Origin of the sequence: Kaistella rhinocerotis, from assembly GCF_030243905.1 — a bacterium.
Lineage (GTDB): Bacteria > Bacteroidota > Bacteroidia > Flavobacteriales > Weeksellaceae > Kaistella > Kaistella rhinocerotis.
On the sequence record NZ_JASSYY010000001.1, the window covers coordinates 230,687 to 288,357 of the forward strand.

General features: G+C 42.8%; 55 protein-coding genes and 1 other RNA gene (2 of these 56 running past the window's edge). 37 read left to right on the forward strand and 19 right to left on the reverse strand.

The window, feature by feature from the left end; translation table 11 throughout:
* From QEP06_RS01065 to QEP06_RS01080, 4 genes are all read right to left on the reverse strand, one after another.
* A protein-coding gene (locus QEP06_RS01065; RefSeq protein ID WP_251833501.1) for a peptide MFS transporter crosses the window boundary here: on the reverse strand, positions 1–44 show its start. The gene continues 1,468 nt to the left of window position 1, outside the view; only the first 44 of its 1,512 coding nucleotides appear in the window; it begins with the start codon at positions 42–44; the stop codon falls past the left edge of the window.
* 77 nt (positions 45–121) lie between these two features.
* A complete protein-coding gene (locus QEP06_RS01070; RefSeq protein WP_285268698.1) occupies positions 122–1,627 on the reverse strand; it encodes a peptide MFS transporter in 1,506 nt (501 codons plus the stop codon).
* Between the two features lie 132 nt (positions 1,628–1,759).
* The gene (locus tag QEP06_RS01075) at positions 1,760–3,424 is read right to left on the reverse strand and encodes a peptide MFS transporter (protein ID WP_285268699.1); all 1,665 of its coding nucleotides are present in this window, start codon (positions 3,422–3,424) and stop codon (positions 1,760–1,762) included.
* 16 nt (positions 3,425–3,440) lie between these two features.
* Positions 3,441–5,567: a S9 family peptidase gene (locus QEP06_RS01080; protein WP_285268700.1), complete on the reverse strand. Its 2,127-nt coding sequence runs from the start codon at positions 5,565–5,567 to the stop codon at positions 3,441–3,443.
* A gap of 127 nt (positions 5,568–5,694) precedes the next feature.
* Between QEP06_RS01080 and QEP06_RS01085 the strand changes: the two genes are divergently transcribed.
* A complete protein-coding gene (locus QEP06_RS01085) occupies positions 5,695–5,877 on the forward strand; it encodes a DUF6496 domain-containing protein (protein ID WP_251833497.1) in 183 nt (60 codons plus the stop codon).
* 41 nt (positions 5,878–5,918) lie between these two features.
* Here the strand turns inward: QEP06_RS01085 and QEP06_RS01090 are convergent, their stop codons facing one another.
* The 3 genes from QEP06_RS01090 to QEP06_RS01100 all read right to left on the reverse strand — a co-directional run bounded on the left by QEP06_RS01090 (position 5,919) and on the right by QEP06_RS01100 (position 9,079).
* Entirely contained in the window at positions 5,919–7,265 is a 1,347-nt protein-coding gene (locus QEP06_RS01090) for an AAA family ATPase (protein ID WP_285268701.1), read from the reverse strand.
* Between the two features lie 94 nt (positions 7,266–7,359).
* Positions 7,360–7,866 (reverse strand): helix-turn-helix transcriptional regulator, encoded by a 507-nt coding sequence (locus tag QEP06_RS01095; protein ID WP_285268702.1) that lies wholly within the window; start codon positions 7,864–7,866, stop codon positions 7,360–7,362.
* Between the two features lie 118 nt (positions 7,867–7,984).
* Entirely contained in the window at positions 7,985–9,079 is a 1,095-nt protein-coding gene (locus QEP06_RS01100) for a TerC/Alx family metal homeostasis membrane protein (RefSeq protein WP_251833494.1), read from the reverse strand.
* Between the two features lie 350 nt (positions 9,080–9,429).
* Here QEP06_RS01100 and QEP06_RS01105 point away from each other — a divergent pair, with 350 nt between their 5' ends.
* Complete coding sequence (locus QEP06_RS01105; protein ID WP_285268703.1) at positions 9,430–10,536, forward strand: M14 family zinc carboxypeptidase; 1,107 nt, start codon at positions 9,430–9,432, stop codon at positions 10,534–10,536.
* Positions 10,537–10,589: 53 nt separating this feature from the next.
* Here the strand turns inward: QEP06_RS01105 and QEP06_RS01110 are convergent, their stop codons facing one another.
* Positions 10,590–11,093 carry a DUF4920 domain-containing protein gene (locus QEP06_RS01110; protein WP_285268704.1) on the reverse strand — a complete coding sequence of 168 codons (504 nt, stop codon included), beginning with the start codon at positions 11,091–11,093 and terminating at the stop codon, positions 10,590–10,592.
* Positions 11,094–11,401: 308 nt separating this feature from the next.
* Here QEP06_RS01110 and QEP06_RS01115 point away from each other — a divergent pair, with 308 nt between their 5' ends.
* From QEP06_RS01115 to QEP06_RS01135, 5 genes are all read left to right on the forward strand, one after another.
* Positions 11,402–12,811: an APC family permease gene (locus QEP06_RS01115; RefSeq protein WP_285268705.1), complete on the forward strand. Its 1,410-nt coding sequence runs from the start codon at positions 11,402–11,404 to the stop codon at positions 12,809–12,811.
* A gap of 253 nt (positions 12,812–13,064) precedes the next feature.
* A complete protein-coding gene (locus tag QEP06_RS01120) occupies positions 13,065–13,304 on the forward strand; it encodes a putative signal transducing protein (protein ID WP_251833490.1) in 240 nt (79 codons plus the stop codon).
* Between the two features lie 78 nt (positions 13,305–13,382).
* Positions 13,383–14,219: a 1,4-dihydroxy-2-naphthoyl-CoA synthase gene (locus QEP06_RS01125; protein ID WP_285268706.1), complete on the forward strand. Its 837-nt coding sequence runs from the start codon at positions 13,383–13,385 to the stop codon at positions 14,217–14,219.
* Between the two features lie 81 nt (positions 14,220–14,300).
* Positions 14,301–15,230 carry a 1,4-dihydroxy-2-naphthoate octaprenyltransferase gene (gene menA, locus QEP06_RS01130; protein WP_285268707.1) on the forward strand — a complete coding sequence of 310 codons (930 nt, stop codon included), beginning with the start codon at positions 14,301–14,303 and terminating at the stop codon, positions 15,228–15,230.
* A 26-nt stretch (positions 15,231–15,256) separates the two neighbouring features.
* The gene (locus QEP06_RS01135) at positions 15,257–15,937 is read left to right on the forward strand and encodes a metal-dependent hydrolase (protein ID WP_251833487.1); all 681 of its coding nucleotides are present in this window, start codon (positions 15,257–15,259) and stop codon (positions 15,935–15,937) included.
* Between the two features lie 8 nt (positions 15,938–15,945).
* Here QEP06_RS01135 and ffs read toward each other — a convergent pair.
* Positions 15,946–16,043, reverse strand: an RNA gene (gene ffs / locus QEP06_RS01140) — signal recognition particle sRNA small type.
* Between the two features lie 72 nt (positions 16,044–16,115).
* Here ffs and QEP06_RS01145 point away from each other — a divergent pair.
* From QEP06_RS01145 to QEP06_RS01185, 9 genes are all read left to right on the forward strand, one after another.
* A complete protein-coding gene (locus QEP06_RS01145) occupies positions 16,116–16,694 on the forward strand; it encodes a DUF4199 domain-containing protein (protein WP_251833486.1) in 579 nt (192 codons plus the stop codon).
* A gap of 36 nt (positions 16,695–16,730) precedes the next feature.
* Positions 16,731–17,681 (forward strand): glycosyltransferase family 2 protein, encoded by a 951-nt coding sequence (locus QEP06_RS01150; protein ID WP_251833485.1) that lies wholly within the window; start codon positions 16,731–16,733, stop codon positions 17,679–17,681.
* A gap of 2 nt (positions 17,682–17,683) precedes the next feature.
* Entirely contained in the window at positions 17,684–18,385 is a 702-nt protein-coding gene (locus QEP06_RS01155) for a GIN domain-containing protein (RefSeq protein WP_285268708.1), read from the forward strand.
* A gap of 4 nt (positions 18,386–18,389) precedes the next feature.
* Positions 18,390–20,126 (forward strand): phospho-sugar mutase, encoded by a 1,737-nt coding sequence (locus QEP06_RS01160; protein ID WP_285268709.1) that lies wholly within the window; start codon positions 18,390–18,392, stop codon positions 20,124–20,126.
* A gap of 41 nt (positions 20,127–20,167) precedes the next feature.
* Positions 20,168–21,421: a pyridoxal phosphate-dependent aminotransferase gene (locus QEP06_RS01165; protein WP_285268710.1), complete on the forward strand. Its 1,254-nt coding sequence runs from the start codon at positions 20,168–20,170 to the stop codon at positions 21,419–21,421.
* Between the two features lie 55 nt (positions 21,422–21,476).
* Positions 21,477–22,232 (forward strand): 3-deoxy-manno-octulosonate cytidylyltransferase, encoded by a 756-nt coding sequence (gene kdsB, locus QEP06_RS01170; RefSeq protein ID WP_285268711.1) that lies wholly within the window; start codon positions 21,477–21,479, stop codon positions 22,230–22,232.
* A gap of 31 nt (positions 22,233–22,263) precedes the next feature.
* A complete protein-coding gene (locus QEP06_RS01175; RefSeq protein ID WP_285268712.1) occupies positions 22,264–22,926 on the forward strand; it encodes a histidine kinase in 663 nt (220 codons plus the stop codon).
* A gap of 64 nt (positions 22,927–22,990) precedes the next feature.
* A complete protein-coding gene (locus QEP06_RS01180; protein WP_285268713.1) occupies positions 22,991–23,425 on the forward strand; it encodes a PepSY-like domain-containing protein in 435 nt (144 codons plus the stop codon).
* A 22-nt stretch (positions 23,426–23,447) separates the two neighbouring features.
* Positions 23,448–24,014 carry a glutathione peroxidase gene (locus QEP06_RS01185; protein WP_285268714.1) on the forward strand — a complete coding sequence of 189 codons (567 nt, stop codon included), beginning with the start codon at positions 23,448–23,450 and terminating at the stop codon, positions 24,012–24,014.
* Here the strand turns inward: QEP06_RS01185 and QEP06_RS01190 are convergent, their stop codons facing one another.
* The 3 genes from QEP06_RS01190 to QEP06_RS01200 form a co-directional block, all read right to left on the reverse strand.
* A complete protein-coding gene (locus QEP06_RS01190) occupies positions 24,015–25,469 on the reverse strand; it encodes an LptF/LptG family permease (RefSeq protein ID WP_285268715.1) in 1,455 nt (484 codons plus the stop codon).
* Positions 25,470–25,557: 88 nt separating this feature from the next.
* The gene (gene lolA1, locus QEP06_RS01195) at positions 25,558–26,205 is read right to left on the reverse strand and encodes an outer membrane lipoprotein periplasmic chaperone LolA1 (protein ID WP_251833476.1); all 648 of its coding nucleotides are present in this window, start codon (positions 26,203–26,205) and stop codon (positions 25,558–25,560) included.
* 64 nt (positions 26,206–26,269) lie between these two features.
* Entirely contained in the window at positions 26,270–28,726 is a 2,457-nt protein-coding gene (locus QEP06_RS01200; RefSeq protein WP_285268716.1) for an FtsK/SpoIIIE family DNA translocase, read from the reverse strand.
* Positions 28,727–28,900: 174 nt separating this feature from the next.
* Between QEP06_RS01200 and QEP06_RS01205 the strand changes: the two genes are divergently transcribed.
* From QEP06_RS01205 to QEP06_RS01225, 5 genes are all read left to right on the forward strand, one after another.
* Positions 28,901–29,167 (forward strand): hypothetical protein, encoded by a 267-nt coding sequence (locus tag QEP06_RS01205; protein ID WP_285268717.1) that lies wholly within the window; start codon positions 28,901–28,903, stop codon positions 29,165–29,167.
* A gap of 26 nt (positions 29,168–29,193) precedes the next feature.
* Positions 29,194–29,493 carry a hypothetical protein gene (locus tag QEP06_RS01210; RefSeq protein ID WP_251833473.1) on the forward strand — a complete coding sequence of 100 codons (300 nt, stop codon included), beginning with the start codon at positions 29,194–29,196 and terminating at the stop codon, positions 29,491–29,493.
* Positions 29,494–29,588: 95 nt separating this feature from the next.
* The gene (locus QEP06_RS01215) at positions 29,589–31,574 is read left to right on the forward strand and encodes a urocanate hydratase (protein WP_285268718.1); all 1,986 of its coding nucleotides are present in this window, start codon (positions 29,589–29,591) and stop codon (positions 31,572–31,574) included.
* A 233-nt stretch (positions 31,575–31,807) separates the two neighbouring features.
* The gene (locus QEP06_RS01220) at positions 31,808–32,761 is read left to right on the forward strand and encodes a fasciclin domain-containing protein (RefSeq protein WP_285268719.1); all 954 of its coding nucleotides are present in this window, start codon (positions 31,808–31,810) and stop codon (positions 32,759–32,761) included.
* Positions 32,762–32,842: 81 nt separating this feature from the next.
* Entirely contained in the window at positions 32,843–35,230 is a 2,388-nt protein-coding gene (locus QEP06_RS01225) for a TonB-dependent receptor (protein ID WP_285268720.1), read from the forward strand.
* 37 nt (positions 35,231–35,267) lie between these two features.
* Here the strand turns inward: QEP06_RS01225 and pncA are convergent, their stop codons facing one another.
* Positions 35,268–35,873 carry a bifunctional nicotinamidase/pyrazinamidase gene (gene pncA / locus QEP06_RS01230; RefSeq protein WP_251833469.1) on the reverse strand — a complete coding sequence of 202 codons (606 nt, stop codon included), beginning with the start codon at positions 35,871–35,873 and terminating at the stop codon, positions 35,268–35,270.
* Between the two features lie 122 nt (positions 35,874–35,995).
* On the opposite strand from pncA, the gene QEP06_RS01235 reads away from it, so the two are divergent.
* Genes QEP06_RS01235 through QEP06_RS01250 form a run of 4 tightly spaced genes read left to right on the forward strand, consistent with a single transcriptional unit; the run spans position 35,996 to position 37,967 of the window.
* Positions 35,996–36,535, forward strand: a complete 540-nt coding sequence (locus QEP06_RS01235; RefSeq protein WP_285268721.1) for a YfiT family bacillithiol transferase — start codon at positions 35,996–35,998, stop codon at positions 36,533–36,535.
* Positions 36,532–36,990: a DUF1569 domain-containing protein gene (locus QEP06_RS01240; RefSeq protein WP_251833467.1), complete on the forward strand. Its 459-nt coding sequence runs from the start codon at positions 36,532–36,534 to the stop codon at positions 36,988–36,990. The genes QEP06_RS01235 and QEP06_RS01240 overlap by 4 nt, the downstream gene beginning before the upstream one ends.
* Positions 36,987–37,361, forward strand: a complete 375-nt coding sequence (gene ytxJ / locus QEP06_RS01245; protein ID WP_285268722.1) for a bacillithiol system redox-active protein YtxJ — start codon at positions 36,987–36,989, stop codon at positions 37,359–37,361. The genes QEP06_RS01240 and ytxJ overlap by 4 nt, the downstream gene beginning before the upstream one ends.
* 15 nt (positions 37,362–37,376) lie before the next feature.
* Entirely contained in the window at positions 37,377–37,967 is a 591-nt protein-coding gene (locus QEP06_RS01250) for a Crp/Fnr family transcriptional regulator (RefSeq protein WP_285268723.1), read from the forward strand.
* A gap of 47 nt (positions 37,968–38,014) precedes the next feature.
* Here the strand turns inward: QEP06_RS01250 and QEP06_RS01255 are convergent, their stop codons facing one another.
* The gene (locus QEP06_RS01255) at positions 38,015–38,881 is read right to left on the reverse strand and encodes a sigma-70 family RNA polymerase sigma factor (RefSeq protein WP_251833464.1); all 867 of its coding nucleotides are present in this window, start codon (positions 38,879–38,881) and stop codon (positions 38,015–38,017) included.
* 132 nt (positions 38,882–39,013) lie between these two features.
* Positions 39,014–40,477: a T9SS type A sorting domain-containing protein gene (locus QEP06_RS01260; RefSeq protein WP_285268724.1), complete on the reverse strand. Its 1,464-nt coding sequence runs from the start codon at positions 40,475–40,477 to the stop codon at positions 39,014–39,016.
* 106 nt (positions 40,478–40,583) lie between these two features.
* Here QEP06_RS01260 and QEP06_RS01265 point away from each other — a divergent pair, with 106 nt between their 5' ends.
* Complete coding sequence (locus QEP06_RS01265; RefSeq protein ID WP_285268725.1) at positions 40,584–41,447, forward strand: aldo/keto reductase; 864 nt, start codon at positions 40,584–40,586, stop codon at positions 41,445–41,447.
* 138 nt (positions 41,448–41,585) lie between these two features.
* Complete coding sequence (locus tag QEP06_RS01270) at positions 41,586–41,936, forward strand: RNA recognition motif domain-containing protein (protein ID WP_285269363.1); 351 nt, start codon at positions 41,586–41,588, stop codon at positions 41,934–41,936.
* Positions 41,937–42,001: 65 nt separating this feature from the next.
* Here the strand turns inward: QEP06_RS01270 and QEP06_RS01275 are convergent, their stop codons facing one another.
* Genes QEP06_RS01275 through QEP06_RS01285 form a run of 3 tightly spaced genes read right to left on the reverse strand, consistent with a single transcriptional unit; the run spans position 42,002 to position 44,838 of the window.
* Entirely contained in the window at positions 42,002–43,771 is a 1,770-nt protein-coding gene (locus tag QEP06_RS01275; RefSeq protein ID WP_285268726.1) for a DUF4153 domain-containing protein, read from the reverse strand.
* Between the two features lie 9 nt (positions 43,772–43,780).
* Positions 43,781–44,236 (reverse strand): BlaI/MecI/CopY family transcriptional regulator, encoded by a 456-nt coding sequence (locus QEP06_RS01280; RefSeq protein ID WP_285268727.1) that lies wholly within the window; start codon positions 44,234–44,236, stop codon positions 43,781–43,783.
* Complete coding sequence (locus QEP06_RS01285; RefSeq protein ID WP_285268728.1) at positions 44,233–44,838, reverse strand: phosphatase PAP2 family protein; 606 nt, start codon at positions 44,836–44,838, stop codon at positions 44,233–44,235. The genes QEP06_RS01280 and QEP06_RS01285 overlap by 4 nt, the downstream gene beginning before the upstream one ends.
* Before the next feature lie 122 nt (positions 44,839–44,960).
* Between QEP06_RS01285 and pdhA the strand changes: the two genes are divergently transcribed.
* The 10 genes from pdhA (at position 44,961) to QEP06_RS01335 (ending at position 55,857) form a co-directional block, all read left to right on the forward strand.
* Entirely contained in the window at positions 44,961–45,968 is a 1,008-nt protein-coding gene (gene pdhA, locus QEP06_RS01290; protein WP_285268729.1) for a pyruvate dehydrogenase (acetyl-transferring) E1 component subunit alpha, read from the forward strand.
* 66 nt (positions 45,969–46,034) lie between these two features.
* The gene (locus tag QEP06_RS01295; protein WP_285268730.1) at positions 46,035–47,699 is read left to right on the forward strand and encodes a pyruvate dehydrogenase complex dihydrolipoamide acetyltransferase; all 1,665 of its coding nucleotides are present in this window, start codon (positions 46,035–46,037) and stop codon (positions 47,697–47,699) included.
* 89 nt (positions 47,700–47,788) lie between these two features.
* Positions 47,789–48,454 (forward strand): ABC transporter ATP-binding protein, encoded by a 666-nt coding sequence (locus tag QEP06_RS01300; RefSeq protein WP_285268731.1) that lies wholly within the window; start codon positions 47,789–47,791, stop codon positions 48,452–48,454.
* Positions 48,455–48,500: 46 nt separating this feature from the next.
* The gene (gene radC / locus QEP06_RS01305; protein ID WP_285268732.1) at positions 48,501–49,178 is read left to right on the forward strand and encodes a RadC family protein; all 678 of its coding nucleotides are present in this window, start codon (positions 48,501–48,503) and stop codon (positions 49,176–49,178) included.
* Positions 49,175–50,062, forward strand: a complete 888-nt coding sequence (locus QEP06_RS01310; protein ID WP_285268733.1) for a hypothetical protein — start codon at positions 49,175–49,177, stop codon at positions 50,060–50,062. The genes radC and QEP06_RS01310 overlap by 4 nt, the downstream gene beginning before the upstream one ends.
* A 20-nt stretch (positions 50,063–50,082) precedes the next feature.
* Positions 50,083–51,027: a polysaccharide deacetylase family protein gene (locus QEP06_RS01315; RefSeq protein WP_285268734.1), complete on the forward strand. Its 945-nt coding sequence runs from the start codon at positions 50,083–50,085 to the stop codon at positions 51,025–51,027.
* Positions 51,024–51,791, forward strand: a complete 768-nt coding sequence (locus tag QEP06_RS01320) for a methyltransferase domain-containing protein (protein ID WP_285268735.1) — start codon at positions 51,024–51,026, stop codon at positions 51,789–51,791. Before QEP06_RS01315 ends, QEP06_RS01320 begins: the two co-directional genes overlap by 4 nt.
* 57 nt (positions 51,792–51,848) lie before the next feature.
* Positions 51,849–52,358 carry a DUF7935 family protein gene (locus QEP06_RS01325; protein WP_285268736.1) on the forward strand — a complete coding sequence of 170 codons (510 nt, stop codon included), beginning with the start codon at positions 51,849–51,851 and terminating at the stop codon, positions 52,356–52,358.
* Positions 52,359–52,367: 9 nt separating this feature from the next.
* Positions 52,368–52,979: an inorganic pyrophosphatase gene (locus QEP06_RS01330; RefSeq protein ID WP_251833450.1), complete on the forward strand. Its 612-nt coding sequence runs from the start codon at positions 52,368–52,370 to the stop codon at positions 52,977–52,979.
* Between the two features lie 139 nt (positions 52,980–53,118).
* The gene (locus QEP06_RS01335) at positions 53,119–55,857 is read left to right on the forward strand and encodes a sodium-translocating pyrophosphatase (protein ID WP_285268737.1); all 2,739 of its coding nucleotides are present in this window, start codon (positions 53,119–53,121) and stop codon (positions 55,855–55,857) included.
* A 64-nt stretch (positions 55,858–55,921) separates the two neighbouring features.
* Here the strand turns inward: QEP06_RS01335 and ligA are convergent, their stop codons facing one another.
* Positions 55,922–57,671 carry the 3' portion of an NAD-dependent DNA ligase LigA gene (ligA, locus tag QEP06_RS01340; RefSeq protein WP_285268738.1) on the reverse strand. 254 nt of this gene lie beyond the right edge of the window, so the window shows 1,750 of its 2,004 coding nt (coding positions 255–2,004); its start codon lies off the right edge, out of view; it ends in the stop codon at positions 55,922–55,924.

A 57,671-nucleotide genomic window follows, 5' to 3' on the forward strand; every position in this document is an offset into this window, starting at 1 on the left:
TATTTTCCTTTAAAATCCTGAATTTGATCAAGCGTAAGATTCATTAGATAAAATTTTAACGAAATTAGAAAAAACCACCGGATATCCGATGGTTTTAAGATTTTTAAAGGTTTTGCTGTGCTTAGTTCACACCGTGCATTTTCTTTTCTAACCAACGGCTCATCATAAACAGGATCACAGCTGCAGCACCGCACATTACGATAAATACAAGGAAGAAATCAAACAGGTTTGCGATTTCGAATCCAAGGAAATGCGTAACTGCTGCGCCCTGACCATCTTCGCCGCTACCAGGAATAAGTGCTGAGAGCGTACCTGCAAATTTATTCGCCGCTGCATTCGCAAGGAACCAGGTTCCCATCAAAAGCGATGAAAAACGCAGTGGTGAAAGTTTTGAAACCATTGATAGTCCGATTGGTGAAAGGCAAAGTTCACCCATCGTGTGAATTACATAAAGTGCGATCAACCAGAACATTGAAACTTTGTCCATCATTCCAAGACCATACACTGCAAATGCAATTACTACATATCCTAAAGATACCAATGCAAGACCTAACGCCATTTTCTTTGGCGAAGAAGGCTCCATGCCGCGGTTTCCAAGACGTAACCACATTGAAGAGAACAATGGTGCAAGAAGGATGATTGCTAATGGGTTAACAGACTGAAAGTAACTCGCAGGCATTTCCCAACCGAAAATCATTCTGTCGGTCTGCCTGTCCGCGAAGATCGTAAGGGAGGCTCCAGCCTGCTCAAATGCGCCCCAGAAGAAGATTACAAAGAACGCAAGGATGAAGATCACCATAATTCTGTCGCGTTCTTCTTTCGTCAACGATTTATCGGTAAGCACGATAAGCGGCATCACGATCATTGCACCGTAAATGAGGTAGCCAATGATGTCGAGGTCGCTTTGGAACATCGTCTTGAAGTTCATCAGGAAGAAAATGATCGCGATTGAGCCTAAAACCATTCCCAGTTGTGCGATACCAAACTTTTTGGTAGGCATACCGATCGGTTTCTGCTCATTATCAACCAATAATTTATTTTTCTGAAGCATGAATGTTACCAAGCCGATTACCATACCGATACCTGCCGCAAGGAAACCCCATTTGAAGTCCACTTTTTCAGCCAAGGTACCTGAAACAAGCGGTGCAAAGAATGCCCCGAGGTTAATACCCATATAAAATATAGTAAAAGCCGAGTCAATACGGCGGTCACCTTTTGGATAAAGCTGGCCAACCATGGTGGAGATATTCGGTTTAAAGAAACCATTACCGATGATCAGCGCCGTAAGACCAATCCACATCAATGTAATTGCTGAAGTACCCGAAGTAGATGCACTGAAGAACATGATGAACTGTCCTAAAGCCATCAGCAAACCTCCGATCTCGATACTTCTTCTGTTCCCCAGAAAACGGTCTGAAAGATAACCACCCAGAAGCGGTGTAAGGTAAACGAGGCCGGTATAACTTCCGTAGATCTGGGAAGCTTCTGCATCATCCATTAAAAGCATTTTCGTCATATACAGAACGAAAATCGCCCGCATTCCGTAGTAGGAAAAGCGTTCCCACATTTCAGTCATAAACAAAAGATAGAGTCCTTTAGGATGCCCTGTCTGTACTTCTGTAGCCATAATTTATTTCTGTTAATAATTGTTAATAGACAAATATAGTTTTTTTCCGTTGTCCGGTATATAATTGTTTGGCATGTATACACAAAAAATGCCGGACTTGCCGGCATCTCGTAGTGAAAATTGTACCAAAAACTACTTTACTCCTTTCTCTTTCATAATTACATTAAGCCTTTTTAGGATCGACAGTCCCAAAAGGGTAGCTAAAAGTAACAGTCCGAAATTGACAATGAAGAAGTTAGCTTTATTCTCGTAATCGTACCAGAAACTCGCTAAAACTCCGGAAAGTTTATTACCGATTGATGTTGAAAGGAAGAATCCGCCCATCATCAAAGCCGTAATCCGCGGTGGCGAAAGCTTTGATACCAACGAAAGGCCCATTGGTGACAGGCAAAGTTCACCAATTGTAATAACTCCATAAGCTGCCACAAGCCATAAAGCCGATACTTTGAACAGCCCGTTCTGGCCCGCATATACCGCACCCACCATAACGAGGCAGGAGAGTGCTGAGATGAACAATCCGAGGACTATTTTACTTGGCGTTGTGGGTTCTTTGCCCTTTCGTCGGAGAAACATGAAGAAACCTACTACCAACGGCGTGAGCACAATTACCCAAAATGGATTGACAGACTGGAAAAGTTCAGTGTTGTAGAGGTAAACTTTCCCTTCCGGATTAGCTTCCATCGCGGCCTTTTTTTCAGGCGTCTCATTTCGGAAATAAATGTCTTTGCCCTCCTCTTTCAGGGCGTTGCCAGACTCGTCTTTTTTAGCCTGATACTGATCATCATAGACATTCACCGATTGAGTTGTATAATCCTTAGTATCCACAAGATAAATGGCTTCCAAAGGTTTTTCGAGCGCCGCAGGAACACTTCTGTCCGTATAATAATTCGCCCAGCGCGTCAGTGCAGTTCCGTTTTGTTTAAATACGGCCCAAAACATCAGGCTCACCGCAAAAATCGCCAATAAGGCACCAATCGGTCTTTTATCCTCCGAATTTGCCTTTACATAAAGCATGACATAGAAGTAAATAACAGGCAGACAGGCAAATATAAACGCATCAGTAGAATCACTTCCGAAGATATTTCCTGGGATTACCCAACCAACAACACCGGCGATGATTGCGGGTAAAAATACTTTAACCAAGACATCAGAAATCTTCGTATCACCTTCCTGAGCGGGTTTGATGACATTCGCTTTCAGGATATGCTTGCGGCCCAATGAAAATATGATCAGACCCAAAAACATCCCAATACCGGCGGTCATGAACGCTTCGCCCCAGCCAAATTTGTTTCGCATGAAGGCCGCGATAATATTGCAGACAAAGGCTCCGATGTTGATCCCCATATAGAAAATGTTGTAACCCGCATCCTTATTGGCTGCGTAAGGCTCTTCTTCGTAGAGGTTTCCAAGCAGCGTGGAAATACTTGGTTTGAAGAAGCCGTTTCCTAAAATAATAAGACCCATCGACGCGTAAAACATCGGTAAATCCTGGAAGACACCCAGACCAATGTAACCCAAACCCATAAGAACCCCGCCTATGTAGATCGCTTTGATGTAGCCAAGCACCCGGTCTGCAAGAAAGCCACCCAAAAACGGCGTCAGGTATGTTAAAGCGATGAAAGTTCCGAAAATATCATCCGCGTTTTTGTCATTTAAAGCCAATCCGCCGGTTTCGGTAGGATCGATCATGTAGAGTACAAAAATTCCGAGGATTAGGTAATAGCCAAAGCGTTCCCACATTTCCGTGAAAAACAAAAAGGGTAGCCCTTTGGGATGTTTACTGGTGTTTGATGCCATTTTTTATATTTAAATATTAAAGATTTTCAAGTAAGAAGTCTGTCATTTTCTGGTATAACTGAGGTCTCGTCTGTCCGCCGAAAATACCGTGATTCTTGTCCGGATACGCCATGAACTCAAACTGCTTTTTGTTCTGAATCAAAGCTTCGGCAAACTCCATAGAATTCTGGAAATGCACATTGTCATCAGCGGTGCCGTGAATCAAAAGGAATTTACCTTTCAAAAGTTTCGCGTATTCTGTCGGTGAATTCTCGTCATAACCTTTCGGGTTTTCCTGTGGCGTGCGAAGGAATCTTTCAGTATAAACCGTGTCGTAATATCTCCAGTTTGTAACCGGTGCTACAGCGATTCCGGTCTTGAAAACATCAGCACCTTTGGTCAGCGCCAAACTCGCCATGTAACCGCCATAGCTCCATCCGAAAATCCCGATTCTCGAGGCATCAACATAGCTTTGCTTGCCGAGCCATTTCGCGGCTGCGATCTGGTCTTCAATCTCGTACTTGCCAAGATTCATGTACGTAGATTTTTTGTATTTGGTTCCTTTAAAACCCGTCCCGCGGCCATCCACGCAAACCACCAGATATCCTTTCTGCACCAGGTGATTGAACCAAAGTCCGTTACCCGCATCCCAAGAATTGGAAACACTTTGTGAGCCCGGACCGGAATACTGATACATAAAAACCGGGTATTTTTTATTCCTGTCGAAGTCTTTCGGCTTCAGAATCCATGCGTTCATCTGGTCTCCAACTTCATTTGGAATGGTGAAAAACTCTTTTGTTACAAGGTTATCTGCCTGCAGTTTTTTGAGGAGTTCGTCATTATTCTGAAGTTCTTTTACCGTCTTTCCGTTGCTGTCCTTAAGCACGAAAGTGTAAGGTTTGCTCGCCGATGAGGACGTTTCGATGAAATAGTTGAAATTACCGCTGAAGTTCGCACTGTTGTTGCCTTCAGCATTTGAAAGCAAAGTGGATTTGCCTGAATTGATATTGATTTTCGAAACCACCTTATTGATGCTACCTTTTTCCGTAGTTTGCACGAAAACTTCATAGGTTTTTGGGTTGTATCCGTAATAATCGGTCACTTCCCAGTTGCCTTTGGTGATTTGCTTTTTTAATTTTCCATTCTCGTCATACAAATAAAGATGACGGTTCCCATCACGCTCTGAACCCCAGATAAATGAGTTATCCGGCAGAAATTCCATTGTCACATTATCGGTGTCAACCCATTTTTCATCGGTTTCGGTAAATAATTTCTGAATCTTGCCAGTTTTGGTATTTACCTTTAAAACATCGGAGGCATTTTGGGTACGCGCGGAAGTAATAAGGATGATTTCATCCGGCTTGGATGTCTTAATGACATTCGGAATGTAATAATTCTTAAAATCCGACAGATCGAGAGCCACCGTTTTTCCTGAGTCCAAACGGAAAAGTTGTGCTGAGACAATCGAGTTCTTTTCACCGGCCTTCGGATACTTAAAACGCATCTCAGAAGGGTAGAGCTGCTTGCCGTAGATCGGGATATACATTTCCGGAACCTCCGTTTCATCAGACTTTACGAACACAATTGCGTCTGAATTCTGCGTCCACTCATACAGTTTTGCATGACCGAATTCCTCTTCATACACCCAGTCTGCGAGGCCGTTTAATATTGAATTTTTCTTGCCGTCAGTTGTAATTTGTATGATTTTGCCGGAATTTAGGTCCTGATAGAATAAGTTATTGTCAGCAATGAAGGCAACCTTGTTTCCGTCCGGCGAAAAAGTAGGTTCCTGCACCGCATTTCCGTTATTCAGGCTGATCATTTTGCCCGTGCGCAGGTCCTTCACATCAAATATACCTAAATAGGAATGGCGATAAATTGGTTCACTTTCCTTCAAAAGCAATATTTTCGATTCGTCGCTGCTGAAAATATAAGATTCAAATTTTCCGTCAACGATATTTCCCTCTTTTTGTGAGGTCTTGTACGAATATTTAGCAATTCCGGCAGGCTCTATCACCACATAGCTGTCACCGCCTTTCAGCGATGCGATTCCCGAAATGCTCTTTCCGCGATAATAGCCCGAGTAAATCTTATCTAGCGTTATTTCCTGCGAAAACAGCGCTACAGCCGCGAGTAAAGAGACAGATAAAAATATTTTCTTCATATAGATAATTTGATAAAGGTCTCAAAGATAACAATTTTATTAAAACGCCCGCCAATCGGCTACAGATGGCAGCAAAATTGAATTCGAAAGGCATAACAACTAACTTTTTAACAATAAAATCTGAATTATGGCAAACAAGAAGTATTCGGATAAGGCATCCGATAAAATTGGAGAAGTGATGCACGAGTTCAAGGAAGGAAAACTAAAATCTTCCAATGGTGACAAAGTTACAGACCGCAAGCAGGCGGTTGCGATCGGAATTTCAGAGGCCAAAGAAAAAGGCCTGAAAGTACCGAAAGAAAAGAAATAGGATGAAAAATCAAAAGCCATCAATTAAAGATGGCTTTCGTTTTATTTTGAATCAGAGTTATGCGTGAAACCAATTGCCTGACGTGGTTTTTCTACGATTCTGTAGTGCTGAAGTTCCTGCTTAAGATTCTCAATCCTGGTCGCGAAATCGTCGTAATTATTTACAGAGATATCTTTTATAAACCTGGACATCTGTTCGAAATATTCATCCGTCAGTTTTGCCGAAGCTTCCCTCAACGCAGGCTGCAGATGTTTTTTGATGTCGATATCCAGAGAGTTGTCTTTCAGATACTGCGTCCGGATCCGCTTTTTAAGGCTCTGCGTGAAATCGATGAGCATCGTGTTTGAGAATACCTTCATTCTGGCCGAAATTTCGTTCCAGAACGGTAGATGGTCTGCATTATTTTTTTCTAAAATCTGTTTTAGTAAAGCTTCGTCGGACAGATCTTTCGTCATATAATAAAGAATGATTTCCGCACGTTCCTGCACATTTGGTGGAAATACCGGAATCACCACATCGAAGCGGCCGGGCGCGAGTATCTCGCGGTCGATACCTGTTAAAGTGTTAGCCGAGGCTACCATGAGCAACTCCTCTTCCTCAAATCGGTCGATATGATGAAGTATGATCTCCTTAGTTTCCTCATCGCATGAATTGACCGAACTTGTGGCAGTGCGTTCCATCATCACATTATCAAAATCATCCATGAAAAGCACTACTTTTTCCTGTTTCATGGTTTCGAGCAGAAAATCATTAAAACTGGTCTCGTTGCCGTCTACAAACGAGGTCCCGAGATAATACTTCTTTATTTCTTTGAATTGATACCCAATGATCTGAGCAATTTTGTGCGCCCAAAATATTTTACCGCTTCCGGGTGGGCCGTAGAGAATGATTCCAGCCGGTCTGTGTATGCCCCAATCGGTGAGCGTGGTATTTTCATTTGCAAATGGGTCAAGTGCCTTTGAAATATAAAAGAACAGATCGCGATAGCCGATGAAATCACGTTTTGCGAGCGGCATACGCTTGCCGAAATAGTTGTACACAAAATTGTAGTCGCCACCCAATTTCTGGTCTACGCCAAAACTCGAAACTGAGGATCTATAGACGCCGTTTTCGTAAATCGCAGGTTTTTCCTTGCGGATCACTTCCGCGACCTTGTCTGCGGGCTGACTGATATTTCCGGCGATATCTTCTACGGTTTTGGGCTGTTCAAGATCCTTTTGGTAATTTTTTAAAAACGAAATATTTTCACGGGCAAATCTGGCAATGTCTTCCTTTACCTCGAAATCTGTACTTATACATTCGGAAAGTTCGAGATCGAAATCCTGGATAAATTTTATAAAGCTGTCGGTGGTGATGTGAAGTTCCTTTGCAAGTTCGGCAAGTTTCATAAAAAGTGATTTTGGTCTGAACTGCAAAAAGTGTGCATAGCTTCTTTTTAGTTTTTTAAAGAAGGCCTACACAATAAGAAGATGATCAAAGTTTTTAAGGCTCGAAACTTTCAAATTTTCCATTTTCGTAGAACCAAACAATCCGCTTTATGCCAACCTGTTCTTTTTCAAAGGTTTGCGATTTAAACTCGGAAATTGCAGGCGCTAATCGCTGAGAATCGCCTAAATCTTTTCTTTTGGTGTCTTGCTCAGGAATAACGGATTCTGAAGGTGCTTGCTTGCTCACCCGGTCTTCGGATTCGGTGTACCCAAAATTTTCATCATTGATAATTGAGAAGAGATCGGGGACAGCGGCAGGTTTTGCAACGGGTGTTTCTTCCGTTACGGTTTTCAGCATTTCGCCTTCACCGGTGATGATCCAGTCCCATTGCAGCTCCGGAAAGCGCGATTTGATTTTAATAAGAAAGTCTAGGGAGGGTTTATTACGTCCGGATGTGATGTGAGAAATGTTGCTGCGCTGCACATCTACTTCGTCTGCAAATTCTGATGCAGTCAACTTCGAATATTCGATAATTTGGGAAACTCTCTCATTCAAACTCATATTACAAATGTAAAGATTAAATTTAAATATGTAAATACATTTGTAAATCAAAACATATTACAAAAGTAAACCAGCCGTATCTGGCTGGTTTAGCATATTTTAAATAAGATTACGAATGTTAGTGACGTAAATGTTCATCCTTCTCCGGATCAAATTTCAGTTTACGTTCTTTCGTACGTAGAGGGAACATTAAGGAGAAAAGGATACTTAAACCAAGGATACTCACAATCACGATAAGCGAATGACTGGTTGTAAAACCCCAATTTTCAAGGTAGGAATGAAGCAGCATTTTAAGTCCGATAAACGTAAGCAGTACTGACAACCCAACCTTAAGAAAACGGAATTTATCGATGATTCCGGCGAGCAAAAAGAACATTGAACGCAGACCTATGATCGCAAAGATATTCGAGAAAAATACGATGTAAGGATCTTTAGTCACAGAGAAAATCGCCGGGATACTGTCGACGGCAAATATTAAATCTGTTGCTTCGATGATCAGCAAGACCAGAAATAGAGGCGTTATTTTCTTTACACCGTCAATCGTTACAAAGAATTTGTTGCCTACGAAATGGTTGTGGACTTTGAAAAAACGGTTCGCGAATTTTACCACTGGGTGGTTGTGTGTATCAATCTTATCATCGCCGTCCTTCTCAAAGAACATCTTGATTCCGGTAAACACAAGGAAAGCTCCGAATACGTACATGATCCAGCTAAACTTCTCAATCAGCGCCGCTCCCACGAAAATGAAGATAAAACGCATCACAATCGCGCCGAGGATGCCCCAAAAAAGCACGCGGTGATAGTTCTTCGGAGCTACACTAAATGCGGTGAAGACCAAAACCATCACGAATATATTGTCTACTGATAAAGCATATTCCACCACATAACCGGTAAGGTATTCGAGACCGAGGTTCTGATTATATAACTGGATACTGTTTTCTAAATCTCCCGGAATGATCTTGACAGGGTGGTGGTGCGAAGAAATGACCTGTTGCAGTTTTTCGAGGTTGTCTATGCCGTGGAGTAGGTGACCGTAGGTAAGCAGAACAAAGTAAAAACACATCGACAGTGCCACTACAAAAAAACTCATGAGACCTGCCTGTTTCATCGAAACTGTATCCGATTTTCTACTATTAAGAAGACCAAGGTCTAAAGCCAGGATAAAAACAATAAAAGCCAGGAAGGAAAGTAAGAAAATAGTTTCGCTGTTCATATAAAAATTTTATCGGCAAATATACTCCAAATAATAATTTTTAAGCCACGTTACAATTGTAACACGGTTTGTTATAAAGCATTTTCAACAGAGCGGATATGTTTAGGTTAACAACCTACATTTGGGGAAAAGAAACCTATTTCTCACTTAAAGTAAAATTATAAAGTACTGTAAGTAAATTTCATAAATAACTGATATTGTATATTATAAAGTTTTCCATTAAATTTAATTCAATCCACAATTTTACCAACAGACAAACTGACCATTAGCAATGTTTAACGATTTTACAATTGTAATAAAATGTATTTGAAAAAATTTTAAAGTAAATTTGAAAATTGTAAACCGCATTTATGAACAGTACTTTCCTTTATCAAGCAAATCCTAATTTCCCAAACCGCTATATTTCCCCAGAAAAATTATTTAATTACTTACAGACGAATTTCAGCGACTTCATTTCAGAGATCGGTAAGTCATTTCTGGGCAAGCCTATTTATATGATGAAAGTTGGTAGAGGTGAAACGAAAGTTCTGGCCTGGTCGCAGATGCACGGTAATGAAGCGACAGGCACGCTGGCGATGCTCGACTTGCTTGAGATGTGCAATCGTCAACCTCATATTGAGAATCAGCTATCTTCAGATATTACGCTCCATTTTATTTTTATGCTGAATCCCGACGGTTCCGCGAAATGGACAAGACGAAACGCGCTGGATATTGATCTGAATCGGGATTTCCTGAAAAAATCAAGTAAAGAATTCCAGATTCTGCGTGGGATCGCTGAAAGCGGAAATTATGATTATGCACTGAATCTGCACGATCAGCGGACCATATTTACCACCGACGGAACCAATCCTGCCACACTTTCATTTTTGGCGCCATCAGTTAATTTTGAGCGTGAGGTTACGCATGTTCGGAAGCAGGTAATGGCGGTAGTTTCGAGAATATATAGTCGTCTGAACAGGAGTTTGCCCAATCAGATCGCCAGATACTCCGATGAGTTTTATCCAACGTCAACGGGCGATAACTTCACAAAAATGGGCTTGCCGACCGTTTTATTTGAAGGCGGGCATTTTAAGGATGATTATAAAAGGCTGCAGACGCGGAAGTTTTACACACTTGCACTTATCGAATGTTTGCAGGCAATCGCCGCTTTGAAAGGCAGCACTTCTGGATGGGAAGAATATGCAACAATTCCTGTAAATAAGGAAACGCATTGCGATGTGATTTACCGGAACGTGACCTTAAATCTTGATTATGAATGCACGCTGGATATCGCGGTGCAGTTTCGGGAAGAGTATGTGCCGGCCGAAGATGAGATTTCGTTCGTGCCGATTGTCATCGAGGTGGGTGATGTCGGAGCCAAAAAAGGCTGGCAGGAAATCGACTGTACGGGCAAAAAATTTATTTCAAGCCGAAAATTTCCCAAGTTGGATGCTCCGGTCGATTTCACTTTTGAATAAAAAAAATTGCGGAGCATTCGCTTCGCAATTTATTTTTTGTATTTAAAAGAGGTTTACTTTAAAACCTTGATTCCATTCGCAACGAATCTTATTTCTTCCTGCGGCTTTGTGATCGCGTCTATTTCAGCCTGCGGTTTCTTTGCATCCTCCGCATAATGTTTTTGTTCATCCACTGAAATTACTTTTGTTTCGGCAGAACCTTCCAGTAAAACTTCTTTTCCTTTCAATGCTGTAGGAACGAAAAATGCGTAATCCTTCATTTTCACAAAGAACTTCTCGTTGTTTTCGGTTTCCACCGTCAGCCAACAGCCTTTTTTCTCACAAACGTCGGTTACTTTTCCCTTCACCGCTACCTGATCAAGCTTTTTTGCTGCTTTAAGTTTTTTATCGAGTTTAGCGGGTGTGATGGCATTTTGTTCTGCTTTAGCTGAAACTTGCGCTCCATAAGTTTCGCCAGCCAGCGCTTTACCCTCCGGCGGACCCATTTTTTTAGCCGTTTCCTGCGCAAAAACTGTGGCGGATAAGACTACCGAAAGAATTAAGGCAAATTTTTTCATTGTTTTTATATTTTGAGCAAAACTAATAAATTTTTCACATGTAGATTTCCTTTTGCTGCTGATATTGTGCGAAAAAGGTTCAACGGACTGTTCTTCGTGAGAAGTTAGTTGAAATTTAAATTCTCAGACGACCAACTGTCAAAGTTTGGAGGTGTAACTTCCTTTTTTTATACCTGAGGTTGCATATTGATATTAAAAACGTAAAAAAAACCTAAACCCTTTACCGAAATTTTTATATTTACGCCCGATAATAAATTTTAAAAAATCAGGAACCGACAAAATTCCGCCGTACAAAACGAAAAAATTTTATGCAGAAAAAACTTAAACTTTGGGATGCAACTATGCTTGTAATGGGTTCTATGATTGGCAGCGGAATATTTATCGTCAGTTCAGATATGATGCGGAACCTGGGTTCGGGGTACTGGCTCATCGCGGTTTGGGTGATCACAGGCATTATGACCGTTGCCGCAGCCATTTCGTATGGTGAATTGTCTGCAATGTTTCCAAAAGCCGGCGGACAGTACACCTACATCACCGAAATTTTCGGGAAAATGACCGGTTTTCTTTACGGTTGGGGACTTTTTGCGGTGATACAAACCGGAACAATCGCGGCCGTCGCCATGGCGTTCGGAAAATTTACCGCCTATCTGATTCCTGCGCTTAATGATTCAGCACCCATTTTCCAAAGCGGTACATTCCGCATTACTTGGGTTCAGATTCTTGCCATTGTTGTCATTTTGCTGCTGACTTTTATCAATACCCGCGGTGTAAAAAATGGCAAACTACTGCAAAACCTTTTCACTACTTCCAAGATCCTCGCATTGCTTGGAATCATTTTGTTCGGCTTTCTATTGATCAAAGATTCAAACTGGACGCAGAACATGAGTTTTGTTTGGTCCGGTTTCCAAAATTTCGGACGCGAAGTGGGTAACGACCTTGTTTCCACAGGCTGGCAGCCCATTTCCGGCGTCACCTTGCTGGGCGGAATTGCCGCCGCGATGGTCGGCTCCGTTTTTAGTTCTGTCGCGTGGGAGAATGTCACATTTGTTTCCGGCGAAATAGAAAACCCAAAGAAAAACGTCGTAAAGTCCATGGTACTCGGTACAATCGTCGTTATGGTGCTGTACATGCTGGTTAACTTCGTCTATCTGAACGCGCTCGATCGTGACGGTATTGCCTTCGCCGACAAAAACCGCCCGGCTGTTGCTGCTTCCGAGGTCATTTTCGGCAATTTAGGCACGGTAATCATGGCAGTTTTGGTGATGATCTCTACATTTGGCTGTATCAACGGACTTGTTTTGGCGGGCGCGCGCGTCTTTCAAACCATGGCAAAAGACGGACTGTTTTTCAGATCAGCTACCGAAAACAACCGGTTCGACGTTCCCGAAAAATCGCTTTGGATGCAGGGAATCTGGGCCTGTGTACTCGCGCTGAGTGGTCAGTATGGCGATTTGCTCGATATGATCTCGTTCGTGATCGTGCTGTTTTATATGATTACCGTTTTTGGCGTCATTTACCTTAGAATCAAAAAGCCGGAGATCGAAAGACCTTATAAAACCTGGCTTTATCCGCTGACGCCGGTGCTGTATTTAATTATCGGAACTGCCTTCTGCGTGCTGCTCATTTGGTTCAAACCCCAATATACGTGGCCTGGTTTCCTACTTATTTTACTCGGGCTGCCGGTTTATTGGTTCATCAACCGCAGAAAAATTTCATAGTTTTCCGGGAGCCCGAAGATTTTCGCGTCTTCCGAAGTCTTCACCTGCTTTCACTACTCGCTGCCCGGCTCCCTTTCGGTCGCCGGGCGAGCTCGGACAGGCCGTTCAATCAGGGCTAAAGTTCAGGAAATCTCTCTTTCGTAAGAATGGGATTCGCTGTGTATGCATTTACATTGTATCGGCAAAATTCATTGACATAATACTACAGGAAGCCATATTTATAATCATGCGTATCTTTAGCAAAAAGAAAAACATGTCAGAATTAGTCCCCATATTCCAGTCATCCTACTTGTATGAAATCGAATTAGCCAAGTCCAAACTCGCGTCACGCGAAATCCCGAGCTATATAAAAAACGAATACGTGAACAATATCGCCGTTTTCCCTATTTCTCAAAATTACTTTCTGCTCGTCAGCGAGCACGATTTTGAGGAAGCGGAAAAGATTCTTGCAGAAACTCACGAAGACAGTACCGGGCCTGGACAGCCATCATAAAAATCCACCGAATAACACCGCGGTTTCCTTTTGCCTCACCTCATAAATCTGTATCTTTGGGCAAAATTTTTACATACCATGACCGACTGGAAAACCGTAAAAGAATACGAAGACATTACCTATAAAAAATGCGGCGCCGTAGCGCGGATTGCTTTTAACCGACCGGAAGTGCGCAATGCTTTCCGCCCAAAAACTACCTCTGAACTTTACGATGCTTTCTACCATGTTTCCGAAGATCCTTCGGTAGGCGTCGTATTGCTTACCGGCGAAGGACCGAGCCCAAAAGATGGCGGCCACGCATTTTGCAGCGGTGGCGACCAAAAGGCCCGCGGCGAACAGGGTTACGTAGGTGAAGACGGTCGTCACCGACTGAATATTCTCGAAGTTCAGCGTCTGATCCGTTTCATGCCAAAGGTTGTTATCGCGGTGGTGAACGGCTGGGCTGTAGGCGGCGGACATTCACTGCACGTCGTTTGTGACCTTACGTTGGCAAGCGAGGAACACGCGATTTTCAAACAGACCGATGCAGATGTAACCAGTTTTGACGGCGGTTACGGTTCTGCATATCTGGCCAAGATGGTGGGTCAGAAAAAAGCCCGCGAAATCTTTTTCTTAGGCCGGAATTATTCAGCGAAAGAAGCAGCAGAAATGGGCATGGTAAACGCCGTGATTCCTCACGCCGAACTCGAAGAGAAAGCTTATGAATGGGCGCAGGAAATCCTGGGCAAATCGCCAATGTCTATCCGCATGCTGAAATTTGCGATGAACCTTACCGATGACGGCATGGTAGGTCAGCAGGTTTTCGCCGGTGAAGCGACGCGACTTGCGTACATGACCGAAGAAGCCAAAGAAGGCCGCAACGCCTTCCTTGAAAAGAGAAAGCCCAATTTTGGGGAAGATAAGTGGATTTCTTAATTGTAAAATATATTGCCGAGTGAAGCGCTGTCTTCTCTCACGATATCGTACATTTTACAAAAACAACGTATATAAAAAATAATGACAGACTGGATACAGGCCGCACGCCTCCGCACTTTACCCTTATCGATGAGCGGAATCATCGTAGGTTCATTCATTGCCAAATGGCGCCTAGAAGTTGCCGGCGTGAGTTGGGACTGGACTGTTTTCGCGCTCGCGCTGCTCGTCACACTCCTTTATCAGGTGCTGTCGAACTTTGCAAATGATTATGGCGACGGCATCAAAGGAACAGATAGATTACGGTTTGACGAGGCTGAACAGCGCGCCGTAGCTTCAGGCAGAATTTCTGCACAACATATGAAAAATGCGGTGATTCTGTTTGCTGTATTGTCTTTGCTCGCTACCGTGGCGCTTCTGTACCAGGCATTTTTTAAAGAAGGATACATCACCGAGTTTTACACATTTGTGGCTCTTGGTATCGCCTGCATTCTGGCTGCAATCGGTTATACTGTTGGGAAAAAGCCTTATGGCTACCTGGGTTTGGGTGATTTGATGGTATTTATTTTTTTCGGACTTGTTTCCGTTGGCGGCAGCTACTTTCTGTTCACCAAGACTTTTGAGGCCGACATTTTACTTCCTGCGACCGCAATCGGTATGCTGAGCGCGGCAGTTTTAAACCTTAATAATATGCGCGATATCGAAAGTGACCGTGTTTCGGGTAAGAAAACACTGGCACTCAGGCTCGGTTTCCGCAACGCGATGATATACGAAATGGTTTTGCTGCAACTCCCAATCATCCTTATTCTGGTATTTTTAATGATGAACGGGCTACACACCGAGAAAAAATATTATGCGTTTATAGTGATGATCATGCTGTTTCCGACGGCTGCGTTACGACGAAGAATTCTTCAGACCAAAGAACCGCGAGCGCTTGATCCGTTTTTGAAGCAAATTGGCATGATCACCATGACCACCGCAATTTTGCTGGCAATCGGGTTAAATTATTTTTAAGAAATCAGAATTTAAAAACTAAGAAAATGACCATACAGTTCCTCGGACAAAACTGTTTTCTGTTCACATACAACGGAAAAAACATCTTAAGCGATCCCTTCTATAACTTTCAGAAAGAGCAGTCGGGATTTGATATTGCTGCACAAAAGATTGATTATGTCCTGATCACGCATGCACACGGCGATCATACTGCCGATGTGAAAGAAGTTCTGCAGCATCATCCTGAAGCGCAGATTATCGGTCAGCCCGAGATTTGCGGCTACTTCGGTCATTCAAATTCGATCGATATCAATTTTGGCGGTTCGGCAAAAATCGATGATTTAAAGATTTCAATGGTTCCTGCGAGTCACACAAGCTCTTTTCCGGACGGAAGCTATGGCGGTGAACCTGCAGGTTATATTTTCAGGTTGCCTGGTAAAAACCTGTATTTTGCCGGCGATACAGGCGTGATGGCAGACATGGCGCTGTTTCCGCAACTGTTTGGTGATATCACTCTGGCGATTCTGCCGGTGGGTTCGCATTACACGATGTGTGCACGCAAAGCGAGTTTTGCTGCAGCGGAACTTTTAAAAACACCAAAAGTGATTGGCTGTCATTTCGATACATTCCCTCCAATTGCGATTAATCATGCAGAAGCGGCGGAACATTTTGCGGAAAAAGGAGTGGAGCTTGTGTTACCTAAACTGGGAGAAACCTTTGAATTTTAGGCATAAAAAAATGGCAAGCGATCTACATCACACCGCTACAACCGTTTACCTTTGCTGCGTTCCCACCCTGGAGGATTCACAGGAGCTGGTTGTGTAGGACTTGCCGGTGCAAAGATAAAGCTTTAAATCAAAATTCAAAAAATTCAGTCATAAAAAAATTCTTAATTAAACTATTTTCATGGTAAAAAGTGTGTACACTATTGGCTTTCTGCTGTTTATTGCTACAATGATTCTCTTCTTCGGAATGTATTTTTTCGGTATGAACACCGATTATTTCAACAATTCACTCCTCATTAACGCGTTTCTCATGCCGGCGGTCTATCTTGCGGGCGCTTATTATTCCGTTTACGAACTCAAAAAAACCGGTGCGCTGATGGGATTTCGTGATGTTTTCGGCCGCGCGTTCAAACCGATGTTTTTTGGTGGTTTACTGTCTGTTCTGGCTATGTTTGCATTTCTGAATTTCGTGGACAAAGATGCCAAAGACCTGCTGAATTATCAGTACATCGAGCGTCAGAAGACCGAGCTCAAAAATGAATATGTAAAAGCAAAAACGGGTTTGAACAATGATGATATCAGTCGCCAACTCGACCAGAAATACAACGAACGGCTTCAAAGTTTTTCGCCGGAGATGCTGAAAGACAAAGACATGTTCTCGTTCCGTCAGTTCACATACTATTTCGCTGCAATACTGATTTTTTATGTGATTCTGTCGACCTTTTTCGCCACTTTTTTCAGAAATAAACCGCAAGTATAAAGCGGTATAACGCTCTGTTTTAAATTTATAATTAAAATGAACTTATCTATAATCATCCCGCTCCTGAACGAAGAAGAATCTCTGGAGGAGCTTTTTTCCAGAATCGACAATACCTGTAAAACCGCTGGCCTGACGTACGAAGTCTGGTTTGTAGATGACGGCAGTACCGATCTTTCCTGGAGCATCATTGAAAATCTTCGGGTTCGTTTTCCACAGATCCACGGAATCAAGTTTTCACGGAATTACGGTAAATCACAGGCCCTCCACGCAGCTTTTGAAAAGGCGCAGGGCGATGTTGTGATTACGATGGATGCTGATCTTCAGGACTTTCCTGAGGAAATTCCGGAACTGTACAGAATGGTCAAAGAGGAAGAATATGACATTGTTTCAGGCTGGAAAAAGAAACGTTTTGATAATGTAATGACCAAAAATCTGCCTTCAAAACTGTTCAATGCAGCTGCGAGAAAGGTTTCAGGCGTTGCTTTACATGATTTCAACTGTGGCCTAAAAGCGTACAGAAAACAGGTGGTAAAATCGATTGATGTGTACGGCGACATGCACCGCTACATCCCGGTTTTGGCTGCCAATGCAGGTTTCCGACGAATTACTGAGAAAGAAGTGCAGCATCAGGCGAGACCTTACGGAACCTCAAAATTCGGGACCGAGAGATTTGTGCGTGGATTTTTAGATCTTATAACGCTTTGGTTTGTCAGCCGTTTTGGCGGCAGGCCGATGCACTTTTTTGGCGCAGTTGGAACTTTAATGTTCATCGTTGGATTTTTATCCGCTTTTTGGCTCGGCATTTCCAAGTTAATCGATGTTTCACGCGGAATTTACGGCCATTTGCTCACCGATAATGCGTGGTTTTTTATTGCGCTAACCATGATGATTCTTGGAACCCTGCTATTTATCGCAGGCTTTTTGGGTGAAATGATCATCCGTTCAAACCGTGAACATAAAAATTACAACATCGACGAAGTAATTTGATTATGAAAAATCTGTTTATCCTGATATTTTCTTTTACCTTGATCTCTTGTGGTGACATTTCGCCAAAAGGCAGCATCGAAAGCAAAGATTTGCCCCTTGAAGACTTTGTGAATATTGATCTTGATGGTAAATTCAGGGTATTTTATGTGAAGAGCGACAGCAGTTTCGTGAATGTGGAAACGTATCCCAATGTTTTCAATAACCTCAAAATCAATGTCGAGGATAAGACTTTAACCATTAAGGAAAAACGCGCGACGAAAGGTGTCGATTTCTACAACATCACGCTGTATTCGAAGTATCAGCCGGAAAAAATTAAAATTTCTGATTCGGTTGAAATCAATGTTTCGAGTGAAATAAAGACCGATAACTTTCGTCTGAATTTAAAAAATTATGCTAAATTTATTGGGTCGGTTAATGCCCGCAGAGCAGAGGTGGAAATGGCGGACCGAAGTCAGGCAAACTTCCTGGGCAAGGGCCAGCAGGTAAATTTAAAGATATCCGACAGCGCCAGTATTATCGCTCCTTATTGGAAAATTGACAATTTAAAACTGGAATCCACGGACGCAAATTACGCCGAAGTGAATGTAAGAGATTCGCTGAAAGGAAGCGTCAACAACACGGCTAAACTCGTATATTATAACAACCCGATCCGGGCTTTCAAAATCGCCCCGACCGCAACAGTACAGAATAAAAAAATAGACTGATATTATGGATATTACCGAAAACTTAACACCACTCGAAAAAGCTAAACTTTGGCTGGGCGAAGGTTTTGATGAAGAAACGCGAAGAGCCGTAGAGATGCTGATCAGCTCACAATCTGCAGATTTGGACGATTCATTTTACCGTGCGCTGGAATTTGGTACCGGCGGGATGCGCGGAATAATGGGAGTGGGAACGAACAGACTTAACAAATATACGCTGGGGCAAGCTACTCAAGGTCTGGCGAACTATCTTCACCAGCAGTTTTCAGGGCAGCAGATTAAGGTGGCGATCGCTTATGATGTGCGGAATAACTCCAAAGAATTTGGGAAACTTTGCGCGGATGTTTTGACGGCAAACGGAATTAAAGTTTTGCTTTTCAAAGAACACCGTCCGACGCCAGAACTTTCGTTTACGGTTCGCGACAAAAAATGTAATGCAGGAATCGTGCTTACAGCGTCGCACAATCCGCCTGAGTATAATGGTTACAAAGTATATTGGAATGACGGTGCCCAGATCGTGCCGCCAGATGATGAAGCGATCATCAAAGAAGTGTATTCACTGAAATTCGAGGATATCAAATTTGAGGGAAATGATGATTTGATCGAATGGATCGGCGAGGAGCAGGATGATGTGTACATTGATGCCTGTATGGAAAACTCGCTGTACCAAAAAGATAAAATTGGTTACGATAATCTGAATATTGTCTTCACTTCAATTCACGGAACAACTTACACAACAGTTCCCCAGGCTTTGAAAAAGGCCGGATTTACCAAAGTTGATCTGGTAAAAGAACAAATGATTCCGAGCGGAAACTTCCCAACTGTAGAATCACCTAATCCTGAAGAGCCCGCTGCACTGGAAATGGCTCTGGATTTGGCGAGAATCACGAATGGCGACATCGTGATCGGAACAGATCCAGACGGTGACCGTCTTGGCATTGCTGTGCGAAACCTCGATGTTGAAATGCAGTTGCTGAATGGTAATCAAACCAATACGATCCTTACTTATTATATCCTTGACCAATGGAAAAAAGCCGGAAAAATTACCGGTACAGAGTTCATCGGTTCTACCATCGTGACATCGGATATTTTTGTAGACATCGCCCAGAAATTCGGAGTCGACTGCAAAATTGGTCTTACCGGTTTTAAATGGATTGGTAAAATGATCCGCGACAACGAAGGAAAAGAAAAATTTGTGTGTGGTGGTGAAGAGAGCTTCGGTTTTATGACGGGTGATTTTGTACGCGATAAAGATTCCTGTGGTTCTATACTCTTGGCCTGCGAAATTGCGGCCTGGTGTAAAGCCAACGGCAAAACCATGTACCAATACCTGATCGATATTTACAAAGAAACCGGAATGTATTACGAAGGTCTTATAAATGTCGTGAAAAAGGGCAGAAGTGGCGCTGAAGAGATCAAACAGATGATGACCGACTTCCGCGAAAATCCACCAGCGGAAATTGCTGGTTCAGCGGTGACTGAAGTGAGAGATTACCTTGAACAGACTTCCTTAGATCTAAAAAATGGGCAGAAATCGGTGATGGATGATATTCCGAAATCAAACGTATTGATTTATTATACCGCCGACGGCACCAAAGTTTGTGTACGACCATCGGGCACGGAGCCGAAAATCAAGTTTTATGTTTCAGTTAAAGATTCCATTCAAAGCGAAGAAGAGTTCCGCCAAAAGCTCACGGTTCTTGATGGCAAGATCCAACAGGTGAAAAGCGATCTTAAGCTTTAAAAAGTAATCTATCCGCCCGCGAAATACCAAATCGACGAAGTATGAAAGTTTCAAAACTCGCGCAGAATCTCATTGGTTCCGAAATCATAAAAATCGGAAATCAGGTCAACGACATGAAAGCTAACGGTGCCACGATTGCCAATCTCACGATTGGTGATCTGGACTCGGATATTTACCCGATTCCGGCACTGCTTAAAGAAGAAATCACCAAAGCTTACCGGAATAATCTCACCAATTATCCCCCGGCAAACGGACTTCTGTCGCTTCGGAAAGCCGTTTCTGAAGATTTAAAAACCCGCTGGAACCTTGATTACTCGGCTGATGAAATTTTGATTGCAGGAGGATCGAGGCCATTAATTTACGCTACCTTCCGCACAATTGTGGATGATGGTGACAAAGTGGTTTACCCGGTTCCTTCCTGGAACAACAACCATTATTCTTACCTCACGCATGCCCAAAAGGTGGAAGTGGAAAGTTCTCCGGAAAACAACTTTTTGCCAACCGCCGAAGAACTGAAACCTCATTTGAAAGGTGCTGTTCTCCTTGCGTTGTGTTCGCCGCTGAATCCTACGGGCACGATGTTTAGCAAAGAGCAGTTGAGTGAGATCTGCGAGCTGGTAATTGAAGAAAACAACAGCCGCACCGAAGGTGAAAAACCGCTGTATCTGATGTACGACCAGATCTACGCGATGCTTACTTTCGGTCACGAACATTTCAATCCGGTTTCATTGTTTTCCGAAATGAAAAAATATACCATCTACATCGACGGTACTTCGAAATGCTTCGCCGCCACGGGAATCCGTGTAGGCTGGAGTTTCGGCCCGCAGGAAGTGATGGATAAAATGAAATCTTTGCTCGGACATATCGGTGCGTGGGCGCCAAAACCCGAGCAGCAGGCCGTTTCTGTATTTTTAAAAGATTCCGGTGAGGTTGACAAATTTGTTGCGGACTTTAAAACCGATATTTCAAAAAGCTTGCAGGTTCTTCACGATGGTATTCAGGAATTGAAAAAGCGTGGTTTGCATGTTGAAAGTATCGAACCGATGGGCGCACTTTACCTCACCATCGAACTCAATTATTTAGGAAAAACAAAACCCGATGGTTCCAAAATCAACGATTCATCAGATTTGGTGTTTTATTTAATTGAAGAGGCCGGCGTAGCTCTCGTACCGTTTTCAGCATTCGGAAACTCACGTACGATGCCATGGTTCCGCGCTTCTGTCGGTGGATTGTCTGTGGAAGAGATTTTAGCGATGATTCCAAGACTTGAAGCTGCCTTAAATCGACTTTCTTAATCTGTAATTTTTAGATTTAAATATTTAAAGCAGATTTAATTTAAAATTAAATAGTTTGAGAATCATTGCCGTAATTCCTGCACGTTACGAAGCCAGCCGTTTTCCGGGAAAACTTATGCAGTTGCTGGGCGATAAAACCGTAATTTCCACCACCTACATGAATGTTGTTGAGACAGGTCTTTTTGATGAAGTACTGGTCGCGACAGATTCGCAGATAATCTTTGATGAGATAAAAAGTCACAGCGGAAACGTGGTGATGACCGGCCAGCACGAAACCGGCAGCGACCGCATTGCCGAGGCAATAAAGGAGTTGGACTGCGATATCGTGCTGAATGTTCAGGGTGACGAACCTTTCGTAAAATCTGACCCGCTCTCCCAACTGATTTCAGTCTTTAAAGATGATTTTGAGAATAAAATTTCCCTGGCATCTTTAAAAATAAAGATGAGCAGCAAAGAAGACATCGAAAATCCTAATCATGTTAAAGTGATTACTGATTCGGATGATTTTGCACTGTACTTTAGCCGTTCTGTGATTCCGTTTCCTCGCGAAGTACATCCGGATGTAGAATATTTTAGGCATGTCGGCGTTTATGCTTTTAGAAAAAACGCGCTTCTCCGTTTTGCGGATCTGCCGATGCGGCCGCTAGAAATCTCAGAAAAGATAGAATGCATACGCTACCTGGAGTATGGAATGAAGATAAAAATGATCGAAACCGATTTCCTAGGGGTAGGTATTGATGTGCCGGAAGATCTCGAGAAAGCGAAGGAAATCTTGAAATCCAGCGAAAATGGCGGGAAAAGCGCTAATTAATTTTTAATAAATTTACAGCTAGAATTATTTAATGAAAAAGATATTATCAGCCCTTCTGTTTTGCATATTCAGCCTTTTACCGGCGCAAACCGCTAAAGAGATCATCGATAAAAATATTGAACTTTCAGGCGGACTTACAAACTGGAAACTTTTGAACTCTATTGTGATTCATGGCCGTCTGACGCTCGGTATCAACGATGAGTATCCACTAAAAATCTATCAGCAAAGACCTAATCTGACCAAGACCGCAATCATTCTGAATAAAAAAGAGACCGCGATAGAAGGTTTTGACGGCAAGAAAGGGTATGCGATGAATTATGCTGCCAATAAGTTGCAGGAATATCCGAACTATATCGCTGAAAGTTTTGATACAGACTTCATCGACTGGGAAAACAAAGGTTTCGAGGTTAAATATTTAGGCAAGGAAAAAGTTGGCGAGGTGTACTGTCACAAGGTTGAACTTACAAAAAACGTCAACAAAACGATGTATTATTTTGACAGCAAAACCTATATGCTGCTCCGGGAAGTGAAAAAAGATGAAACGCTGACCTACGGTGATTACCGCAAGACCGGTGCGCTGACAATGCCGTACCGCATCGAATCTTCCTCGCCAAAAAAAGACAGCGATTATGTGATCATCATCAACCGGATTGAAACGAATAAAGTATTTCCGGATAATACCTTCAAATTTTAGCTTTAAATTGCTGCGTTGGATTGTTTTTTGCTGAAATTCAGACCAATCCAAAAAAAATAACGTAATGCAAAACTTAAAGAAACTTGTCGCAATCAGCGCTTTGATATTTTTCGCGACAGATACTAGTGCCCAGGAAGTTCGGATTCAGCCAAACCAAGTTCCCGGTGCTATTTCGCAGTTTGTACGTAAGCACTATCCGGCAATTAAGATTACCAGCGTAACCCGTGAAAAAAATCTTAGTAAGACAGAATACGACGTGCGGCTCGACAATGGAACCAAGCTTGAATTCGTCAACAACAAAATCGATGAGATAGAAGGCATCCAACGGATTCCGAACAGCATTTTGCCGGTGAAGATTCTTCGGTACATCCAAACCAATTATCCCAATTCATACGCCACGGAGTGGAAAAACGAGGTCCGCAGGCAAAAAGTAGAATTAAATACCGGACTGGAACTGGAATTTGACCGCAGCGGTCGTTTCCTGAAGATTGACCGTTAACTGAATTAATAAAATTTTAAACATGAAAAAATTTGCACTCCTCTTCGCGTTAGGATTTTCGATTCTGGCCTGCACACAACAGAAAAAAGAGATTTCACAAGATAAAAACCCTGCGATGAAAACAATTCACGATTACAAAGTAGAAAGCCTGGATGGCAATGAAATAAATTTTGCAAATTTCAAAGGCAAGAAAATCCTGATTGTGAATACTGCCTCTGAATGCGGTTTTACGCCGCAATATGCCGATTTGGAAACCATTTCAAAGAAATATGCCGACAAAGTAGTGGTAGTGGGATTTCCGGCGAATAACTTTGGTGGCCAGGAACCGGGAAGCAATGAAGAAATCGGTGCGTTCTGCCAAAAAAATTACGGCGTGACGTTCCCGCTGGCAGCTAAAGTTTCGGTAAAAGGTGATGACACGGCGCCAGTCTTTAAATATTTAACCGAAAAAGACCTAAACGGCGTGAAAAACACGTCAATTATGTGGAATTTTACCAAATTTCTTTTGGACGAAAACGGTAAACTGATCGATTCTTTCATCAGCACGACCAAGCCGACTGACGAAAAAATCGTGAAGTATTTTAAATAATTAGCGGTAACGCTGGTGTTCTTTGTTCTTTTGGAACAGTTGGATTACCGGTTTCAGCATGCTTCTGTACTTTTCGATGTCGAACAGTTGCGAATCTGTAAGCGCTTTATACGTGAGCCACGCGCCAAACGGAAACAGAACCATGTTCGGTAGCCATGAGGCCAGATACGGGTCCATTTCACCGGCCCAAGCCATGTTTTCCACCGAGAGATTCAGGATGTAAAAGATTATAAAGACTACGATTGCAATCACAACCGGCAGCCCGAGTCCGCCTTTACGGATGATCGATCCAAGACTGGAGCCAATCAGGAAGAAAATAATACACGTCACCGAATAAGCGAAAATACGCTGCTGGTACATAATAATCCGCGAGTAGTAGGAGTGCAGCTCTTTCACCTGCGTCTTTTTGCTTTCGTTCAGATTCTTTAAACCTTCAATTTTTGTATACGCATACAGCAACATCTCCTGCTTTTTCTGCGGTTTTAAAGTATCAGTTTTCGGTATGGGCTTGATCTGCGTTTTAGGCTGCACTTTATCGATATAGCTTAGGTAACCGCTGGTTTGGTTCACCAGCTCATTCGTGAGATTTTCGATGATATTGCTGTTCTCTTTCTGCGCTTTACTGATGGTAGAGTTCAGTTCAATGAAATTCTGGAATGAATAATCATCGGTGATTTGCTCAGCTTCAAGTGCATTATTAATGATTTCAGAAATATTAAAATGCGAGACTAGCGTGTCAAATTTTATGGTTTGGTCTGGCTGCCGAAGTCGCTGAAAGTAATCGGCATTTGACAGGTTTTCCTCGAAAATATGTCCGTTGTGAAGAATCAGTTTCAAATAATTGCGATTATCCGCCTGCACGAATTTCCCTTTTTCAGCCACGATAGATTGCTGACTTTCATAGGAATTCGCCATTTTATGGATGAAAACACCTTTGATATTCTCTCCGTTTTCACCGGAAATTTCATCAAATTTTACGCTGTACCCCGGAATCTGATTGATAAACTGTCCCGGTGTGAAATTGAGCGCAGGCTTCGTTGCAGCTATATTATAGAGCATATTTTTCGCTTTGCGCTGGAAATCGGGAATCACGTTATTCGAAAACAGGAACAGAAAGAAGGAGAGCATCACGGTAACGCCAAAAAGCGGCAGCATGATGCGTGTGAGCGAAATTCCGGCGGCTTTCATCGCGGCAAGTTCATAGCGTTCACCGAAATCACCAAACGTCATGATAGACGAGAGCAGAATGGTGAGTGGCAGAACCAATTGCACGACCTTCACTGAAAGATACGCAAGCAACTTCAGGATTTCCCAGTAGCTCAGGCCTTTCCCCGTGAACTGTGCCAGCTGGATCCAGATAATATTAACTACGAAAATAAAAAACAGGACGCTGAAGATGAACAGGAACGGGCCAAAGAAAGATTTGATGACGTAGCCGTCGAGTTTTTTAAACATGGCGCAAATTTACCAAAAAACTAAATATGGTAAGTCGCTGTCAGCGCTAAAAAAAGCCCTTCCTGACCGAAAAGGCTTTCTGATATTTTTAAAGCTCCGTGACAATATAATTTTTGTACTGACCTTTATCAAATGTAAACATCGAATTGCTGAGTTTTTGGTTTTCTTTATAATCACTGATCGCAATTACAGAAACCGAATTGTCTTTGCTGAACTGCTCCAGCTTCACCAACTGATTTTTGGCAGCGTTCACAAATATGTTGACCTCTTTGATGCCGTTGTTCGTGGTTGGGGTAAGTTTTATTCGGTCTGCAAGCACTCCATTCACCTTTATTTTACCTAAGTACTGCACATTGTAGCCTTTTTTATATTCTTCAATATAGGTTAAAGGTGAGAATATTTGTTCTGAGCCCGAAGGTTTTGCGATGGTAACTTCCTGGTCTTCCGCAGAGACGTTGTAGATTTTATTTCCGTCATAAAGCTGCTCCGTTCCCATGATCTTCAGTTTATAGCGGTCCCCGGCAGAGTAGAAGATCCCTGGTTCAGTCTTGGTAACGGTTTTTCCGGTTCCTGTTCCGTAAACAAATTTAAAATAAACGTTATTTTTCGTTTTGTACGTTTTGGCTACAGCATCGAGTAGGTTTTTTGCTTTTGCGTCTATCTTCTGTGCTGAAAAAGTTGCAGCAGTGGCAACCGTGAACAGCGCGAGTGTAATATTTCTAAATAGGCTTTTCATTCTTTTATTTTGTTTTTGGATTGAATTAATTAAATAAAGTTAAACTTACGTTTAAGATTTAAATTTATTTGCGCAACTCTTCCAAAAACTGTTCCAACGAATTGAGGTCGCTGATCTGCACTTCACGTGCTTTTGCGCCATTAAACCCACCTACGATGCCGCTCGCTTCCAGCTGATCCATAATTCTGCCGGCGCGGTTATAGCCCAGTTTCAGTTGACGTTGAAGCATTGAAGTAGAACCCTGCTGCGTAGAAACGATGATACGCGCGGCATCCTCGAAAAGGGCGTCTTTTTCATTCGGATCAAATGCGCCAACTGTTGAAGTAGTGTCTTCTCCTGAATATTCCGGCAGCATAAATGCACTAGAATAACCCTTCTGTTCGCCAATGAATTCCGCGATTTTCTCTACTTCCGGTGTATCTACGAAGGCGCACTGCAATCTCAGGATCTCGTTTCCGTTGAAGTATAACATATCACCCTTACCGATGAGCTGGTCTGCTCCCGGTGAATCTAAGATAGTTCTTGAATCCACGCTGGAAATCACACGGAAGGCCGCTCTTGCAGGGAAGTTTGCTTTAATCATTCCGGTTATTACGTTCACTGACGGCCTTTGCGTTGCCACGATCAGGTGGATACCTACAGCTCTTGCAAGCTGTGCAAGTCTGGCGATCGGCAGTTCCACTTCTTTTCCGGCCGTCATGATCAAATCCGCAAATTCGTCAACAACCAAAACAATGTACGGCAGGTATCGGTGCCCGTTTTCCGGGTTTAGTTTTCTCTCGCTGAACTTCTTGTTGTACTCCTTTAAGTTTTTACAGAAGGCATTTTTAAGCAAATCATAACGCTGGTCCATTTCCACACATAGCGAGTTTAATGTATTGATCACTTTGTGCGTATCAGTGATGATTGCATCATCGCCATCCGGTAGTTTCGCAAGATAGTGTCTTTCGATTTTTGAATAGAGTGAAAGTTCTACTTTTTTTGGATCCACCATCACGAATTTCAGTTCGCTCGGGTGTTTCTTGTAGAGTAGGGAAGTAAGGATCGCGTTGATACCCACCGATTTACCCTGGCCGGTTGCACCTGCCATGAGAAGGTGAGGCATTTTGGAGAGATCCGCCATGAAGATTTCGTTCGAGATCGTTTTCCCGAAAACCACCGGCAAATCCATATCCGAATTCTGGAATTTTTGTGATGAAATAACGCTTCGCATAGAAACCATCGACGGATTTTTTCGTGGAACCTCAATACCGATTGTCCCTTTTCCAGGCATTGGCGCAATAATCCTGATTCCCAAAGCCGAAAGATTCAGTGCGATATCGTCCTGAAGTTTTTTGATTGAAGCTACGCGGATTCCGGCTTCAGGAACAATCTCGTAAAGTGTAACCGTTGGTCCTACGGTCGCTTTGATCTCAGCAATTCCTACATTGAAGTTTTTAAGCAAACCGACGATCTTATTTTTATTTTCCTCGAGTTCGTCGCGGTTAATCGCAATTTCTTCGTTGCCATAATCTCTTAAAAGATCGATTGGCGGCATCTGGAAGTTAGCTAAATCAAGTTTATGGTCGTACAAACCATGTTTTTCTACAAGTTCGTTCGATTTTTTGTCGTGATCATCCAAAACATCATGAGTTTGGGCAACTTCCACCTTAAAATTGATGTCATCATCGCCTGTAAGGTTTATTTTCCCATCTACCGCCTGCATGGGACCGGCGTCAAATGAAGTTTCGTTTGGTGTTTTAATTGTTTCAAAATCGTTGCTGATCTCTACAGGCGGAAAATCTTTGATCACCACAGGTGTTGGTGTCATAGGCACCAGGGTAGTTGAGGCTGCAACCATTTCGGCCGGTTCCAAATCCAGTTCGTCTGCATTTTCAAGTTCCTGATCGGCTTCGAATTTTTCGGCAGATTTCGGCATCATCGCTTTTACACGGCCAACGGTATTGGCATTCAGATCGTCAAGCTTCGATTTTACATTATTTGGATTTAAATTAAATTCAAGTATAAAATACAGCCCGATACTTACTACAAGTACCAACCAAAGTCCGGCAGTGCCAATCACCGAATTCAGGAATTCCATGATTTGGTAGCCGTAAACGCCACTCAGAACGCCTTCGCCGCGCGTTACGGCACCAAGAAAAATGGGCAGCCAGCAGATGAAAAAAAGTGAGTGGCCAATGGTTTTCCATGGCTTGAAATAATTCTTTTTAAGGATGATGAGTCCGAAAACCAGATAAAGAAATGCCACGATAAAGGCAGCGAGACCGATGCTTTCAAAAATAAACAGGTTACCTAACCAATCGCCGGCTTTGCCAAAAATATTTGAGGATTTTACCGTTTTGTCAAGCATTGTTCCGGCCTGACTTTGGTCTGCGCGCCAGCTCATCAGGTAAGAAATAAATGAGAAGGTGAGGACCACCGAGATGAGCAGGAACAACACTCCAAAAAATATGCGTGGCCGGGAAAGTGTCTTGCTTTGTGAACCGCCTTTTGCAGGCGCGGTTTTCGTGTTTTTTTCCATAGTAACAGTGTGGGCAAATTTAAAAAATAAAATCAAACAATTTCAGTCAAGACTTTGTTTTTATGGTTATCTAGCGACGTAAAAAATGTGGGCGATCTCTAATTAATTTAAAGGATTTACATGTTTAGGAATGCAATTTGGATTAATGGCATTAAATCACAAAACCTCAATAAAATGGACAATAATAATTTCAAAAAATCACAGGATTTTGCCAATGTAGATAAAAATCTGAATGATAACGAAGCAAATAACGAACAGCAACAGGCAGTTGAAAATTCGGAAATACGCATCAAAGATGTCCGAAACCCGGAACTTACGCAGGAAAATTTTGTAAAGAACGCAGAAAATGCTGTGCCGCCCGAAGCCTGGGAGAACCAAAAGAAAGCGTACGATGACGCGTGGCAGAACAACAAAAACCAGCAACTCGGCGAGGAGATGTAAAAATTTAACTTAAAAAAATAAAAATTATGGCACCCGAAAATAATAAGAACGAACAGGATCAGAAGCTCCGCGAGATGGATTACAGTCCTGAGAATGATATATTTAATCAGGAAGAACACGTACCGATCGATGGTGACGGCAACCCGATTTTAGATGAAACTACACCCGTTACCGATGTCGGTGATATTCTGGACGTTCCGTTGCCGGAAGATGAAGAGGGCGTAGTGATGGATGGCGTAGGTCCTGAAGATGAAGAGAACGATTTCTACAGCCTGAGCGACAATGCAGACGATCACGAATCTGAAAATGACGATATACTAGGATAGATTTACCAACTGAATTGACTTTCCCGCCTTGTGCGGGATTTTTTTATGCTTATTTTTGAAGCTGCACATCAAAAGCTTAAGTAAAAAGACTGCCTATGACTTTTCAGGACCAAATCTCACAGGGTATTCCCGCCGAACTTCCACAGCCAAAACCTTACGATACGTCAATTAATCACGCGCCGAAACGTAAAGAAATTTTAAACAGCGAAGAAAAGAAACTCGCCCTGAAAAACGCGTTGCGGTATTTTGAGCCTAAATTTCACGCTGAACTCTTGCCCGAATTCCGGGTGGAACTTGAAAAATATGGCCGGATATACATGTACCGTTTCCGACCGGATTATGAAATGAAAGCGCGGCCCATTTCAGAATATCCGGGAAAATCCGAACAGGCGAAAGCCATCATGCTGATGATACAGAATAACCTGGATTATGCTGTGGCGCAACATCCGCACGAACTGATAACTTATGGTGGTAATGGCGCTGTTTTTTCTAATTGGGCGCAATATTTACTGACGATGAAATACCTGTCGGAAATGACCGACGAACAGACTTTGACCATGTATTCCGGACATCCGATGGGATTATTTCCTTCGCACAAAGATGCGCCGAGAGTAGTGGTTACCAACGGAATGATGATTCCGAATTATTCTAAACCTGACGACTGGGAAAAATTCAATGCACTTGGCGTGACGCAATACGGACAGATGACTGCCGGATCATACATGTACATCGGTCCGCAGGGAATTGTGCACGGTACGACGATTACGGTTCTCAATGCATTCAGGAAAATCAAAAGACAACCTAAAGGCGGCTTATTCGTTACTTCAGGCTTAGGTGGGATGTCGGGCGCGCAGCCCAAGGCTGGAAATATCGCGGGCTGCATCACAGTAATCGCAGAGGTGAATCCAAAGATTACAAAAATCCGTCACGACCAAAAATGGGTCAACGAAATCCACGAAAACCTTGATGAACTGGTTGAAAGGGTGAAAAAAGCGCAAGACGCTAAGGAGGTTGTTTCTCTGGCCTACCTTGGAAATATCGTTGATGTTTGGGAAAAATTTGATGCTGAAAATTTAAGGATCGACATCGGTTCAGACCAGACTTCGCTTCACAATCCTTGGGCGGGCGGTTATTATCCGGTTGGGCAGTCATTTGAGGAATCAAATCAGATGATGGCAGAAAATCCGGATTTATTTAAAGAAAAAGTGCAGGAGACATTGCGAAGACACGCTGCGGCTATCAACCGGCATACGGAGAAGGGAACCTATTTCTTCGATTACGGAAACGCCTTTTTACTCGAAGCATCAAGGGCTGGCGCTGATGTAATGGCTGAAAACCCCACATTGGGCCGGGAATTTAAATATCCGAGTTATGTTCAGGATATTATGGGACCTATGTGTTTCGATTTTGGTTTTGGGCCGTTCCGCTGGGTCTGCACAAGTGGTAAACCTGAAGATTTACAGAAAACCGACGAGATTGCCTGCAATGTTTTGGAGGAAATGATCAAGAATTCTCCTGAAGAGATTCAGCAGCAGATGAAAGATAATATCCAGTGGATAAAGGGTGCGCAGGCGAACAATTTGGTTGTTGGCTCACAGGCGCGAATTCTTTACGCTGACGCCGAAGGACGGATGAAAATTGCGGAAGCTTTCAACAAAGCAATTGCGGCGGGAGAAATCGGTTCGGTAGTTCTGGGCAGGGATCATCATGATGTTTCGGGCACAGATTCGCCGTACAGAGAAACTTCCAATATTTATGACGGTTCTAGGTTTACCGCCGATATGGCGATTCACAATGTGATTGGCGACAGTTTCCGGGGTGCGACCTGGGTTTCAATTCACAATGGCGGCGGTGTGGGCTGGGGCGAAGTGATCAATGGTGGCTTCGGCATGATGCTCGATGGCAGCGATGATGCTGACCGAAGACTGAAGTCCATGCTTTTTTGGGATGTAAACAACGGAATTTCGCGTCGCAGTTGGGCACGGAATGAGCGCGCTGTTTTTGCGATCAAAAGAGCGATGGAAGCAGAACCAAATCTGAAAGTCACAATACCAAATTTTGTGGATGAAAATTTGTTCTAATTCTTTTAGATAAGAGATATTGTAAATGAGGCCGGAATTTATCCGGCCTCAGTGTTTTAGAGTACTTAGATAAAAGATGCATTTAAAAGCTTTCCTTATTAAATATTAGCCTTAAGTTTTCACAATCACCGGTTATATAAATTCATCTATAACTTAAATAGTAAGATGTTATACTAAAGTTATCTTTTTAGCATTATTTTTGTCTAATGAACCCCACAAAAAAATAGTTTATTATGAAAAATTTATTCAAATTTTCCGCGCTGCTCCTTTTCTTTGGGATGCTCGCGATGTCCTGCGAAGAAAACCGCGATGATGAAATGGTAATGGGCAACTCCATTTATGAACTGGCCTCGCGTGACGCCGATTTCTCAAATCTTAAAGCCGCTATTGACAAAGCCGGTCTTGCCGCAACCCTCAGCACATCCGGTTCTTTCACGGTTTTTGCGCCCGGTAACGCGGCATTCTCTGCATTTTTAGCTGAAAACGGTTACGCAAGTCTGAACGATGTGCCTACTGCGGCATTGAAAGAAATTCTGCTGAACCACGTACTGTCCACCAAAGTAATGGCCTCAGAGGTTACTACCGGTTATGTTTCCACGCTCGCAAAAGGCAGTGCCTCGGCAACCAAAAACCTGAGCATGTACATCAACACAGCTTCTGGTGTAAAGATTAACGGGATGTCTAACGTGGTGAAGACAGACATCAGCGCAAGCAACGGCGTGATTCACAAAGTAGACAAAGTAATCGGTTTACCTACTATCGTCACGCATGCGACGGCGAACCCTAACTTTTCAACTTTAGTTACTGCACTGACAAGACCGGACCAACCGAATTTTGTAAGTATTCTAAGCGGAACTTCAAATTCTCCGTTTACCGTTTTTGCACCTACCAATAATGCTTTCGGATCGTTGCTTTCCGAACTTGGCCTTTCAGGACTGGGCGCAATTCCTGCTCTAACGCTTGAAAACGTGTTGAAATACCACGTAGTAGCCGGTGCGAATGTTGCTTCAACAGACATTACCAATAACATGACCGTAAATACCTTCCAGGGTGGGACATTTAAGATCACCACAAACGGTGGCGTGAAAATTACCGATGCGAACAACCGCGTGTCAAACGTGATTGCTACCGATGTACAGTGCACCAACGGTATCATACATGTGCTGGAAAAGGTACTCTTGCCATAGTTTATTTTTAGTTAATTGATACGAAAGCGTCCCTCAAAAAGGGGCGCTTATCGTAAATTTGCACCTTATTTATTTTAAATCATGAAAAACACCTTTCTCGTCGTTTTCACAATTCTTTCAGCGCAACTGTTTGGGCAGGTCGGAAGCATAAACATTAATGTTTTTGATGAATTCAGCCGGAAACCGCTATCGGCAGAAGCCAAAATCGTTGGGCAGGACCAAATTTATCCGTCCGCGTCAGGAAACATCGTTGTATCTGAAATATCTTCCGGTACATATACCTTCGAAATCAGTGCGCCGGGCTACACCAGGAGTTTTCTGAATGAAATTAATGTAGTCCCAAATCAAAACCTTACATTTTCGGTGGGTTTAATTAAAGAGGCCGCCGAAATTCAGGAAGTTACGCTGGTGCGTAAAACTTATAAAACAACGGCGGAGAGCCCGCTGTCACTTAGGAATATAACGAGTGAGGAAGTGCAGAAAAACGCGGGTTCGAACCGTGATGTATCGAAAGCTATCTTAAGTTTTCCGGGTGTGGGCAGCACGGCGACCTTCCGTAATGACCTTTTCATTCGTGGTGGAAGTTCAGCTGAAAACAAATTCTACATCGACGGAATCGAAGTTCCGGTAATCAATCACTTCCAGACACAGGGCGCGAGTGGTGGACCGCGCGGCATCATCACTGTTGATTTTATAAAAGATGTCGATTTTTACAGCGGAGCCTTCCCGGCGGCAAGAAACGGTGTGCTGTCTTCGCTTTTTGAATTTAATTTAAAACAGGCGCGTAAAGATAAGTTGGGTTATAAAGCGGTTTTGGGTCTGGATGATATGCAGCTGATGGCAGACGGACCTCTGTCAAAGGACCAATCGTGGAGCGGACTTTTCAGTGTGCGGAAATCGAATCTCCAATTGCTTTTCAAAGCAATCGGTTTACCGTTCCTGCCAAGTTATTATGATGCGACCTTTAAAGTTTCAAAAAAGTTCGAGTCCGGTGACGAATTTTATGTACTTGGAATTGGAGCTAAGGATAGTTTTAAATTTAATGATGAAGCGGAACCCACTTTAAATAATTTGACTTTAATAGACCGCCTGCCGGTTTCACCACAGTGGAATTATACGGTAGGAGCAGGCTACCGCCACCTCGCTGAAAACGGAAACTGGCTCTTCACGTGGAGCCGCAATATGCTTGATAACCGGGCAACGAAATACTATCGTAATATTGAAACGCCCGAAAATTTACTTTTCGATTATAAGTCGCAGGAAAGCGAGAACAAACTGCGTGTGGACCGGAACTTTACTTTGAGCGATTATCAGTTCAGCAGCGGAGCAAATATTAATTTTGCCAACTACTATAATAATTCGATAGCTAAAGGTGTGACGCAAAGCGCAGTAAATTACGACGTGGTTACATCTGATCTCGATTTGATTCAGTATGGTTTTTACCTGCAGTCTGCCCGGAAATTTTTCGATAACCGATTGCAGTTGTCTGCGGGTGTACGTTTGGATGCAAGCAACTATTCAGATAAAACACAGAATCCGCTCGAGCAGTTTTCGCCGCGTCTTTCGCTAAGCTACCGTTTCGCAGAAAGATTCGTTTTTAATTTTAATACGGGCATCTATTACCAGTTACCAGCGTATACTGCACTTGGCTTTAACCTGAATGATGCATTTCTTAATAAAAATACCCTAGAATACATCAAAAACTCACATCTTGTTGCCGGTCTCGAATACAACGGAGCAAATAATCTGCGACTAACGCTCGAGGGCTACTACAAAAAATACAAAAATTATCCGTTCTCATTGCGGAACCAGATCTCATTGGCCAATGTTGGCGGTGATTTTGGAATCGTGGGTAGTGAGCCGCTGGATTCGCGTGGTTTTGGTGAGACGTATGGAATTGAATTCCTGGCCCAAAAGCGTACGGCGAGCGACTTCTACGGAATCATGGCCTATACTTTCGGTTATTCTCAGTTTTCAGATTCGGCCGGAAGCCTTCTGCCATCAAGCTGGGATTCACGTCACATCCTTACGCTAACAACCGGGAAATATTTTGGCCGCAACTGGAACGTCGGCGCACGTTTCCGCCTTCAGTCCGGGCTTCCGGAGACGCCGTATGACCTGCAGCGCAGCGCTTTGATGAATATTTGGAACATCGCGAACGGACCCGTTCAGAATTTCGCACTATTGAATTCAGCGCGCGGCAATCTGTCACATCAGCTTGACCTTCGCGGCGAAAAGAAATGGATTTTCAAAAAATGGCAGCTTACGGCCTATGTTGACGTGGTGAATGCGTATGGATCTACAAGTCCGAGCGGTTTGCCGGTAGTAAATCTGCAGCGTGACAACGAGAATAACGGGATTATTGCAAACCCTGAGGCATCACCGGACCAGCAGTATTATCTGCTCGAAACCGGAACGGCAGACCGCTCCACACCGTTACCGTATTTCGGTTTTATATTTGAATTTTAAAAATAAAAAACTCCGCGATTTCAGCGGAGTTTTTTATCTAGCCAAGAACCGTCACCGAATTCTGCAGCATTTCATAGATCGCATCACGCCCGTTTTCTGGTTTCACGTTCACCGCGCGCGTCCCGTTAAAATGCAGACAAGTGATATATCCAAGTTGAACGGCATCAAGACAGGTAAATTTCACACAGTAATCCAAGGCGAGCCCTACAACTTCGACCAATTGGATATCATGATACTTTAAATAATCATCAAGACCGGTTTTTACGAAATGGTTGTTATCCTGAAAACCACTGTAGCTGTCTACGTCACTGTTTTTCCCCTTCTGAATGACATGGGTCGCTTTGCTGATGTTGAGGTCTTTGTGAAATTCGGCACCGAAACTGCCCTGTACACAATGGTCTGGCCACATAAACTGAGGAATTCCGTTCAGCGTGATGGTTTCGCCAACTTTTCGGCCATTATTTGAGGCAAAACTTTTATGGTTTGCGGGATGAAAGTCTTGTGTCAGGACAATCTGGTCGTATTCGTTCTCTTCCATTAGCAGGTTGATGTACGGAATCACTTCATTTGCGCCCGGAACTGCCAATGCGCCACCTTCGCAAAAATCGTTTTGTACATCCACGATGATCAGTGCTTTTTTCATACTTTAATATTTTTATTATGCTGGAACAGCTTTTGTTTTTGAAATTAAAATTTACAAATGCTTAATGGCAAATGTTCAGCCATCATTCAAATTGCGACAAAACGGCCACAATACTCATAATCATGGATCCTTTAGAAAATAAAAAATATCCGCTCGGAAGATACAGCGCGCCCGAAAAGGTTTCGGACCCAGAACTGGAATGGCACATTGATACCATCAGAAAGTTTCCGGATAAACTTAGATGTACTTTAAAAACTTTTTCAGATGATATGCTTGATACGCAATACCGCAGTGGCGGCTGGACCGTCAAGCAGCTTATCAATCATCTTGCAGACAGCCACATGCAAAGTTTTTGTAGGTTTAAATGGGCGCTGACAGAGGATAATCCTACAATAAAAACCTATGACGAAGCCAAATGGGCCGAATTGCAGGACAGTCGGAACGAACCCATAAAAGCAGCATTAACCCTGCTTGAAGGTTTGCACTGCCGATGGGCACACCTTATGAAATCGATGACCAACCGTGAATTCGACCGCACTTTCTTCCATCCAGAAATGAACAGAAATGTGGCACTGCGCGAGATTCTGGCATTTTATGCGTGGCACTGTGACCATCATTTTGCGCAGATATCGGCACTAATGAAGGAGAAAGGCTGGACATGAGAAGAAGTTTGAGCAATCCTGAAGATGTCTCCGAACTAAAACGCAGGTTAAACCAACTCAATGAACATTCGCCGCGAAAATGGGGACGAATGAGCAGCGCACAGATGGTCGGCCATTGCGATAAAATCCTGCAGGTGGGTTTGACTAAAATTGTGCTACCCGAAACCAATTTAGTCTTTAAAACTGTGGGAATTTGCACCAAACTGACAATGAAAGTATGTAATCACGGTATTCCGCCGAATATGCCCACGTTTGAGGTGGTGAAATTAAAAGAAAATTGTAATTTTGAGAGTACAAAGGCAGATTTTCTCGCAACTTTCGAGGAGTTTCTGAGCTCCTTACAAGCAGATACTTTGCTTCGCAGGCATGCTCTTTTCGGCGAAATGACAAGCTGCGACTGGGCTTTTCTGCAGTACAAACATATTAATCATCATCTTAAACAATTTGGAGTATGAGTTTTTTAGATAAAATTTTAGGCAAATCTGCCAGCTCGGAGTCAGCACCCGATTTTTGGAAATATATCGAATCTGAGAGCGATTTGGACAAAGCAATATCGGAATCTTCAGAACGTAAAGTGGCTATTTTTAAGCATTCTACACGCTGCCATATCAGCAAGATGGTTCTGAAAAATTTCGAAAGAGAGGTACAGCAAAATGACGGTGATGTTTCCTATTATTTTTTAGATTTACTGGAATACCGCCCTATATCAAACAGGATCGAAAGTGACCTTAATGTTGTGCACCAAAGTCCGCAACTTATCGTGCTCAAAGATGGAAAGGCGATAAACCATATGTCTCATCAGGGCATTACCACCAGCGGAATTTAGCACCGACAATTACAGATGGAAAATATTAAGGCTTACTTGTCGGAAGTTTTGCAGTTGCCGGGTGACGCAGGAAATTTATGCAGTTCGTTTTATGTGCCAATGACCGTCAGTAAAAATGAATTTTTGCTGCGCGCGGGCGAGGTTTGTAAAGGAACTTATTTTGTCGAAAAAGGCTTGCTGCGGATGTACTCAATCGACAAAAACGGCAAGGAGCACATCATTCAGTTTGCGCCTGAGAAGTGGCTGATTTCAGACCGCAGCTCGCTTCATTTCAATGAAAAATCCGATTATTACATCGAAGCAGTAGAGGAGAGCCTGGTGCTGCTTCTGGACGCCGATTTCTTCACGAACATCAATCTACATTTCCCCAGCACCTCTGAAAATAATGATTTGTTGTTGCAGAAGCACATCCGTAATCTGCAGAACCGCGTAAACTCATTGCTTTCTGATACTGCCGAAGAGCGTTATCTGGATTTTATTCGGATGTACCCGGATATCCTGCAGCGCGTTCCACAATGGATGGTAGCTTCTTATCTTGGAATTACGCCTGAAAGTTTAAGCCGCGTACGGAAGGAACTGGCGAAGAAGAATTTTCAGACTTCATAAAAAAAGGAACTCGAATTTGAGTTCCTTTTATATTGAGTGGTACTGAATTATTTACCTAAATACGATTTCAAAATCTTGCTTCTGGTATTGTGTTTCAGCCTTTTAATGGCTTTTTCCTTGATCTGACGAACTCTTTCTCTTGTCAGGTCAAAAGTTTCGCCAATTTCTTCCAATGTCATCGGGTGCTTACCATTCAGACCAAAATAAAGTCTTACAAGGTCGGCCTCGCGTGGAGTAAGTGTCTGCAATGCTCTTTCGATTTCAATCTGAAGTGATTCGAGCATCAGTTCCTTATCAGGACTTGGTGATTCGCCTGAACGTAAAACGTCATAAAGGTTAGAATCTTCACCTTCCACAAGCGGCGCATCCATTGACAGGTGACGGCCGGAGTTTTTCATCGATTCCTTGATGTCGTCCTCACTCATATCAAGAACCTCTGCTAATTCTTCCGGCGATGGTGGTCGCTCATTTTCCTGCTCAAGGTGTGCGTAAGCTTTGTTGATTTTGTTGATGGAACCAATTTTGTTCAAAGGAAGTCTTACAATTCTCGACTGTTCTGCCAATGCCTGCAGAATCGACTGGCGGATCCACCAAACAGCGTAGGAGATAAACTTAAAACCTCTGGTTTCATCATATCTTTTTGCAGCCTTCATAAGGCCGAGATTTCCTTCATTGATTAGATCGGGCAGCGACAGGCCTTGATTTTGATACTGCTTAGAAACCGAAACCACAAATCGAAGGTTGGCTTTAATCAGTTTTTCAAGTGCTACGCGGTCACCTGCGCGAATCTTCTGGGCCAGCTCTACCTCTTCATCCGCGGTAATCAGGTCTACTTTACCGATTTCCTGCAAATACTTGTCCAGTGAGGCGGTTTCCCGGTTGGTAACCTGCTTTGTAATTTTTAGTTGTCTCATCTTATTTCTGTAACACGTCCACTTTAGGACTGCAATCTATTATACGACCCTTTTAGGCGAAAGGTTACAAAAAATAAAAAACTCATTCTGATAATGGCAGAATGAGTTTAAAAAAATCAATAGGAATGTCAATTATTTAATGATTAATTTAGTTGTTTGGCTTCTTCCTTCGGAGATAAGCTGCAGCAGGTAGATACCCGCTTTTGCGTTTACTGAAACATTGTTTGTTCCTTTGGCAACCGGTCCGCCGAAGATCTTTCTTCCGCTCATATCGGATATTACGATTTCACCTTTTGCGGAGGCATCTACCACAAAATTTCCATTACTAGGATTCGGATAAATCTTCTCGATTAGCTGCATCGCGTTTACCGTAGCTAAAGGCTCTGCGCACAAAAACGGTTTATAATCCACCAAGCCTTTAGCAGGATCATCTGCATTGTGAAAAATCACTTCTTCTACCATTGCTTCCGTTGAAAGTTCACCTTCTCTCCAGCAGTTGTTTTCAGCACTGATCGGGTTCGGTGTGTTATTGTAAAGCGCATAGATCTGTCCACCGTTTCCGTTATTTGCGAAAACATTCTGACCAATACTTCCAAGAGAACCTCCGCCAAGATCTGCACGCGCAGTGTTGATGATGGTGATACCCCAAAGATGTCCGCGGATGATGTTTTTCTCGATTTTGATCGCCATCACCTGGCTGCCGCTGCCTGAAAGTGAGATGCCGCTGCCGCCGTTGTTCGGGTTGGTTTCGGTGTTATTGTCAATCAGCGTATTGTTCGAGATGGATCCGGAAGAATTGTTTCCAGTCACTGTGATGCCGTATCGGTTATCTTTAATGGTGTTGCCTTCAATCACCGGATGGTTTTCAACACCAAGGAGGGTAGAAACTGAGACTCCACCAACGCGCGTCAAAGTTCTGTCTCCAATGATTGTATTGTTCAGGATTTTTGTGGTTCCTGTGCCGCTCGGGCCCATGTTGATCTGAGGTCTGTTCGTGTTTCCTTTTGTATTTCCGTAAAGATAGTTTCCGGTAAATTCAAGCGCAACAGACTGATTTGCTCCCGAACCCACCGCCGGCAATTCGTTTTCGATAAATTGGGAGTTGCGGATAATTGGATTTCCGGTTGAGAAATTAATAGACGCACCGGTAACAAGACCTGATTCAAAGTAGCGAACCGTCGAATTTTCCATCAGGAAATTTCCTGTCAAAGCCTGTATGCCGCCGCCATATTCAAAAATGGTATTTTTAATGATAACATTTGCGGTAGACTCAAGGCGGATACCTTTGAAAATATTGGCAGGATCGGTAGCGGTCACCAACAGACTTGCAGCAGTGGTATCGTAATTTCCTGCGATATTGAGCTGAATTCCGGCATCAATCTTTAGGGTAGTGTCTTCATTCATTAAAAGTGCATCACCGGCAGAAATGGTAATATCTGAAACCATTTGATAACCGGTGCCTGTGTTCACTAAAACCGTTGGAGCCGCTGCAGAAAGCGATGCCAGATTGTAGGTAACGCCAGTACCCGGACTTACAAACTGGGAAAACGCGATAGCAGAAAGAAAGGTTGAAAATAAAATAGAAATCTTCTTCATTGTAAAATTGTTTGTTCAAAGTTAATAATATCCCTTAAAAACCTTATGCTTCGAATGTTAAACTTCACCCTCAAAATCCTATTTTTGAAGATAAATTTAAAAACTGATGCAAATTTCACCATTGATAGTCGGCACCATGCGCTGGGGAATTTGGGGCGCGAATCATTCTGAAAAGCAGGTGCAGCATTTGATAGAAACTGCACTTTCGCAGGGATTGACCACTTTTGACCATGCCGATATTTATGGAGACTACACCGGTGAAAGGCTATTTGGAAACACTTTACAGCACTGTTCGGTTGCGCGCGATTCGGTACAGCTGATTACGAAATGTGGCATCGAAATGCCTTGCGCGAACCGCGACTTTAAAATAAAATCATACAATTATTCGGCGGAACACCTACTTAAATCTGTTGAAAGCAGCCTACGCAATTTAAGGACAGATTATATTGACCTTTTGTTGCTGCACCGTCCGTCGCCCCTCATGATCCCACAAGAAATAGCTTCGACCTTCGATAAATTAAAGAAAGAGGGAAAGGTGAAGCATTTCGGTGTCTCTAATTTTTCACCGTCACAGTTCGAGCTTCTCGACAGTGAATTTCCGCTTGTGACCAACCAGTTCGAAGTTTCGGTTAACGAAACAAAAGCATTTTACAATGGCACATTAGATCAGCTTATGCTCAAAAAGCTACGTCCAATGGCCTGGTCAATAATGGGGAACTACTTTTCAGAAAATTCAGAACAGAATCTGCGCATTAAAAAGGTTTTGAATGAACTGGCTCCGAAATATGACGCCACTGAAAACCAACTCCTGCTTGCATTTATACTAAAACATCCTGCGCGCATTCTTCCGGTGATCGGTACTTCAAATGCCGAAACGCTGGTAACTTTGGCAAATGGACTTCGCGCTGAGTTGTCGCGCGAAGATTGGTTTAAGCTGCTTGAGGCTTCACGCGGAACCGCGGTTGAATAAAAAGTATAAAAAAAAGCGTTTAATAAATTTTTATTGTATCTTGCAGCCGTTTTTATATCCGAATTCACTATGTTCATCATCGCTGAATTTCTTTTATAATTTCAACAAGTATTAATTTTTTTTTAATTTTTTTTTATGATGAACATTTTTGTTTCAAACATCAATTACTCTACAAGAGAAGAGTCATTGCAGGATTTATTTTCAGAATTTGGCGAAGTATCTTCGGCTAAAATCATTACAGACAGAGAAACTGGCCGTTCAAGAGGTTTCGGTTTCGTAGAAATGGGTGACGAAGATGGCAAGAACGCTATCGAAGCACTTAACGGAAAAGAACTTGACGGAAAGGAGCTTAACGTTTCTGAAGCTAAGCCAAGAGAAGACAAACCAAGAAGAAGCTTCGATAACAATCGTGGTGGAGGCGGTTACGGTGGTGGAAACCGTGGCGGTGGTGGTTACGGCGGTGGAAACCGTGGCGGATCTAACTGGTAAGATCATTCTACAACAAAAATATGGCGGCTTTCCTCTGGAGAGCCGCTTTTTGTTTATGTAAATATTTATTTCGCAATCAGAATATATCCTACATTGAAATACATGCGCTGCACAAGCTCTTTTTCAGCAATGATATTATTAAAATAAACTTTCACCGTATAGTCTCCCAATTGTTTCTCTGCGGAAATTTCTTCCTGTTCCACACGGCCGCTGCGCACTTTATACTTCGCTATTTTGCCATTAAGAAATGGTTTCAAATCCCAACTTTTATTGTTGTTCAGCGTAATTTTGAATGTTGGATCTTTAACATTTGAAATGTTTTCAAAGATGAAAATATCATTTCCGACGTTTACAGTCATTTTTTGGTCAAAATCTTCAGGACAGAACATATAGTCATAGCCCGAAATGTCGCGTATCTTATTTTGCGAAAAGATTTCAAGCCGGTTCGTTTGCACTGTGTTTTTTGCTGGAATTATATCGCTGAACTGTGCGCGCAAGCCGCCGTATTGTCGATGATTTTTGGCTTTAAAAATATCTCTCCGGTCTTTTTCACTCAAAAAATTAACAACAAAAGCCGAATCACTGCGCTGCATTAAATACATGAATTTATTTGAAACTTCATCGGCAATGGTGTCAGTTACTTTAGTTCCGAAATCAATTTTTTGATCTTTCAGAAGATTATTTTCAATTAAAATTTTTGAAAATTCAGCCCGCTGACTTCTTTTGGCCACTGAAAATGTATTTAAATAAGGAACCGTAAGTGAAAATATTCCGAAGACAAAAAGGCTAACCGGAATATATTTAATTGTTGGTTTTTGCGCCAAATTAAAATACAAAACCACGGACCCAAGCCACACGGCGAGAAGAAGTACAAAATATCGTGGCTCCGTATAGCCATACTCCAGGATGCGTGTGAAAATCGCTACAAACAGAAGGAAGAGCAGCGGAAAAAGTGAGAAATAAAAGATTCTTGAAAACATTCGCACCCAGGATTTAGCCGAATTCTGTTTCAAAGGATGCACGATCAGCAGCGCAAAAATCCCAACAATGGAGTAGGCGAGAATGAGGTAGGACACCCAACCACGCGGAAGTTCCCATTTAAAAACGATCTTGGCCGCATAAAAATAGAGTATGAAGGCGTAGATGATTAGCAGCGGAATGAGGATGTATTGCGTAAAAAACTTTAAAATTTCCGGATAACTCCCGTCTTTTTCCAGCGTCCGCAAACCGCCCTGACTGAAAAGCACAAAAATCAAAGCACTCCCGAAAATACTCAGCAAATAGAAGATTTGCGGGTAAATCTTATCATTAAAATTAAAATCAAATAATTTATCCACGGCCAGGACCGCCAGTTCTACGCCACCAGTAAGTACGCCTGTGAATATAGCCGTGAGGAAGATATTGATAAACAGATTTTTGTTATACTGCCAAAAATTCAGCTCTTTTTCGCGGCTCAAGAACGCTGCAAAAGACACAAATAGATGTGAAAGAACAAAAGTAGGGATGAGTAGAAACGCGAATTTTTCCGTGAAATCATCTTCTTTTTGAGGTAAGATAAAATAGAATGCGATTAAAAGCAAAACACCGCAGATTTCCAGAAAAACCGTTTTGCCAATCCTTTGTGCCAGCATCTTCAGCGCGAACATCAGTGAAATACCTAATACAGACACAAGCGTGAATTTTACAAAAAAGAAGTTTTCGGGCTGCGCATCAAAATTGAGCTCAGCAAAACACATCAGTGTGACAGCACCCAAAAATGCCATCAGCAGCACCATCGGAAATTCACCCACGGCCTGGCCCATTTTGTAGTAACTATCTTTAAACTTGCGCAGCATATTGCGGTCTTATTTATTTTTTTTCTTCTTTTTCTTCTTTTCTTTTTTATCCTGCTTTTTCTTACCGGTAATTTCGTTGATGAAATCGCCCACTGCATTTTCTTCTTTGACCTCTTTTTCGCGTGGTAAACTGGAATTTTCTTCGGAATCCCAAAGTCCGTTTTCCGTAAGTGTCTTAATCAGTTCGTCACCCGAATTTTCGAAATATCCGGCCAACAGATTCTGCAGCAGGAAAAGTCGGTAAGAGTTACGTGGTACAGCCACTTCATACCTAAAGATCCGTCCTTCCTTTACGACAGACAAAAATTTCTTTTCGGTGAGAATCTTCACGAAAGTAGAGACTGTGTTTTGATGCGGTTTTGGCTCCGGATACGCGGCTAAAATTTCTTTCAACGGCGCAGATTTCAGTTTCCACATGATCCGCATCAGAACTTCTTCACTATGTGTGAGTTGGCTTATTTTCATAAATTAAAATTTTGGATTGCTGCATAAAGATAAATAAAAGAAACCAACGCCGCGATGGTTGCCCCCATGCAGACCTCCTTTACGGTATGCCGCCCAAGGACAACGCGCGTGATTCCGACCAACGCGGCAATAAGAAGCCAGGCAAAACCCAAAAGAGGTTCGCGAAAGAAAAACAATGCCGCTACATAAACATTGAAGGCTGTATGCATTGAACTTTTCACGAAGTAGTTACTTAGTTGCAGCGCCAGCAGCAGGATGAACAGGAAAAGCATCACCAGGTCCAGGGTACCGTTCCGCAAATAATCATAACTCAAATAAAGGAAGAAGACGCCGCTGATAAAGAAATAAAAACCTTTGCGCTGCTGCCGGTTTGAGACATCCAGGTTGGTATAGTTTCCTTTCTTTACATTCCAGATCAGCCAGATGACAATCGGAAGGATGATCAGCAGCAGAATTGGTATAAACCGGTTCACTGAGCTTCCCGGCTCGAAAAAATAAATGCTGCTGTAGATAAAGTAGATCAGCAGTGAGACAATCGGGTTAAAAAAATTCGAGATAAACCGCGAAAGATTGATGACGGTGCTGTTTTTAGTATTTGGCATTTTAATGATTATCTGTTCAAAAATAGGTCTTTTTAAAGTTTTTAAGACATAAAATTATTCCAAGTATGCTTCGCCTTAAGACAAAGTTTTTTAGTATTTTTGCGGAATATTTGCAACTAAACATGAAAGAATTTTCAAAAGAAGTGTACCTAAAATGGTACGAAGAAATGACGATGTGGAGAAGGTTTGAGGACAAATGCCGTTCTCTCTATCTTAAACAGAAAATAAGAGGCTTTTTGCATTTATATAATGGCCAGGAAGCAATTCCGGCCGGTTTCGTACATGCGATGGATCTTTCCAAAGACAGCATGATCACTGCTTACCGATGCCACATCCACCCGATGGCGATGGGCGTAGATCCGAAGAGAATTTTGGCTGAACTTTGTGGTAAAGCTACCGGAACGTCTGGCGGTATGGGCGGATCAATGCACATCTTCAGCAAAGAAAAAAGGTTTTATGGCGGTCACGGTATCGTGGGCGGACAAATCCCGTTGGGTGCAGGTATTGCATTCGCGGATAAATATTTCGAGACTGGCGGCGTGAACATTTGCTTTTTCGGCGATGGTGCTGCACGTCAGGGATCACTTCACGAAACTTTCAACATGGCGATGAACTGGAAACTTCCGGTGGTTTTCGTGGTGGAGAACAACCAATATGCGATGGGAACTTCTGTGAAAAGAACTGCAAACCATGAAGATATCTACAAATTAGGATTAGGTTATGAAATGCCATGTCTACCGGTAGATGCCATGGATCCTGAAAAAGTGGCGGAAGCGGCCTACGAAGCGATCGAAAGAGCACGCCGTGGCGACGGACCAACTTTCATTGAAGCCAGAACCTACCGTTACAGAGGGCATTCTATGTCTGATGCAGAGCCGTACAGAAGCAAAGATGAAGTTGCAGAACATAAAAAAGATGACCCAATTGAGATCGTTAAGCAGAGAATCCTGTCAAACAACTGGGCCACTGAAGATGAACTTAGCGCACTGGACGAAAAATCTAAAGAATTCGTGGAAGAGTGTGTAGATTTCATGGAAGAATCTCCGTATCCGTCTGCTGAAAAAGTATACGAGTATGTGTATGCACAGGAAGATTATCCTTTCCTTGATCTTTACGAGAACAAAAAATAATTTTTTAAAAATAATTTGGTAGTCGTTTGATTATCAAATTTTTATAAACTATAATAGACGAATAAAATGGCAGAAGTAATTGCAATGCCCCGCCTTTCTGATACGATGACGGAGGGAAAAGTGGCAAAATGGCACAAAAAAGTGGGCGATGCCGTGAAAGAAGGCGATATTCTTGCGGAAATAGAAACTGATAAAGCGGTTCAGGATTTCGAGTCTGAGATCAACGGAACTTTGTTATATATCGGCACTCAGGAAGGTGGTTCGGCACCGGTTGACAGCGTGCTTGCCATAATCGGGAAAGAAGGTGAGGACATTTCATCCTTGAAAGAAGGAGGATCCGCAAAGTCGGCTGACGCAAAAGAAACTGAAGGTATTCCTGAAGAAAATAAAACTGAACAAAACGTAACTGACGTAGAAACTACCAAGCCTGTAGAAAACGAAACAGGAACTCAGGCGCAAAATGCTGAGCTACCAAAAGGCGTAGAAATCATCACGATGCCGAGGCTTTCGGATACGATGACGGAAGGAAAAGTTTCAAAATGGCATAAGAATGTAGGTGACACCGTGAAAGAAGGGGATATCCTTGCCGAGATTGAAACTGATAAAGCCGTGCAGGATTTTGAATCTGAATTCAACGGAACACTGCTTTATGTGGGAACCGAAGAAGGCGGCGCAAATCCGGTGGACACGGTTTTGGCTATCATCGGACCTGCGGGAACTGATGTCTCTGCATTTACTTCGGGCGCACCGAAGGCGGCAGCGAAAACACCCGAAAAATCTGAAGCACCGGCTAAGGACAAAGAAGAAAGTGCTCCAGGTGCAGCAACTTCTAATCAGGATCGTATTGCCATTTCACCATTGGCCAGAAAGATTGCTGAAGACAAAGGAATCGATGTTAACGCGCTTACCGGTTCTGGCGAAAATGGCAGGATCGTGAAAAAAGATGTTGAAGGATTTAAAGCTGACGCACAGTCGCAAAAATCTCAAAGCACGGAAAGTTCAACTGCCGCTCCACAGGCTAAAGCAGCTGCTACTCCTGCATTTATTCAGGGTGAAGACTCCGAGACGCCAAACTCGCAGGTTAGAACTATCATTGCAAAACGTCTTTCTGAAAGTAAATTCACCGCGCCGCATTACTATCTCATCGTAGAGGTAGACATGGATAAATCAATTGAGGCCCGTAAGGAAATCAATTTATTGCCGGATACCAAAATTTCATTCAATGACATGGTGATCAAAGCTACCGCAATGGCTCTGAGAAAGCATCCCCAGGTGAACTCTACTTGGCATTCAGACAAGATAGTTCATCACGGGAACATCAATATTGGTGTCGCAGTGGCGATTCCGGACGGCTTAGTTGTTCCTGTTTTGAAAAATACAGATCAGATGAATTATAACCAAATATCAGCCGCTGTGAAAGATATGGCAGGCCGTGCCAAATCGAAAGGTCTGAAAGCCAACGAGATGGAAGGTTCTACATTCTCGGTTTCAAATTTAGGAATGTTTGGTATCGAAACATTTACCTCAATCATCAATCAGCCAAATTCAGCGATTCTTTCCGTGGGTGCGATCGTTGAAAAACCGGTGGTGAAAAACGGGCAGATCGTTGTAGGAAACACCATGAAACTTTCGCTTGCATGCGACCACAGAGTTGTGGATGGTGCTACCGGAGCTCAGTTCCTGCAAACATTGAAAACGTATTTGGAGCAACCGCTTACGCTGCTCCTCTAAAATAATTTTCTTGATTATAAAAAGCCTTCCAATCGTTTTGGGAGGTTTTTTTAGTTTAATAATCAAATCAATTCACTATTTTTGAAACTATGATCAGAGCAAAGAATATCCACAAATCTTACGGCGATTTAGAGGTTTTAAAAGGAGTCGACCTTCATATTTTGGAGGGAGAAGTAGTGTCCATCGTCGGCGAATCCGGTGCGGGAAAATCTACGCTTCTGCAGATTTTGGGTACGCTGGACACGTCCACAAATCCGAAAGGCTTCAATACCGAATTAGCACTCGACAAGAAATCTTTCATCAATATGAATGACCGTCAGCTTTCAAAGTTCCGGAATGAAAATATTGGATTTGTATTTCAGTTTCACCAGCTTTTACCTGAATTCACTGCACTTGAAAACGTCTTGCTTCCAACTCGGATCTCCGGCAAAAATGAGCGCGAGTCACTCGATAAAGCCTACTCACTATTTGAAGATCTTAATATTGCTCACCGTCTTCATCACAAACCGAGCGAAATGTCTGGCGGTGAAGCACAGCGTGCAGCAGTTGCGCGCGCTTTGATAAACTCGCCGAAGATTATCTTCGCCGATGAACCCACCGGAAACCTGGATTCTAAAAATGCCGATGACCTGCATCAGCTTTTTTTCGATCTCCGCGATAAATACAACCAGACTTTTGTTATTGTAACGCACAACGCCCATCTGGCCAATACGACAGACAGAAAACTGGTGATGAAGGACGGTCTTATCATTTAAATTGATTAACCTGTTTGCCGTTTTCAATTAGCCAAAATAACCCGATATGTCACTTAAATTTCTTGCAGAAGACGACCGGCCGCGCGAAAAATTTTTGTTTAAAGGCAAAAATGCGCTTTCCGATGCGGAGTTATTGGCAATCATCATGGGCAGCGGCAGCCGGGACGAATCAGCAGTAGAGTTGGCGCGAAAGATTCTGCAAAGTGTGGAAAACAATTGGCATCATCTTTCACGGCTGCAGATTGCGGATCTTATGAAATTTAAAGGTATCGGCGAGGCAAAAGCGATTTCTATTGCAGCAGCTCTCGAGATCGGTCGGCGGCGCGCAGCGCAGGAAATTCCGGAGCGCACTCAAATCAAATCAAGTAATGATATATTTCTCCTGTTGAGTCCGTTTTTGTCAGATTTACAGACAGAAGAGTTCTGGGCGATATTTTTAAATCAAAATAACCGCGTGCTGGGAAAATCTCAACTTTCGTCTGGTGGTATTAATCAATCGGTTGTAGACGTGCGGATCTTGTTTAAAGCAGCGATAGACCAGTTTGCCACGGCTTTGGTGATCGCTCATAACCATCCGTCGGGCAATTTGAAGCCGAGCACCGAAGACGTTAAGATTACCAAGCAAATCGCGGAAGCCGGTAAGATTTTAAATATTCAGCTGCTCGATCATGTGATAATAGCGCAGAATTCGTATTTCAGTTTTGCTGACGAAAGTATGTTATGATTAAAAGATTGATCGGGTCCGACATAGATTTGATGGCTTACTCTCGCTGTATCGAAAATTCTTTTCAGCAGAATATTTATGCCGATCCGGCGGTTCTCGACCTAAAGTGCAAACGCTGGGAACTTCTGGTTTACGGTGATTATGAATACGTAATGCCGGTTCCGGTGACTGTTAAGTTCGGTTTTAGATTTGTTGCGATGCCGCTCTTTATACAACAACTCGGAATTTTTGGGAAAGATGATGATGCTCAAGTTAATCTATTGTTTTACAGGAAATTAGTAAAGAATTACGCCGTCCAAACTTATGCGTTCAACGAAAGGAATTCGTTGGACGTCGTATTGCCTACGCGAAAAAATTATGTGATTGCAAAGCAGGATTATGATTTGCTTTCGCGGAAAGGTTTTAAAAAAGGAAGAAAATCAGATATCAAAAAGATTTCTGGTTTGGAAATGTCATCAAAAATGGCGGATATTGAAACTTTTGAGTTTATTCAAACACATTTTAAAGGTTTGAATAAAACAGATGAAATCAGAAGTTTTGTGGAATTTGTCCAGAAATATTCCAGGAAACTTCACTTCCGTCATGTGTATGCGGGTGGAAAACTGGTTTCGCTGGCGGTTTTAACAGAAACTGACCAAAGCTTTGGTCTACTGGCTTTGATCAATGATGAAAATTTTAAAAATTTAAATGCTTCATCCTTCGTGGTCAATGAATTTTTGAAAGAAAACATTGCAGAAAAAGCGCTTGATTTCATGGGCGGAAATATTCGGGGAATCGAACTTTTTTTTAAAAGCTTTGGCGCTGTGATGACGACTTATCCTGTAATTCAACATAGCAGAAGCGCGCTGCTCAAAAATTTGTTTAAAGCTAAATTTTTAAGGTGAAAAACAGTCTGCAACATATCATGAGGACACTTTCGGCACCGATTAGTCTGGATTTTCTAATTAAAATTACCGGGCAAAAACTCGTGCTGCCTTTTTACCACGCGGTTTCTGATGAGCTAAAACCTCACTTTTCAGAATTGACTTATTTCAGGACGGAAAAAGATTTCATCGCCGATCTCGATTTCTTCACGCAGAATTTTGAAAGTGTTCCTATCGAAATAGCTAATGGATTTTCAAGACATTTTCACCTTTCATTCGACGACGGGATGCGCGAAATGTACGACGTGGTTTTTCCGCTTTTAGCTGAACGTCAAATTCATGCAACATTTTTTGTAACAACCCATTTCATCGATAATAAAAAGATGTTCGTTTCACACAAACGCTCGCTGTTGCTGAACGAGATCAAAAATTCGTCTTATAATTCGACAAAGGCTGCCGATTATCTGAAAATTAATGAAAATCAAATATTTAAAAATATTTCGGAACTCAAAAATGAGACAAAAATAGATCAAATTGCAAATTTGCTTGGAATCGATTTTAAGCAATATTTACACGATCACCAACCGTATCTTTCTAAAAACCAGGTAATTGAACTTAAAAAGGCCGGTTTCACCATCGGAAATCACAGCGAAACGCACCGCAATTTTAATACGCTGAGTTTCAGTGAACAAAAGACTGAAATTGTCTCGACAAACAGATTTTTAAAAGCCTTAGGCGTTGGTAAGTTGTTTTTCGCGTTCCCGTACGGCGACCATGGAATAAAAAATGAGTTTTTTGAATGGTTATTTACGGAAGGAGAGATTGAAAAATCCTGCGGCGTTTCAGGACTTAAAAAAGACTTTTACGAGAAACATCAGCACCGGATTTTGATGGAACAGCCTTACACCGCGGAAGAAATCATCAAAACGGAGTATTTTTATTATTTTTGGAAGGCTTTTTTGAATAAAAATAAAATCAGGAGATGATTAGAAGTATTTACCGGCAATTATTTTCTGAGAAACTACGGTTGCAGCTGCACATCATTTTGCGAAAGTTAAAAGCACTCACACTTTCCGGTAACAACGTGTATTGCCCTTGCTGTGAACAATCTTTTTCTAAATTTTTAAGCAAAGGCAACGGACTTGAATCGCGCGACAATGCAATCTGTCCGAACTGTGGCTCGCTCGAACGGACGCGGCTTCTGTATCTGTATCTAAAAAACGAGACGGAAATCTTTCAGGATTCGCCTCATATTTTACATTTTGCTCCGGAAGAAGTTTTGAAGCAAAAGCTTTTACCAAATCCAAAGTATATCGACGCTGATTTAAATCCGAATTTTGCGAGGACGCAAATGGACATCACGGATATAAAATTCCCCCATAATCACTTCGACTATATCATCTGTTCGCATGTTTTGGGTCACGTTCCCGATGAAGAAAAGGCCGTCACGGAGCTTTACCGCGTGCTGAAACCGTCTGGAACGATATTTTTCCTGTCACTTTTGAATCCGGATTCGGCGTTCACCATCGAAGAGCCTAGCCGCGCAGATTCAGCAGAAGAAAAACTTAAATTATATGGCGAAATAGACCTGCAGCGTCTCTATGGTCTTGATTTTTCTGCACGTGTCAGCAGACCTGAAGTTAAAGTAGAACGTATTGATTACCGCCGAAATTTTAGCAGTGAAGCGCGGCGCAAAATGTCATTGGGTGACGGCAAGCGCGAAATTATCTTCAAAGTCTCAAAGATTTAGTGCATTCTGGCTCACCGAGGTTATTTTTTGAGTAATTTTGCCACCTCGATATTTGAAATGATTGATTGGCCTTATTTCCCGTATGTATTTGCTCTTCTGCTCGCGATTCCGTTTTTGGTTTTCATGCGGCAGTTCGTGTTCAGCTATATCAAACTGAAAAATAAGGAGCTCATACTGCTTACCGTAAAAGGCAGTGCCGAACAGCGCGTGAACGCTTACGAACGCATTACGCTTTTTCTTGAACGGCTGAAACCTTCAAACCTCGTGACAAAATTCGACCGCAATCTCGCGCCGCATGAATTCGTTTTCCTGATTGAGAAAAGCATAACGGAAGAGTTTGATTATAATGCTTCTCAGCAGCTTTATATAAGTAAGGCTACCTGGAAAAATGTGGTCAGTGCTAAAGGGAATGTCCTGCATTTGTTACGAACAACGTATGAGGATTTGGGCGCGAATTCCACATTGGATGAATTTAAAACCGTTTTCCTCATGAATTATATGAACAGTGAAGATTTCGTGGCCCGCACAATTGATGAATTAAGAAAAGAACATTTAATAGTAAACTAAAAATAAAAAATGATACCAAATTTTAAAGCACATCCTTGGCACGGTATTTCCGCCGGAACGGAGGTGCCCGATGTTGTAAATGTCTTCGTAGAGATCGTACCAAGCGACACGATAAAATATGAAATAGACAAACAAAGCGGTTATCTCAAAGTTGACCGTCCGCAGCAGTTTTCGAATATAATTCCTGCACTTTACGGTTTTATTCCGCGTACCTATTGCCATGACGAAGTTTTGAAACTTGCGCTTGAAAGCGGTGCTGAAGACGTTACGATGGGCGATTTGGATCCGCTTGATATCTGCGTGCTGAGCTCGCATAATATCCACGCAGGTGGAATGTTGATGGAAGCCATCCCAATCGGTGGATTTAAGATGATTGACAAAGGTGAAGCCGATGATAAGATCGTTGCTGTAATGAAAGGTGACCATGCCTTTGGACATTTCCGTGACATCCTTGAATTGCCACAAGCGGAGGTGAAGAGACTGATGCATTACTTCCTCACATACAAAAATCTTCCGGACGAACCGGCGAAATGCAGGATTCAGGAGGTTTATGGTGCTGAGCATGCAAAAAAAGTTATTGCCGCTTCCCAAAAGGATTATGCGAGCAAGTTTGGTGGATAGATTACACTTAAAATAACACGATAAAAGACAGGTTTTTAAGCCTGTCTTTTGTTTTTTATAAAGGTGCTAGTTAAAAAAAAAATTGTATTTTCGATAACGGTTTTTATTAACAAAAGCTTAACATTAAAACAAATAAACTATGAATTTATTCCTGCTGGTGCCCATTTTTGGGATTATTGGACTGATTTACACGTTTGCCCAAAGTGCCTGGGTAAGTAAACAAAGTGCCGGAAACGACCGAATGAAAGAGATCAGTGGCCACATTGCAGATGGGGCAATGGCCTTCTTAAAAGCAGAGTACAAGATCCTGATGTACTTCGTAATCGTTGTTGCAATTTTGCTCGCTCTGATGGGCGCATCAAACGCCAATTCTCACTGGAGCATCGGTCTTGCTTTCGTTTTTGGCGCATTCCTATCCGCACTTGCGGGTTTTATCGGGATGAACATTGCCACCAAAGCAAACGTCCGTACCGCGGAAGCTGCGCGAACTTCACTTTCTAAAGCTTTAAAAGTTTCATTTGCCGGAGGTTCCGTGATGGGAATGGGCGTTGCGGGACTTGCAGTTTTAGGTCTGGGCGCACTTTATATCATCATTAAACAGGTCTTTGCGCCTAACTCTGCTGTAGACTCGCACGAAATGGAAAGGACGATTGAAATCCTGACCGGTTTCTCACTCGGAGCTGAATCTATCGCACTTTTCGCCAGAGTAGGTGGTGGCATTTATACTAAAGCCGCTGACGTAGGTGCTGACCTTGTTGGCAAAGTGGAGGCTGGAATTCCGGAAGATGACCCGCGTAACCCTGCTACCATCGCAGATAACGTAGGAGATAACGTAGGTGACGTTGCCGGAATGGGCGCCGATTTGTTCGGTTCTTATGTTGCGACTGTTCTGGCAACAATGGTTTTAGGTCGTGAGACGATGTCACAGGACTTGTTTGGCGGTTTCGCGCCAATACTTTTGCCAATGCTAATCGCAGGAACAGGGATTATATTCTCTATTATCGGAACGCTGTTCGTGAAGATTGGCGAAGCTACAGAATTAGACACGGCGCCGGTTCAGAACGCGCTGAATTTCGGAAACTGGGGAAGTATCATTATCACAGCGATTTCGTCTTATTTCCTTGTCAATTATTTGCTTCCTGAAACCATGAGCCTTCGCGGACATGAATTCACCAAAATGGGTGTGTTCGGTGCTATAATCGTAGGTCTCGTCGTAGGAACGCTGATGAGTATCATCACCGAATATTATACCGCGATGGGTAAAAGACCGGTGAAAAGTATTGTAAAACAATCTTCTACGGGCCACGCGACCAACATTATCGGCGGACTTTCCGTCGGGATGGAATCTACACTTTTACCGATCATCGTTTTGGCAGGCGGGATTTACGGATCGTATCTGTGCGCCGGACTTTATGGTGTGGCGATCGCCGCGGCCGGGATGATGGCTACTACAGCGATGCAGCTTGCGATTGATGCATTCGGACCAATCGCGGATAACGCAGGAGGTATTGCCGAAATGAGTGAATTACCGAAGGAAGTTCGTGAAAAAACAGATATCCTGGATGCTGTAGGTAACACGACGGCGGCTTCAGGAAAAGGATTTGCAATCGCTTCTGCAGCACTTACTGCGCTTGCGCTTTTTGCAGCTTTCGTAGGGATTGCAGGTATTGATGGTATCGATATTTACAGAGCTGATGTGTTGGCCGGACTATTTGTGGGCGCTATGATACCGTTTATCTTCTCTTCACTGGCAATCAAAGCAGTAGGTGAAGCAGCGATGGCGATGGTGGAGGAAGTTCGCCGTCAGTTCCGCGAAATTCCGGGAATCCTGGAAGGAAAAGCGACGCCAGAATATGAAAAGTGTGTGGCGATCTCTACCGATGCTTCGATCAGAAAAATGCTTCTTCCCGGTGCTATTGCACTTATTTCGCCACTGTTGGTCGGTTTCATCTTTGGACCTGAGGTTTTGGGAGGCTTCCTCGCAGGAGCCACCGTTTCCGGAGTGTTGATGGGAATGTTCCAAAACAACGCCGGTGGCGCTTGGGACAATGCGAAAAAATCATTTGAAAAAGGTGTAGACATCAATGGAGAGACTTTCTACAAAGGTTCTGAGCCACATAAAGCTTCGGTGACCGGTGATACGGTAGGTGATCCATTTAAAGATACTTCCGGACCTTCAATGAACATCCTTATCAAGTTGATGTCTATTGTTTCGCTTGTTATTGCGCCTACGTTAGCCATCATGCACAAAGACCAGATTGACCAAAACCGTCTTGAAAAAATTGAAGCGTTAAACGCTGCCGTGGGCAATGTAGCGGTAGTTGAAGCCGCAACAGGTATGGATGCGGGTGTAGTTTCACAACCAGCCGAAGTTCGCGGTCAACTGAATGATGAAGGTGATTTTGTGTATGATACTGGAGAAATTCAGGAGGTAAAGCTTTCCAATAAAACCATTGCAATGGGTGAAAACAGCCAGCTGTACGCGATGTATAACGGAATCAAACTCCAGGATCAGGCCGTTCTCAACCCAAACAATTGGTACACGATTGAAAATCTGCATTTTGTAAGCGGAAGCAGCGACCTAAAGCCGGGTGCTGATGTTGCGCTGGCTAATTTGGCGGAGATTATGAATGACTATCCAACCTTAAAGATCAAATTGGGTGGTTATACTGATGACACCGGAAACGCTGATACCAATCTTAAGTTGTCAAACCTCAGAGCACAGACTGCTAAACTGAAACTTCTTGAAATGGGAATCGCAGGTGAGAGAATCGAAACGGAAGGTTACGGACCCCTGTTTCCGGTTTGTGAGGCCAATGATACCGATGAGTGTAAAGCACAGAACAGAAGGATCGATGTTCGCGTAGTGAGTTTTTAATAATTTGTTTTAAATTAATATACCGCTGAATTTTCAGCGGTATTTTTTTATTAAATATTTAATTTTATACTTCAAGAAGGTCCAGAAACTGCTGCTCATCGATGATTCCGATTGTGCCGATCTGTTGGGCTTTCTTCAGTTTGCTGCCTGCTTTTTCACCAACAACCAGATAGTTCAGGTTTTTGGATACAGCCGAAATGTTTTTCCCGCCATGTTTTTCTACCATATCTTCAGCGTCCTCACGTGTGAAGAGCGAAAGTTTTCCTGTGAAAAGAAATGTTTTGTCCTGCAGCGAATTGCTAAGAATCCCGCTGGAACCTGAAGTTTTTTCAAGTTGTACTCCATAAGATTTCAGACGCTCGATCATCAGGATATTTTCAGGATTCCGGAAGAATTCATTGATGCTTTCGGCAATCTTTACGCCGATGTCTTCCACCTGAACAAGTTCTTCAACTTTGGTGTTCATCAGCTCGTTAATACTGTTGAAATTTTTGACAAGTTTTTTTGCCACTGTTTCACCTACATGCTTGATCCCGATGCCGAAAAGCACCTTTTCGAAGGGCACTTTTTTAGAATCTTCAATGCCTTTGATGATATTTTGGGCCGATTTTTCCGCCATTCTTTCAAGCGGGAGGAGCTGTTCCGTGGTCAATGCGTAAAAATCCGCAGGGTTTTCAATCAGTTTTTCGCGGTAGAGTTGTTCAATTGTTTCGCTTCCTAAGTTCTCGATATTTAATGCTTTCCTCGATACATAATGGATCATCCGTCCAATCACTTGTGGCGGACAGTGAAGTTCATTCGGGCAAAAATGGATGGCCTGATCTTTAACTCGAACCAATTCAGTTCCGCATTCCGGGCAGTTCCGGATGTATTGGATCGCGGCGGAATCCGTCTGTCGACGCGATAAATTCACACCAACAATCTTTGGAATGATTTCCCCACCTTTTTCTACATACACGAAATCGTTTTGGTGCAAGTCAAGTTTTCTGATAATATCCTCATTATGGAGACTCGCGCGTTTTACAACGGTGCCGGCCAGTAAAACGGGGCTAAGGTTGGCAACTGGTGTGATGGCCCCTGTTCGCCCTACCTGATAGGTTACGGCCAGTAATTCTGTTTCGGCTTTTTCCGCTTTGTACTTGTGGGCCATGGCCCAGCGTGGTGACTTCGCTGTAAAACCGAGCGTGCGCTGTTGCGCGAGGCTGTTTACTTTAACCACAATACCGTCAATGTCGAAAGGTAGGATATGTCTATTTTCTTCCCAATGATTAATGAATTCTTTTACTTCCTCAATGTTGCTGCACAGCTTCGCCTGTCCTGAAATGCTGAAGCCCCAGGATTTGGCTTTTTGCAGTAGCTGCCAGTGTGTCTCCGCATCTGTTTTTTCGGCTACAAACTGGTACATCGCGGCCGATAATCCTCTCTTGCGCACTTCCGCAGAGTCCTGTATTTTAAGGCTTCCCGATGCTGTATTGCGCGGATTCATAAAAGGATCGAGACCTTCGTCTGCACGGCGTGCGTTTATTTTGTCAAAATTTTCGCGGGTAAGGTAAATTTCACCCCGCATAAAAAATCGTTCAGGATAATCTCCGTGCAATTGCATGGGAATTGCCGAGATTGTTCGAACATTGGAAGTGATTTCGTCACCCTGGAAACCATCGCCGCGCGTAACGGCTTCCTTCAGTTTTCCGTTTTCGTACAGGATTGAAATGGAGGCTCCGTCATATTTTAGTTCAGCAACGAACTCGCTCGGTGCATCAAGAGTTCTGCGCAAACGCTTTTCCCACTCATCCAAATCATTGAAATCATAAGAA

What these genes read in the sequence shown, in the direction of transcription:
- QEP06_RS01155 (WP_285268708.1), top strand. Translation starts at nt 17,684, where the DNA reads ATGAAAAATCTGTTTATCCTGATATTTTCTTTTACCTTGATCTCTTGT.
- QEP06_RS01125 (WP_285268706.1), top strand. Translation starts at nt 13,383, where the DNA reads ATGACCGACTGGAAAACCGTAAAAGAATACGAAGACATTACCTATAAA.
- QEP06_RS01240 (WP_251833467.1), top strand. Translation starts at nt 36,532, where the DNA reads ATGAGAAGAAGTTTGAGCAATCCTGAAGATGTCTCCGAACTAAAACGC.
- QEP06_RS01200 (WP_285268716.1), bottom strand. Translation starts at nt 28,726, where the DNA reads ATGGAAAAAAACACGAAAACCGCGCCTGCAAAAGGCGGTTCACAAAGC.
- QEP06_RS01165 (WP_285268710.1), top strand. Translation starts at nt 20,168, where the DNA reads ATGAAAGTTTCAAAACTCGCGCAGAATCTCATTGGTTCCGAAATCATA.
- QEP06_RS01220 (WP_285268719.1), top strand. Translation starts at nt 31,808, where the DNA reads ATGAAAAATTTATTCAAATTTTCCGCGCTGCTCCTTTTCTTTGGGATG.
- QEP06_RS01260 (WP_285268724.1), bottom strand. Translation starts at nt 40,477, where the DNA reads ATGAAGAAGATTTCTATTTTATTTTCAACCTTTCTTTCTGCTATCGCG.
- QEP06_RS01090 (WP_285268701.1), bottom strand. Translation starts at nt 7,265, where the DNA reads ATGAAACTTGCCGAACTTGCAAAGGAACTTCACATCACCACCGACAGC.
- QEP06_RS01300 (WP_285268731.1), top strand. Translation starts at nt 47,789, where the DNA reads ATGATCAGAGCAAAGAATATCCACAAATCTTACGGCGATTTAGAGGTT.
- QEP06_RS01105 (WP_285268703.1), top strand. Translation starts at nt 9,430, where the DNA reads ATGAACAGTACTTTCCTTTATCAAGCAAATCCTAATTTCCCAAACCGC.
- QEP06_RS01320 (WP_285268735.1), top strand. Translation starts at nt 51,024, where the DNA reads ATGATTAGAAGTATTTACCGGCAATTATTTTCTGAGAAACTACGGTTG.
- pdhA (WP_285268729.1), top strand. Translation starts at nt 44,961, where the DNA reads ATGAAAGAATTTTCAAAAGAAGTGTACCTAAAATGGTACGAAGAAATG.
- QEP06_RS01280 (WP_285268727.1), bottom strand. Translation starts at nt 44,236, where the DNA reads ATGAAAATAAGCCAACTCACACATAGTGAAGAAGTTCTGATGCGGATC.
- QEP06_RS01120 (WP_251833490.1), top strand. Translation starts at nt 13,065, where the DNA reads ATGTCAGAATTAGTCCCCATATTCCAGTCATCCTACTTGTATGAAATC.
- QEP06_RS01330 (WP_251833450.1), top strand. Translation starts at nt 52,368, where the DNA reads ATGATACCAAATTTTAAAGCACATCCTTGGCACGGTATTTCCGCCGGA.
- QEP06_RS01310 (WP_285268733.1), top strand. Translation starts at nt 49,175, where the DNA reads ATGATTAAAAGATTGATCGGGTCCGACATAGATTTGATGGCTTACTCT.
- QEP06_RS01095 (WP_285268702.1), bottom strand. Translation starts at nt 7,866, where the DNA reads ATGAGTTTGAATGAGAGAGTTTCCCAAATTATCGAATATTCGAAGTTG.
- QEP06_RS01270 (WP_285269363.1), top strand. Translation starts at nt 41,586, where the DNA reads ATGAACATTTTTGTTTCAAACATCAATTACTCTACAAGAGAAGAGTCA.
- QEP06_RS01315 (WP_285268734.1), top strand. Translation starts at nt 50,083, where the DNA reads ATGAGGACACTTTCGGCACCGATTAGTCTGGATTTTCTAATTAAAATT.
- QEP06_RS01335 (WP_285268737.1), top strand. Translation starts at nt 53,119, where the DNA reads ATGAATTTATTCCTGCTGGTGCCCATTTTTGGGATTATTGGACTGATT.
- QEP06_RS01235 (WP_285268721.1), top strand. Translation starts at nt 35,996, where the DNA reads ATGGATCCTTTAGAAAATAAAAAATATCCGCTCGGAAGATACAGCGCG.
- QEP06_RS01190 (WP_285268715.1), bottom strand. Translation starts at nt 25,469, where the DNA reads ATGTTTAAAAAACTCGACGGCTACGTCATCAAATCTTTCTTTGGCCCG.
- QEP06_RS01110 (WP_285268704.1), bottom strand. Translation starts at nt 11,093, where the DNA reads ATGAAAAAATTTGCCTTAATTCTTTCGGTAGTCTTATCCGCCACAGTT.
- QEP06_RS01275 (WP_285268726.1), bottom strand. Translation starts at nt 43,771, where the DNA reads ATGCTGCGCAAGTTTAAAGATAGTTACTACAAAATGGGCCAGGCCGTG.
- QEP06_RS01080 (WP_285268700.1), bottom strand. Translation starts at nt 5,567, where the DNA reads ATGAAGAAAATATTTTTATCTGTCTCTTTACTCGCGGCTGTAGCGCTG.
- QEP06_RS01070 (WP_285268698.1), bottom strand. Translation starts at nt 1,627, where the DNA reads ATGGCTACAGAAGTACAGACAGGGCATCCTAAAGGACTCTATCTTTTG.
- QEP06_RS01115 (WP_285268705.1), top strand. Translation starts at nt 11,402, where the DNA reads ATGCAGAAAAAACTTAAACTTTGGGATGCAACTATGCTTGTAATGGGT.
- QEP06_RS01295 (WP_285268730.1), top strand. Translation starts at nt 46,035, where the DNA reads ATGGCAGAAGTAATTGCAATGCCCCGCCTTTCTGATACGATGACGGAG.
- QEP06_RS01205 (WP_285268717.1), top strand. Translation starts at nt 28,901, where the DNA reads ATGGACAATAATAATTTCAAAAAATCACAGGATTTTGCCAATGTAGAT.
- QEP06_RS01135 (WP_251833487.1), top strand. Translation starts at nt 15,257, where the DNA reads ATGACCATACAGTTCCTCGGACAAAACTGTTTTCTGTTCACATACAAC.
- QEP06_RS01215 (WP_285268718.1), top strand. Translation starts at nt 29,589, where the DNA reads ATGACTTTTCAGGACCAAATCTCACAGGGTATTCCCGCCGAACTTCCA.
- QEP06_RS01185 (WP_285268714.1), top strand. Translation starts at nt 23,448, where the DNA reads ATGAAAAAATTTGCACTCCTCTTCGCGTTAGGATTTTCGATTCTGGCC.
- QEP06_RS01250 (WP_285268723.1), top strand. Translation starts at nt 37,377, where the DNA reads ATGGAAAATATTAAGGCTTACTTGTCGGAAGTTTTGCAGTTGCCGGGT.
- QEP06_RS01210 (WP_251833473.1), top strand. Translation starts at nt 29,194, where the DNA reads ATGGCACCCGAAAATAATAAGAACGAACAGGATCAGAAGCTCCGCGAG.
- QEP06_RS01255 (WP_251833464.1), bottom strand. Translation starts at nt 38,881, where the DNA reads ATGAGACAACTAAAAATTACAAAGCAGGTTACCAACCGGGAAACCGCC.
- QEP06_RS01225 (WP_285268720.1), top strand. Translation starts at nt 32,843, where the DNA reads ATGAAAAACACCTTTCTCGTCGTTTTCACAATTCTTTCAGCGCAACTG.
- menA (WP_285268707.1), top strand. Translation starts at nt 14,301, where the DNA reads ATGACAGACTGGATACAGGCCGCACGCCTCCGCACTTTACCCTTATCG.
- pncA (WP_251833469.1), bottom strand. Translation starts at nt 35,873, where the DNA reads ATGAAAAAAGCACTGATCATCGTGGATGTACAAAACGATTTTTGCGAA.
- radC (WP_285268732.1), top strand. Translation starts at nt 48,501, where the DNA reads ATGTCACTTAAATTTCTTGCAGAAGACGACCGGCCGCGCGAAAAATTT.
- QEP06_RS01265 (WP_285268725.1), top strand. Translation starts at nt 40,584, where the DNA reads ATGCAAATTTCACCATTGATAGTCGGCACCATGCGCTGGGGAATTTGG.
- lolA1 (WP_251833476.1), bottom strand. Translation starts at nt 26,205, where the DNA reads ATGAAAAGCCTATTTAGAAATATTACACTCGCGCTGTTCACGGTTGCC.
- QEP06_RS01180 (WP_285268713.1), top strand. Translation starts at nt 22,991, where the DNA reads ATGCAAAACTTAAAGAAACTTGTCGCAATCAGCGCTTTGATATTTTTC.
- QEP06_RS01100 (WP_251833494.1), bottom strand. Translation starts at nt 9,079, where the DNA reads ATGAACAGCGAAACTATTTTCTTACTTTCCTTCCTGGCTTTTATTGTT.
- QEP06_RS01160 (WP_285268709.1), top strand. Translation starts at nt 18,390, where the DNA reads ATGGATATTACCGAAAACTTAACACCACTCGAAAAAGCTAAACTTTGG.
- QEP06_RS01075 (WP_285268699.1), bottom strand. Translation starts at nt 3,424, where the DNA reads ATGGCATCAAACACCAGTAAACATCCCAAAGGGCTACCCTTTTTGTTT.
- QEP06_RS01085 (WP_251833497.1), top strand. Translation starts at nt 5,695, where the DNA reads ATGGCAAACAAGAAGTATTCGGATAAGGCATCCGATAAAATTGGAGAA.
- QEP06_RS01175 (WP_285268712.1), top strand. Translation starts at nt 22,264, where the DNA reads ATGAAAAAGATATTATCAGCCCTTCTGTTTTGCATATTCAGCCTTTTA.
- QEP06_RS01285 (WP_285268728.1), bottom strand. Translation starts at nt 44,838, where the DNA reads ATGCCAAATACTAAAAACAGCACCGTCATCAATCTTTCGCGGTTTATC.
- QEP06_RS01145 (WP_251833486.1), top strand. Translation starts at nt 16,116, where the DNA reads ATGGTAAAAAGTGTGTACACTATTGGCTTTCTGCTGTTTATTGCTACA.
- QEP06_RS01150 (WP_251833485.1), top strand. Translation starts at nt 16,731, where the DNA reads ATGAACTTATCTATAATCATCCCGCTCCTGAACGAAGAAGAATCTCTG.
- QEP06_RS01325 (WP_285268736.1), top strand. Translation starts at nt 51,849, where the DNA reads ATGATTGATTGGCCTTATTTCCCGTATGTATTTGCTCTTCTGCTCGCG.
- ytxJ (WP_285268722.1), top strand. Translation starts at nt 36,987, where the DNA reads ATGAGTTTTTTAGATAAAATTTTAGGCAAATCTGCCAGCTCGGAGTCA.